The sequence below is a fragment of the Streptomyces sp. NPDC044063 genome (assembly GCF_056434285.1).
The window spans coordinates 1-57671 of record NZ_JBWKFM010000024.1 but is presented as its reverse complement, the minus strand read 5'-3'; the positions used below and the strand labels follow the sequence as shown (position 1 = coordinate 57671).

The window sequence follows — 57671 nt, the reverse complement described above, 5'->3', positions numbered from 1 at the left end:
CTCGGTGTTGCTCGGTCTGGGGTCTGGGATGCCCGGTGGAGGACCGGGCGGGGAGGACGGGGCCGGTCAGCGCTGCCCGTCGGCGGAGTCCACGTCCTCCCAGAGGTTGCTGTACCAGGGCCGGTCGGCCGTGCCCCGGTCCCGGGGCGGCCGGGTGGTCCCGCCGCCGCCCACCACGCTGTAGCCGGTCTCGCCGGGGCGGAGGTAGTGGAGGTGCTCGCGCGCCTGCTGCTCGATGTACGCGGGGTCCTCCAGGCGGGCCTTCTCGTCGCGCAGCAGCTTCACCTGCTCGCGGGTGTGCTCCGTCTGGCGCCGCTGGTCGGCGATGTCCGAACGCTGGGTGACCCACTGGCGCATCGGGTAGGCGAGGGCGACGACGATGGAGCAGACGACGAGGGCCAGCAGCGCGGCCCGGCCCGTGAGCCGGCTGCGCCGCGGCGGCCGCGCCCGGTAGACCCGCGCCGCGGCGGGGCCCTGCACGAGCGCCGTACCGAGCGCCTTGAGCCTGGTCGCGGTGGAGAACCGGTCCGCGCCCACGTCGCCTCCCCTGGAGAGTCCGCTACGAACGTACGTCCCCGGACACGGTACGGGACCGCGGCCGGGGACGTACGGAGACTGGCGAGAGCTCAGCCGTTAAGGCTCAACCCGCCGGACGGTCAGCCCTTGAAGCGCGGGAACGCGCTGCGACCGGCGTAGACCGCGGCGTCGTCGAGGATCTCCTCGATGCGCAGCAGCTGGTTGTACTTGGCGACGCGGTCCGAGCGGGCCGGGGCGCCGGTCTTGATCTGACCGCAGTTCACGGCGACGGCGAGGTCGGCGATGGTGACGTCCTCGGTCTCGCCGGAGCGGTGGGACATCATGCACTTGAAGCCGTTGCGCTGGGCCATCTCGACGGCGTCCAGGGTCTCGGTCAGCGAGCCGATCTGGTTCACCTTGACGAGCAGGGCGTTGGCGGAGCCCTCCTCGATGCCGCGGGCCAGGCGCTCGGGGTTGGTGACGAACAGGTCGTCGCCGACGATCTGGACCTTGTCGCCGAGCTTCTCGGTGATGGTGTTCCAGCCGGCCCAGTCGTCCTCGAACAGCGGGTCCTCGATGGAGACGAGCGGGTACGCCTCGACGAGCTCGGCGTAGTACTCGGTCATCTCGGCGGCGGAGCGGTCCTTGCCCTCGAAGGTGTAGACGCCGTCCTTGTAGAACTCGGAGGCGGCGACGTCGAGCGCCAGCGCGATGTCCTGGCCGGGGGTGTAGCCGGCCTCCTTGATGGCCTCGAGGATGAGGTCGAGGGCCGCGCGGTTGGACTCCAGGTTCGGGGCGAAGCCGCCCTCGTCGCCGAGACCGGTGGACAGGCCCTTGGTCTTCAGCACCTTCTTGAGGGTGTGGTAGACCTCGGCGCCCCAGCGCAGGGCCTCGGAGAAGGACTCCGCGCCGATCGGCGCGATCATGAACTCCTGGATGTCCACGTTGGAGTCGGCGTGCGAGCCGCCGTTCAGGATGTTCATCATCGGAACGGGCAGCAGGTGCGCGTTCGGGCCGCCGAGGTAGCGGAAGAGCGGCAGGTCGGACGCCTCGGAGGCGGCGTGCGCGACGGCCAGGGAGACGCCCAGGATGGCGTTGGCGCCGAGCGAGCCCTTGTTGTCGGTGGCGTCCAGGTCGAACATGGCCTGGTCGATCAGGCGCTGCTCGGTGGCGTCGTAGCCGACGAGCTCCGGGCCGATCTGCTCGATGACGGCCAGGACGGCCTTCTCGACACCCTTGCCCAGGTAACGCTTGGGGTCGCCGTCACGCAGCTCGATGGCCTCGAAGGCACCGGTGGAGGCGCCGGACGGCACGGCGGCACGGCCCGTGGAGCCGTCGTCGAGGCCGACCTCGACCTCGACCGTGGGGTTGCCTCGCGAGTCGAGGATCTCGCGAGCTACGACGACGTCGATGGACGGCACGAGGGTCTCCTTCGTGTGTGCTGGAGTTCTGCGACACGAGCCTAACGGGCGCCGGGGGCTGCGCCCGCCCTTGGACCGATCACCGGACCGAAAATTGGCACAAAAGCCGAGATCACCGGATGAATCGTCGGTGTGTTCGCTCAACGAGGACGGGACTTCGCGCCGGCCCGGCGGGCGGAAACGGCGGAGCCCCGCCCCGATGCGGCTCGGGGGGGAAGGCGCATCGGAGCGGGGCGGTCCGTCGGACGAGTGCGGGCGTGCTCAGCCGAGGTGCAGCATCTGGCCCGGGTAGATCACATCGGCATCGTCGATGATCTTCTTGTTGAGCTCGTAGAGCTTCTCCCAGCCGCCCTTGACCTTCTTGGCCGTGGCGATCGAGCCCAGGGTGTCGCCCTGCTTGACCTCGTACTCGCCGTCGCCCTTCTTGAAGGTCGGGGTCTTGGCGTGCTTGCCCGGGGTCTGCTTGCCCGTGGACGGGGTCTCGGTGCCCTGCGACGGCTTGGCGTGCTTGCCGGACGGGCGCTGGCCACGGTCGGCGTGGGTCTTGGTGGAGGTGTCGCGGTCGCCGGTGGACTTCGACGGCTTGGACTTCGAGGAGCCGCCGGAGACGTCGATGTCGGGGGCCGGGCCGCCCTTGCTCAGGCCGACGCCGCAGCGGGGCCAGGCGCCCGGGCCCTGAAGGGCCAGCAGCCGCTCCGCGACGGCGATCTGCTGGGCCTTGCTGGCCTGGTGGGGGTACGAGGCGTACTTGCCGCCGCCCGCCGCGTCCCACGAGGACTTCGAGAACTGCAGGCCACCGAAGTAGCCGTTGCCGGTGTTGATCGACCAGTTGCCACCGGCCTCGCAATTGGCGACCTTGTCCCAGGCCTGGACGGAGGCGGCGCTGGCGGAGGTCGCGGCCATCAGCGGGGCGGCGACGGCCACACCGGCGACACCGGCGAGGGTGGCGACCCGGACGGCCTTGGACGGACGGCGGTGCTTGCCCTTGGACATAAGTCGGTTTCCTCACCGACGCCTACGAGGTGAGCTGTCGGGTTCGGGCTAGTGAGTTCGCCCGGCCCGGTCCGCTGGCGCGCACCGGGGCTTCACCCCAAGCCGTTCCGGTCCTCCGGCCGTTGGCCGTCGTGCCGTTCCGGCGCCTTACCGTGGTTCCCCCGCTCCTGCCTACGGCGCTTGCGCGACGACTCCCCCGGCCGCCGGCAGGATTCGGCGTGGCGACCGAGGTGCTCGCGATGGCGAGCGGTGACGACGTTAAACACAGGCGGCCGACAGGTTCAAACCCCTCTTTTCAGCCACAGTTGCTTGTTATGACCACTGAGAGAGGATCATTTCCGCAGGTGGGAGAAGGGTTTCGAGCAACGGACGGGGAGATTCCGGGCGTAGCGGAACGAGACCCATGTCTCACTTTCGACTGGAACGGACATTCGCCCCGTTCCGCCGCCCGAACCCCCGCGCTACTTCCGGATGTCGAGCCGCTGACCGGGCTGGATGACGTCCGGGTCGGAGCCGACCACCTTCGCGTTCTTCTGATAGATCGTCTTCCAGCCGCCGTCGACCGCGTTCTGCTGGGCGATCTCCGACAGGTTGTCACCGGGCCGCACGGTGTAGCCGGACGGGCCGCCCGGGGTCGTCCGGGCGTCGCCGCGCGAGGCGCGGTCGTCGTCGCCGGAGCGCGACGGCTCGGCCCGGTGCCGGCCGGTGCCCGCCCCCGGGTCCGTGTCCGCGCCGGCGGACGGGCCGGCGGACGGGGTGGCGCCGTCGGCGGGCGTGCCGGAGGGCGACGTGCCGGGCGCGGGCGTGCCCGAGGGGCTGCCGGACGGGGTGCCCGACGGCGTGCCCGAGGGGGTTCCTGACGGAGTGCCGGACGGAGTGCCCGACGGGTCGGTGGACGGGTCCTTGCGGTGCTTGCCGTTGCCGTCGCCGGGCGTACCGGTCGACGGGGTGCCCGTGCCGGGCGTCTTCGACGTGTCGGGCGCCGGGTGCTTGTCGTCCGAGCCGGGCGTGGACGGCTTGCCGGACTCGTGCGCGGGCGTGGACGGCACGGGACGCTCGTGCCCCGGCTTGTGCGACCCCTCGGGCTCGGGCGCCCGGTCCAGGCCGCCGGGGTTGACGTCGGCCGCCGGCGCCTCCTTGCTCAGCCCGGCGCTGTCCGCGCAGCCCCGGAAGGCGTCGGGGCCCTGCTCCTGGAGCATCCGGTCGGCCACGGCGATCTGCTGGGAGCGGCTGGCGAGGTCGGGGCGCGGCGCGTAGTCGATGCCGCCGTTCTGCTCCCAGGCCTCCTGGGTGAGCTGGAGTCCGCCGAAGTAGCCGTTGCCGGCGTTGGCGCTCCAGGTGCCGCCGCTCTCGCACTGGGCCACGTGGTCCCAGGTGTCCGCGTCCGCGGCGGAGGCGCCGGTGGCGGCGAGCAGCGGCATGGCGATGCTCGCGCCCGTCACCCCCGCCGCGACCACGATGGCGGGTACCTGGCGGGGGCGGCGATGTCTACCGTTCCCTGAGCGCATGTGTTCGGCCTCTCGTGCGGCGGCTGATGATGGTCGTCGAAGATAGCGACGCCTCCGGGGAGTCACAAGCCGGTGTAGCGGAGGTCACGTTGAGGTCACACGTTTCGACCGTGCCTCGTGGGGAAGGTGCTTGGGTTAGCCATCCATCCGGCCGGTGGGGGTGAACTCCACGGGCAGCGTGCGGAGTCCACGCATGATGAGGCCCCCGCGCCACCGCAGATCCTCCGGCTCCGCGGCCAGTCTCAGATCGGGCAGCCGGCGCAGCAGGGTCGCGAGGGCGACCTGCCCCTCCAGGCGGGCGAGCGGCGCGCCGAGGCAGTAGTGGATGCCGTGCCCGTAACCCAGGTGCTGGTTGTCGCGGCGGGCCAGGTCGAGGGTGTCCGGATCGGCGAACCGCTCGGGGTCGCGGTCGGCGGCCGCCAGCACGACGAGCACGGGGTCGCCCTCGGCGATCCGCTGCCCGCCGAGGGTCAGCTCCCGGGTGGCGAACCGCCAGGTGGCGAGCTCCACCGGCCCGTCGTAGCGCAGGAGTTCCTCGACGCCGGTGGCGAGCAGGCCCTCGTCGCCCTCGGCCAGCGCGCGCTGGAGGCGCTCCCGCTGGGCGGGGTGGCGGAGGAGGGCGTACATGCCGTTGCCGATGAGGTTGACGGTCGTCTCGAAGCCGGCGAAGAGCAGGATGAAGGCCATCGCCGCGGCCTCGTCCTCGGTGAGGTGCTCGCCGTGGTCGCTCGCCCGGATCAGTCCCGAGATGAGGTCCTCGCCCGGATCCTCCCGCTTGCGGTGGATCAGTTCCGTGAGGTAGCCGCGCATCTTCTTCACCGAGCGGGCCACTCCGCCGCGCGGCCCGCCGCCGTGCCGGATCATCATGCCGGCCCAGTCCCGGAAGTCGTCCTGGTCCTCGCGCGGGACGCCCAGCATGTCGCAGATCGCGTAGATGGGGAGCGGGAAGGCGAACTCGTGGATGAGGTCCGCCTCCCCCTTCTCCCCGAAGCCGTCGATGAGCCGGTCGGTCAGCTCCTGGACCCGGGGCGCGAACTCCGCGACCCGGCGCGGGGTGAACGCCTTGGAGACCAGCCGGCGCAGCCGGGTGTGGTCCGGCGGGTCGATGTTGAGCAGGTGTGTCATGAGATTGGCGCTGCGCTCGCCGGGGATGCCGACCTTGCCCTTGCCGTGGGCGCTCTCGGAGTGGTGCACGGGGTTCTTCGACAGCCGCTGGTCGGCGAGCGCCTGCCGGGCGTCGGCGTACCGCGTCACCAGCCACGCCTCGACGCCGCTGGGCAGCTGTGTGCGGTGGACGGGGGAGTGCTCGCGCAGCCAGGCGTACGCGGGGTACGGATCGGTGGCGAATTCCCAGGTGAACAGGGGCGGGGCAGGGGGCGTACGGTTCTCGTGCACGCCCCCGACGCTACCCAAGGGCGGCCCCGGGGCCTGTCCGGCGGAACGTCGCGAGCTCCCGGCGCTCCCCCGGCGGCAGCGCCCGAAGGGGCGCGGGGAACCGCGCGACCAGCCACGACGGCGCCGCGGCTGATCGACGCCCCGCCGTGGCGCCTCCCGCGGAGCGCTCAGGTGTGGCTGCTGCCGCCGCTGCCGAAGGAGCCGCTGCTGCCCGGGCTCCATTTCTTGCGCTCCTCGGACGGCTCCTCGGGATGGCTGCCCGGGTTGTTGATCTCGTGCGGGAGGACGCGCTCGCCGTTGGCCTCCGTCTGGAGGGTGTCCGACTCGCGGTGCTCGGTGACGTAGCCGATCGCCTCCTCGTCGTCGTCGTGGCCGGGCCCGTGGTCGGGCGAGCTGGGGCCGGCGCTGTGCTCCGGGGGCGTCTGCCAGGCCCCCTGCCGGCGCTGCGGCTGGCTCGGTGGTGGGGGCTCCCGGTCGCGCCACCGCTGCCCGTACACGAAGGCGAGGAGCAGCAGGGCGACGACGCACAGCCCCACGATGAAGGGGGCGAAGCCGCCGACCCAGGGGGGCAGGGCGATGTCCATGTGCTGAGTGCGCATGGGATGCGGGTACCCGGCGACGGCCCCGTCAAGACCGCCGCTGGGCCGAACGGGTGTCCGTCACCCGTCCGTCCGGCCGGAGGTCTCGGCCTCCGCCGCGCGGATCGCGTCCCGGTACGTACGCGCCGCGGCCCGCAGCGCGGTCTCCGGGTCCGTGCCGGCCGCCTCCGCCCGTACGGCCAGCGCCAGCAGCTCGTACCCGACGCCTTCGCCGGCCGGCGTGGCGACGGGCAGGCCGCCGCCGCGCACCCGGGAGGCCAGCTTCGCGGCCAGCGCCAGGGCCGGCTGGCCGAGCGGAACGCCCTCGGTCACGGACTCGCGGCCCTTCTCGGCGGCCTTGGCGCTCATCCAGTGCGCCCTGACCTCCTCGGGCGTCGCCGCGCTCTCCTCGCCGAAGACGTGGGGGTGGCGGTGGACGAGCTTGTCGACGATCGTGCCGGCGACGTCGTCGACCGAGAACGGCTCGTCCGGGTCGTCCTGCGCGATCCGGGCGTGGAAGACCACCTGGAGCAGCACGTCGCCGAGCTCCTCCCGCAGCGCCTCCCGGTCGCCCGTCTCGATGGCCTCCAGGAGCTCGTACATCTCCTCCAGGCCGTATTTGGCCAGGTCCTCGTGGGTGCGGATGGCGCTCCACGGGCAGGCGGCGCGGATGCGGTCCATGACCTGGACGAGGTCCAGCAGCCGGGCGCCCGGCAGGTCGTACGAGCCGGGCAGCAGCTCCAGCGCCGGCATCCGCTCCCGTCCCGAGCCGGCCAGCCGGGCCAGGCCGTCGGTCAGCGCCGACTCGCCCACGGCGGACGTGAGGACGACGACGGTCCTCGATCCGTCGAGGCAGTGGTCGACGAGCTCGCGGGCCGACGGCACCGCGTGCTCCACCTGGACGCCGGCCTCCCGCAGATAGGGCAGCTGCGGGTGCCCGGCGTCGGCACAGACCACCCGGTCGGCCTCGCGCAGGGTCTGCCAGGCGGGCCAGGACAGCATGCCGGGGGCGACCCGGTGGCTGGTGGTGAGCAGGACGATGCGGCCGGAGGAGTCGTTCACCTGGTCGTTCACACCGCCGAGCCTAGGCGACCGGCGCCGGCCCGCTCACGCCGGCTGACCGGGGGCCGGCGCGGTCGCGGGCCGCAGCCACGGCTCCAGCACGGTCCTGGCCGTGCCGCGCCGGGCGTCCCAGGTGCCGTAGCGGGGGTTGAGGTCCACCCGCAGGGCCTCGGACGTGCGCATGAGGACCTCGTTGGTGCGGGCCGGGCCCAGCTTCCGTTCCAGCTTGGCGCGGACCAGCCCGGTCCTGAGCTCCTGGTCGACCTGGCCGGGCGCGATGCCGGCCGCGAGGAAACGGCCGTCGACCGCGTCGGCGCCGCCGAGCATCCGCTCGACCTGGTGCCGGCGGTCCTGGAGCTCCCGGCGGGTGACGTCCACGCCGTTGTCCTCCCCGGCCCGCTCCACGATCCGGTACTGCACCAGGCGCACGAGGGTGTCCTGGCTCAGCCGGGCGCTGGCGGCCAGCAGCTGCGGCCCCTGCGGGGAGGAGCGTTGCGCGGCGCGTACGTCCTCCACCTCGTGCTGGAGCCGGGCGACGGTGATCCGGTCCTGGCCCACGACGGCCGCGGCCCCCGGATGCGGCGCCGATCCGCACCCGGTGAGCAGCGGGGCCGCGGCGAGCAGAGCGGCGGCGGAGACGGAGAGCGCTGTCCTGCGGCGGATCATGAAGCCTCCTGGCAGAGATCACGAACGAAGCAGAGATCACGGACGAACAGGGGCGGGACCGTTGATCGATGGTAGGCAGTCCCTGGGGCCCCGGCCACTGATTCGGCCAACGATCCCGGGGGTGTTGGGGCACGTGGTACGGCCCCGGGTTGCGCCGACTGCCGCGCCCCGGCCCCCGGCCGGCCCACCGGCACCGGTCCGGAACGGTGCCGGTGGTGGGAAATCCGGGTGAACCGGACGGCGTGGCTTCTCGTCTCCGAGTGGGAGGCCTGGCACGCGCCGGGCTCCGCTTATCGTTCAGGAGCCGGCCCGACGGGCCCGCCGGCCCGCACCCACCCTCGGAGGAACCGCCCATGGACTCGGCCACCGCCGCCGCCCCGGCCCCCGGACGCGGCACGGACCAGGCCGTGCCCCCAGCCCGTATCCGCCGCTCCCGGTCGTTCCCGGCCCGGCTCGACCCGTACGCGGTGGCCGCCGCCCTGTTCCTCGTCTACGCGGCGCTGTCCCTGTCCCGGCATCTGCGGATGCTCACCATGTCCTGGGACCTGGGCATCTTCGAGCAGGCGATACAGGCCTACGCCCACCTCCGGGCACCGATAGCCGACCTCAAGGGCCCCGGCACCAACATCCTCGGCGACCACTTCAGCCCCGTCACCGCGCTGATCGCCCCCCTCTACCGCCTCTTCCCCTCCCCGGTGACGCTCCTCGTCGTCCAGGCCGCGCTGTTCGCCCTGTCCGCCGTGCCCGTCACCCGCCTCGCCGCCCGCCTCCTCGGCCGCGGCCGGGGCCTGGCCATCGGCGTCGCCTACGGGCTGTCGTGGGCCGTGCAGCGCGCGGTCGACTTCGACTTCCACGAGATCGCCTTCGCCATGCCGCTGCTGGCGTGCGCGCTGGAGGCCGTGGTGCTCCGGCGGTGGCGGGCCGCCGCCCTGTGGGCCGCGCCGCTCGTGCTGGTCAAGGAGGACCTCGGGGTCACCGTCGCCGCCATCGGCGTCCTCATGCTGATCCGGCTGCGCGGCACCGGCCCCGAGGCCGGCCGGAACCCCCGGCTGCTCGCCGCGGGGCTGGCGCTCTTCGGGCTCGCCGCCACCGCCACCGCGCTGGGCCTGGTCATCCCCGGCTTCAACAGCACCGGCTCGTACGACTACTGGAACAAGCTCGACGGCGGCGACGGCCCCGCGCCCGTCATCCCCCTCGACACCGCCGTGCGCACCCTGCTGTGGGTGCTGCTGCCCACCACCGGCCTGCTGGCCCTGCGCTCACCGGTGCTGCTGGTCGCCCTGCCCACCCTCGGCTGGCGGTTCGCCTCCCACGAGGAGCACTACTGGGGCACCGACTGGCACTACAGCGCGGTCCTCATGCCCGTCGTCCTCATCGCGCTCACCGACGCCCTCGCCACCGCCCGGACGAGCCGGCGCCCCTGGCTCGCCCGCTACGCCCACCAGCTGCCGGCCGCCGTCGCCGCCGCGGCCCTCGCGCTGAGCGCCTCCCTGCCCGTCTACAGCCTCACGCTGCCCGAGACCTACCGGGTGCCGCGGAGCGTCGAGGACGCCGAGCGGCTCCTCGCCCGCATCCCCGACGACGCCACCGTCGAGGCCGACGTCGCGCCCATAAGCCGGCTCGTCAACCGCTGCCGGGTCTTCTGGATAGGGGACACCCGCGGCATCGAGCCCGCGTACGTCGCCCTGCGCGTCACCGACGGCCGGGCCCCGAAGGACCTGATCGCCGACGCCCAGCAGCGGCACCCGGGCACCCGCTACGACCTCCTGGGCAGCGCCGGCGGCGTCGTCGTGCTCCACCGCACGGCCTGACGCGGGCGCCGGCGCCGCTCCCCGGTCCGGGCCTCAGCTCAGGATCGTCGTCAGGAACTCGCCCGTCCACGCCAGCAGCTCCCGCCCGACCAGCGGCTTCCCGCCGATCGGCCGGGTCGCGGGGCGCGGCACCAGGATCTGCTGGGTGGCCGGCTTCATCACCGTCCGCGGGTGGAGGCGCTTGAGCCGCAGCTCCTGCGACTCGCGCAGCTCCACGGGCCCGAACCGCACATTGGCCCCCTGGAGGGTGATGTCGGTGACCCCGCAGGACCGGGCCAGCATCCGCAGCCCCGCCACCAGCAGCAGGTTCTCCACCGGCTCCGGCAGCTTGCCGTACCGGTCGGTGAGCTCCTCGCGGACCGCCGCGATGTCCTCCTCGCTGTTCGCCGAGGCGATGGCCCGGTAGGCCTGGAGGCGCAGCCGCTCCCCCGGCGCGTAGTCGTGCGGGACGTGCGCGTCCACCGGAAGCTCGATCTTCACCTCCAGCGGCGGCTCCTCCTCCACGCCGCCCTCCAGCGAGGCGCGGTAGTCGGCCACCGCCTCGCCGACCATACGGATGTAGAGGTCGAAGCCGACGCCCGCGATGTGCCCGGACTGCTCGCCGCCCAGCAGATTGCCCGCGCCGCGGATCTCCAGGTCCTTCATCGCCACATACATGCCCGCGCCCATCTCCGTGTGCTGGGCGATGGTCGCCAGCCGCTCGTGCGCGGTCTCCGTCAGCGGCTTCTCCGGCGGGTAGAGGAAGTAGGCGTAGCCGCGCTCGCGGCTCCGGCCGACGCGGCCGCGCAGCTGGTGCAGCTGCGACAGGCCGAAGTTGTCGCCGCGCTCGACGATGAGCGTGTTGGCGTTGGAGATGTCGATGCCCGACTCCACGATCGTCGTCGACACCAGCACGTCGAACTTCTTCTCCCAGAAGTCGACCACGACCTGCTCCAGCGCCGACTCCGACATCTGGCCGTGCGCCGTCGCGATCCGCGCCTCGGGCACGATCTCCCGCAGCCGCGCCGCCGCCCGGTCGATCGACTCCACCCGGTTGTGGATGTAGAAGACCTGGCCCTCGCGCAGCAGCTCGCGCCGGATCGCGGCACCGATCTGCTTCTGGTCGTACGGGCCGACGAAGGTCAGCACCGGGTGCCGCTCCTCCGGCGGCGTCGTGATCGTCGACATCTCGCGGATGCCCGTGACCGCCATCTCCAGGGTGCGCGGGATGGGCGTCGCGGACATCGTCAGCACGTCCACGTTGGCCCGCAGCTTCTTCAGCTGCTCCTTGTGCTCGACGCCGAAGCGCTGCTCCTCGTCGACGATGACCAGACCCAGGTCCTTGAACTTCGTCTCGGACGAGAAGAGCCGGTGGGTGCCGATGACCACGTCGACCGAGCCCTCGCGCAGCCCCTCCAGCACCGCCTTCGCCTCGGTGTCCGTCTGGAACCGGGAGAGCGCCCGGACGTTGACCGGGAACTGGGAGTAGCGCTCGGAGAACGTGCCGAAGTGCTGCTGCACCAGCAGCGTGGTGGGCACCAGCACCGCCACCTGCTTGCCGTCCTGCACCGCCTTGAAGGCGGCCCGCACCGCGATCTCCGTCTTGCCGTAGCCGACGTCGCCGCAGACCAGGCGGTCCATGGGGACGGACTTCTCCATGTCCTCCTTGACCTCGGCGATGGTGGTGAGCTGGTCGGGCGTCTCCGCGTACGGGAAGGCGTCCTCCAGCTCCCGCTGCCAGGGGGTGTCCGGGCCGAAGGTGTGGCCGGGCGCCGCCATGCGCGCGGAGTAGAGCTTGATCAGGTCGGCGGCGATCTCCTTGACCGCCTTCTTCGCCCGCGCCTTGGTCTTCGTCCAGTCCGCGCCGCCCAGCCGGTGGAGGGTGGGCGCCTCGCCGCCGACGTACTTGGTGACCTGCTCCAGCTGGTCGGTGGGGATGTAGAGGCGGTCGCCGGGCTGGCCGCGCTTGGCGGGCGCGTACTCCACGAGCAGGTACTCGCGGGTGGCGCCCTGGACCGTGCGCTGCACCATCTCGATGTAGCGGCCCACACCGTGCTGCTCGTGCACGATGTAGTCACCGGCCTGGAGCGTCAGCGGGTCGATCGTCTTGCGGCGGCGCACCGGCATCCGGCCCAGGTCCTTGCTGGCGGACCTCTGGCCGGTCAGGTCGGTCTCCGTCAGCACGGCCAGCTTCAGCGCGGGGTCGACGAAGCCGGTGTCGATCCCGGAGCAGGAGACGTGCACCACGGACGGCGACAGCTCGGGCAGGTCCGCGTCGAGGCGGGCCGGGATGCCCTCGCCGCCCAGCACCTCGACCGTACGGGCGGCCGGGCCGTGGCCCTCGGTGAGGAAGACGGTGCGCCAGCCGTCGGCGACCCAGCCCTTGGTGTCCGCCAGGGCGCGGGCGGTGTCGCCCCGGTACGTCTCGGGGGCGTGCATGCCCAGCGTGAGGGTGTCGCCGTCCAGGTCCTCGCCGGCGGCGAAGGGGCTCACCGACCACCACATCATGCCCAGCTCGCGGGCCCGGTCGCGGACGTCGGCGATGCTCCACAGGGACGCCGCGTCCACGTCGATGGGCGCCTCGCCGCCGCCGGCCGTGGCCGCCCACGACGCCTGGAGGAACTCCTGCGACGTCGCCACCAGGTCGGCGGCGCGCGTACGGACCCGCTCCGGGTCGCAGACCACGGTCATCGAGCCCGCCGGCAGCACGTCCAGCAGCAGCTCCATGTCGTCCACGAGGACCGGGGCGAGGGACTCCATGCCCTCCACCGCGATGCCCTCGGCGATCTTCCCGAGCAGCTCGCCCAGCTCCGGGTGCTCCTCGGCGAGCGCCGCGGCCCGCTCCCGGACGGTGTCGGTCAGCAGCAGCTCACGGCAGGGCGGCGCCCACAGGCCGTGCTCGGCGATCTCCAGCGACCGCTGGTCGGCCACCTTGAAGTAGCGGATCTCCTCGACGTCGTCGCCCCAGAACTCGATCCGCAGCGGGTGTTCCTCGGTCGGCGGGAAGACGTCCAGGATGCCGCCGCGCACCGCGAACTCGCCGCGCTTCTCGACCAGTTCGACCCGGGCGTAGGCGGCCGCCGCCAGCGCCTCGGTGACCTCGCCGAGATCGGCGCTCACCCCGGAGCGCAGGCTGACGGGCTCCAGGTCGCCGAGCCCCTTGACCTGCGGCTGGAGCACGGAACGGATGGGCGCGACCACGACGGCGACGGGCCCGGCCGCCGGGTCGTCCGCGCGGGGGTGCGCCAGCCGGCGCAGCACGGCCAGCCGCCGCCCGACGGTGTCCGAGCGGGGGGAGAGCCGCTCGTGCGGCAGCGTCTCCCACGCCGGGTACTCCACCACGGCGTCGGCGGGCAGCAGCGACCGCAGCGCGGCGGCCAGGTCCTCCGCCTCCCGCCCGGTGGCGGTCACGGCGAGCACGGGCCGCTTCGCGTCGCGCGCGAGCGCGGCGACGGCGAAGGGCCGCGCCGCGGCCGGTCCGACCAGGTCGACGTGCGGGCGATTGCCGTCGCCCGCGGCCTTCACCGCTTCGGCGAGCGCCGGATCGTTGACGACGGCGTCGAGCAGACCGTGCAGGCTCATGAAGGCTTTCCCGTCCCGGGGGGTGGACAACGCGAACGGCCCGGCGCGTGCCGTACGGGCCGAGCCGGGGGTCTCCAGACTACGACCATGCGCCGACACCCGCCGGGTCGTCCGGAAGGCCTCACGCCGGCGGCCCGGACGCGCACCCCCGTGTCGCGTCCGGGCCGGGTTTCCGGCGGCCGGCGGCCTGATCGTCGGGCCGCCGGCCCGCTTCTCGTCAGTCTCTCGTCAGTCTTTCGTCAGTCTTCTCGTCAGTCGGTCGCGATGGCCTTCAGGACGTTCATCCGGCCCGCCCGGAACGCCGGGACCACGGCGGCCAGCAGGCCCACCACGGCCGAGCCGGCGAACACCGCGCCGATCGTCGGCCACGGGATGTCCAGCACCCCCAGGCCCTCCAGGGCCAGCAGCCGCTGCGCGGCCGTGCCCCACGCCATGCCCAGCCCCAGGCCCAGCAGGGCGCCGAAGAGGGCGATCACCACCGACTCCAGGCGGATCATGCGGCGCATCTGGCGGCGGGAGAGACCGATGGCCCGCAGCAGGCCGATCTCCCGGGTGCGCTCGACGACCGACAGGGCGAGCGTGTTCACGACGCCCAGGATCGCGACGACGATCGCGAGGGCCAGCAGGCCGTAGATCATGTTGAGGAGCTGGCCGACCTGGTCCTGGATGAGCTTCTTGTAGTCGGACTGGTCACGGACCTTGATCTGCGGGTACTGCTCGACGGACGCCTTGAGGGCGGCCGCGGCCTGCTCCGTCTGCCCGTCGGCCGCCTTGGCGAGGAGCATGAAGTCCAGCGGCATCCGGTCGGCCGGGAGGTAGGTGCGGGCCGTGGCGATGTTCGTGTACATCGCGCCCTGGTCGATGCTGGTGTCGTCCGAGGTGACGGCCCCGACCGTGAGCTCGGCCGTGCGGCCGCCGGTCATGGCGACCTTCAGCCGGTCGCCCCGCTTGACGCCGTGCTCCTTGGCGAAGCCCTCCGGCACCGACATGGCGTCCTTGGCGTAGGCGTCCTTGAGCGCGCCCGTGACCGTCTCGGCACGCACGTCGTCGGCGTAGGTGGGGCTGACCGCGGCGATCCGCTTGCTGACGGTCCTCCCGTCCGGCGTCGTGATCCTCGCGCCGACGAGCGCGTACTCGGTGACGTGCGCGACGTGGCCGGCGCCCTTGACCGCCCGGACCGCGGCCGGGCTCAGCGGCTGCTGGTTGTCGGACTGGACGATGAAGTCCGCGCCCACCGACTTGTCGAGCTGGTCCGTGGCCGAGGCGACCATCGAGGAACCCACCACCGACAGCGCGGCGACCAGCGCCAGGCCGATCATCAGCGCGGAGGCGGTGGCGCCCGTACGCCGCGGGTTGCGCAGCGCGTTGCGCTCGGCGAGGCGGCCGACGGGCCCGAAGGCCCGCAGCACGACCGCGCTGATCACACGGACGACCAGACCGGCCAGCAGCGGCCCGACGACGATGAAGCCGACGAGGGACAGCAGGACGCCGATGCCCAGCAGGCCCGAGCCCCCCGCGGCGTCGTCCGCCCGGGCCGCGGTGACCAGCGCCAGCCCGCCCAGGGCGGTCAGCAGCAGACCGATCGTGGCGCGCACCCGCCCCGCCTTGCCGTCCGCCGGGGTGCCCGCTTCGCGCAGGGCGGCCATCGGGGAGACCCGGGTGGCCTTGACGGCGGGCAGGCAGGCGGCCAGGACGGTGACGAGCACACCGAGGACCAGGCCCACGACCGGCGTCGCGGCCTTGATCGTGAGCTCGCCCGTGTCGAGCTTCATGCCCATGGAGCCCATGAGCTCCATCAGCCCCACGGCGAGGGCGATGCCGCCGCCGATGCCGAGCACCGAGCCGACGACTCCGAGCAGCACCGCCTCGGTCAGCACGGACCGGAGGACCTGCCGGCGGCTGGTGCCGATGGCCCGCATCAGGCCGATCTCCCGGGTGCGCTGGGCGACCAGCATGGAGAAGGTGTTGACGATGAGGAAGACACCCACGAGGACGGCGATGCCGGCGAAGCCGAGCAGCGCGTACTTCATGACGTCGAGGAAGGAGCCGACGTTCTTCTTGTTCTCCTCCTTGGACTCGGCGGCGGTCCGCACCGTGTACTCGTCGGAGCCACCGACTGAGGAACCGAGCGCGGCCGTGACCCGCTCCTTGAGCCGCTCGTCGCCGACGCCGGACGCGGCGGTCAGCCCGTAGCTGCTGACCGCGCCCGCGCTGCCGAGCAGCTTCGTCTGCGCGGTCGCGGTGTCGAAGTAGAGGAGGGCCGCACCGGGGTTGGTGGTCTTGAACGTGGCGATGCCGACGACACGCACGGTGAAGTCGCCGGGGACGGCGATGACGCGCAGCTCGTCGCCCGCCTTCACACCGTGCTTGTCCGCGGTGTCGGCGTCGAGGACGGCCTCGGCCGGGCCGTGCGGGGCGTGGCCGGTGGTGATCTCGACGGACTTCCGCTGGCTCTCGTCCCAGTTGGTGCCCACGGTGGGGGCGCCGGAGGTGGGGCTGAGGCTCTTGTTCTTCCCGTTGACGACGGTCAGCTGCATGCTGGTGACATGCGGCTCGACCTCGGCGACGCCGTCCACCGCCGCCAGCTTCGCCCGGAGCGCGGCCGGCAGGGTCGGGGGCTTGCCGGTCTCCTGGGCGTCGTCGTCCTTCTTCGGGGAGACGGACACATCGGAGGCGGTGTTCGCGAAGAGTTTGTCGAACGTGGCGTTCATGGTGTCGGTGAACACCAGCGTGCCGCAGACGAACGCGACCGACAGCATGACCGCGACGGCGGACAGCGCCATGCGGCCCTTGTGCGCGAGGAGGTTGCGCAGCGAGGTCTTGAGGACGGTCACGACACCCGCCCGCGCGCGTCGAAGTGCTTCATCCGCTCCAGGACGGCGTCGGCCGTCGGGGAGTGCATCTCGTCGACGATGCGGCCGTCGGCGAGGTACAGGACACGGTCCGCGTACGAGGCGGCGACCGCGTCGTGGGTCACCATGACGATGGTCTGCCCGAGCTCGTCCACCGAGCGGCGCAGGAAGCCCAGCACCTCGGCGCCGGCCCGCGAGTCGAGGTTTCCGGTCGGTTCGTCACCGAAGATGATGTCGGGCCGGGCGGCGAGGGCCCGGGCCACGGCCACGCGCTGCTGCTGACCGCCGGAGAGCTGGTTCGGCCGGTGCTTGAGGCGCCCTGCCAGCCCGACGGTCTCCACGACGCGGTCCAGCCAGGCCCGGTCGGGCTTGCGGCCGGCTATGTCCATCGGGAGCGTGATGTTCTCGATCGCGTTGAGCGTCGGCAGCAGGTTGAACGCCTGGAAGATGAAGCCGATGCGGTCCCGGCGCAGCCGGGTCAGCTTCCGGTCCTTCAGGGCGGTGATCTCGGTGTCGTCGATGAAGATCTGCCCGGAGGTGACGGTGTCGAGACCGGCCAGGCAGTGCATCAGCGTCGACTTGCCGGAACCGGAGGGTCCCATGATGGCCGTGAACTGCCCGCGGGCGATGTCCACGTCGACGTGGTCGAGCGCCACGACCCGGGTCTCCCCGGAACCGTAGGCCTTCAGCACCTGGCGGGCACTCGCCGCGACGGCCGCAGATCCTCCACTGCCCCCGGTCCTGGGAATCGATACAGCCGTTGTCACGATGGGTTCTCTCCTGAAAGGTCCGTGAATGTCCCGCCATGCGCGGGCACGGCCCCCAGCCTGCGGCAGGGGCGGTGGCCGGCGCGATGGTGCCCGTCCGTGTTCCCGGGGTGGGGCCAGCCCCACCCCGGCACCCCGGCCGGCCCCACCGAATCTAGGCGGCCCCCGGCACGCCCCTCCTCCTGCTGCGGTACGAACCGCGGGCGGGGGAACGTACGGAACGCCCCCTAGGGGATACGGCCCACCGGACCACCACCCTCCAGGGGTCGCATACGTACATCGGCGGAGAAACCGACTCCTGAGGGGTAACGAACGGCGAAGAAACCGTGAAGCCGGTCCCCGGACAAGACAATTGGGGTTGGAGAGAATTAGTGTTCGGGTCTATGGCCGTGGGGGGCTGACGTGCGACCCCCTGGGAACGGCCGCCCGGTCTCCCAAGGAAGCAGCCTCCGTGAAGATACTTGGTACTCGCGCTGCCAGCGTCTCCCGCCAGGGACTGTGCACGGCCCTGCTCGTCGCGAGCCTCACCACGGCCGCCGTCGGGGCCACCCCGCACACGTCGGCGGAGGGCGAACCCTCCCCCGGCCCCGACAATCCGCAGAGCCGCCCCCACGGCACCCCCAACCTCACCCTGCCCGACCTCCGCCCCAAGCCCGGTGCCACGGGCACGCCCGGGAACGGCACGCTGCCGCCCGGCGGCGAGGACTCCGGCATCCCGGCGACCGCCCTGGCCGCCTACAAGAACGCCGAGACCCTCGCGAAGACGAAGTACCCGAACTGCCACATTCCCTGGCAGCTCGTCGCGGGCATCGGCAAGGTGGAGTCGCAGCACGGGGCCATGGGCGGCCGGATGAACCCGGACGGCACGACGGAGAGACGCATCCTCGGCCCGCGGCTGACCGGCGGCGAGTTCGCGAAGATCACGGACACCGACGGGGGCCTCTGGGACGGCGACAAGGAGTACGACCGCGCCGTCGGCCCCACCCAGTTCATCCCCTCCACGTGGCAGACCATGGGCGCCGACGGCAACGGCGACGGCAAGAAGGACCCCAACAACATCTTCGACGCCGCCGCGGCAACGGCCGGCTACCTGTGCGCCGGCGGCAAGGACATGACCCGGGCCGCCGACCTCGACAAGGCGATCCTCAGCTACAACAACTCGCGCGAATACGTGAACGCCGTGCTCGCCTGGGCCCGCAAGTACCAGAACGGCGAGGTCGGCCTGCTGCCTGACGGTCCCGGCCTGCCGCCCTCCCCCGGCACCGGCACCTCCCCCACCCCGTCCAACCCGTCGGCCGGCGGCGGCTCGACGCCGTCCCACAAGCCCGGCGGCACGACGGGCGGCGGCAGCACGGGCGGTGGCAACACCGGCGGTGGCGGCACCGGGAGCAACACCGGCGGAGGCACGGGCGGCAACACCGGCGGAGGCAACGGCAACACCGGTGGCAGCGGCCACAACGGCGGTCAGAAGCCCGGTGGCGGCGGCACCGACAAGCCCACCCCGCCCGCCCCCAAGCCGGTCACGCGCATCGAGCGCGTGAGCGCGCCCACCCTGGAAGCCACCGCCAACGAGGACTTCCCGACCACGCCGCGCGTCCGCGCCCTCACCTCCGACGGCAAGCCGGCCCCGGAGGGCACCCGCATCCGCTTCGAGATCAGGGGCAGCACCGACGCCCGCTTCCCCGAGGACGCCACCAAGGTCACCGTCCGCACCGCCAAGGACGGCACCGCGACCGCGCCGCGGATCCACGCGGGCGACTGGCCCGTCCCGTTCGTCATCAGCGCCACCGTCGAAGGACGCGACGTCACCGTCGACTTCCACGCGAACGTCAAGCAGGCCCCCGCGCCGCACGCCGACAAGCTCGTACGCGTCGGCGACGACACGCTCACGGCCGCACCGAAGACCGAGTTCACGCAGAAGATCCGGATCGAGGCCCTGGCCAAGGGCAAGCCCATCTCCGGCACCGCGATCACGGCCACCGTGCTCGACGCCGACGGCAAGCCCCTCACCACCACCGGCCCCTACTACAAGGACAAGGACGGCAAGCCCGTCCGCACGCTCGTGCTGCCCAAGACGGACGACAAGGGCCTGGTCACCCTGCCCGCCCTGTTCGCCGACGAGAAGACCGGCACCTACACCCTGCGGCTCACCACCGCCGAGGGCACGGTCCTCACGCTGAAGCTGACCGTCGCGGCCCCCGCGCCGGCCACGCCCACGCCGTCCACGCCGTCCACGCCGGCCCCGTCGGGCACGGCCCGCTAGGCGCGCACCACCCGTCCCGCCCGCCGGCCCCGGCGGGCGGGACACCCGCGTCCGGCCCCGCGTCAGTCCGCGGCGCCCGCGTCCTCCGCCACCGGCTTGCCCGTCAGGGCCGCCAGGCTGTGCCGCACGTGCGCCATGTGGGACTTCAGCTCCTCGCGCCGCTCCTCGTGCTCGCGCAGCACCCGCTCGGTGTCCCGCGCGATCCGCTCCTCCCGCACCCTGGCCTGCGCGATCACCGCCGACGCCTGCGCCTCGGCGTCCTCCTGCCCGTGCCGGGCCGCCTCCTCGGTCTCCGCGTACCGGCGGCGCGCGTCACCCAGCGCCGTCCGCGCGTACTCCTCCAGCGCCGCCACCCGCGCGTCCATCGCCGCCTCGCGCTCGGCGATCTCCCGCCCGGCCGCGTCCCACCGCTCGGCGTGCTCCTTCTCCTGCTCGGCCAGGACGTGCGCCGTGCGCTGCCGCATCTCCGTCAGCGCCCCCAGCGACTCCTCGCGCCGCTGCTTGACCTCCGCCACCGCCGTCGTCCGCACGTCGTCCGCGACGGTCTGCGCGGCCAGCGTCGCCTGCCGCGCCCACTCCTCGGCCTCCGCCCGGACCGCCACCGCGTACGCGTGCCCCGCGTCGCGCGTCTCCCGCGCGTACACCTCGGCGGCCTCCTGCATGGCCGCCGCCTCGGCCTCCGAACGCTCCCTGAGCCCCGCCGCCTCCAGCTCGGCCGTCGTCACCAGCCCCTGGGCCCGAGCGCCCAGGGTCTCGTACGTCTGCGGCGGCAGCTTCGCGACGACCTGCTCCAGCCGCCGTACCTCGTCCTCCATCTCGCGCGCGAGGACGGTCAGCCGCGCCGCCCGCTCCCAGGCGGAGTCCCGCTGGTGGGCGAATTGCGCCAGCGCGCGGTCGACCTGCTCGGGCCGGTACCCCCGGCCCCGTACGACAGCGAATCCGTCAGGAGACACCGATGAACTCATCCTTGTAGCCCCTTATATCCGGAAATCCGGTATGCGACAGGTCCGGCGTACATCATTCCCGTCCCGGCGAAGCGCCCTCGCCGCGACACTCCGCGGCGCGGGGTGCCCGACCCCCGTCCCGGGCCGGACACCCCGCGCCGTAGCCGTACGCCTCGGCCGGCCGCTAGAAGAGACCGTCCCACATCTGCTCCAGCAGCACCGCCCACCAGTTCTCGGGCGACGACAGCGCCGCCGGGTCCAGCGCGGCCAGCTGGTCCTGAAAGTCCACGGTCCAGCGCCCGGCCTGCTCCGGCGTCAGCCCGTAGCGCCAGCGCCACATCTTGCCGAGCAGCGCCAAAGAGCGTACGAACTGGGGAAGGCTCGTGTTGACGAACTGCGGCGCCACCGGCTGACCGTCAGGCCCCGCCTCCAGCGGCACCGCCACGATGTGGGCCGTGCCGTACTGCACGCACAGCTGACGGCCGTAGTCGCTGCCCATCACCAGGTACGAGCCCGCGTCGGCCGCCGGGCGCACCCCGCGCTCCGCCGCCAGCTCCGCCAGCGTCGGCACCGGCCGGCCCGGCTGGGTCTGCCCCCAGAAGAACGGCCCGAAGTCCGCCGGCAGCCCAGCCCACACCAGCGTCTGCGCGACGATCTCCGGCACGCCCTGGCGCGAGACGGCCCGCTGGTCGAACCGGAACACCTGCGGCCCGAAGGACTCCGCCAGCTCCCGCCCGATCACGTCCGGGCCGACCGGCGGCGCCATCGCGATCTGACCGGGGTGCGGCAGCGGCACCCGGTTCGGCGCGGGCCGCGCGGGCCCGTCCGCCACCTGGTGCAGCTCACCCTGGTGCTCCACCAGATGGCGCACCCCCTGCTGACGGGTGGCGTAGTCACGGCCGTACGGCGCGGTGTGACTGATCCTCACCTGCGGCCACGTCTCGCGGATCATCCGCGCGCAGTAACCGCCGGGCAGGTCGCACGACTCCAGCTCGGTGTGCAGCTCCAGCACCTGCTGCGGCGGCACGTTCATCGCCCGCAGCTCGTGGAGGATCTGCCACTCGGGGTGCGGGGTGCCCGGCGCGCTACGGCGGATGATCTGCTGCTCGGACCCGTCGTGGGCCCGGTAGCGCAGGACGGCCATGTAGCCCGGACCGACCGTGGGCACGCCGGTGGGCGCCTGCGGATAGCCGTAGGCGGGCGCCGGCGGCACGGCGGCCTGCGACGGCTGGGGGGCCTGGGGCGCCGGGGGCACCGGAGGCGCCTGGGGGGCGCCCGGGCCGCCGGGGCTCGCGAGCATCGTCGCCGCCGCGTGCTGCGGGGCGCCGGGCACACCGGGGGCGGCCGGGGGCGCCGGCGGCCGCGGGGCGGCCGGTGCGCCCGGACCCCCGGGGCTCGCGAGCATCGTGGCCGCCGCGTGCGCGGGCCGGGCACCCTGCGGCTCGCCGGGAGCCGGGGCCGCCGGGGGCGGCGGGGGCGTGCCGGGGCCGGCCAGCATGGTGGCGGCCGCGTGGGCGTCACCGGGCGGGGCCGGCGGCGCCGCGGGAGGCGTGGCGGGAGCGGCCGGCGGCGTCGCCGGCATGTTCGGACCACCGACCGCAGGGGCGATCGCCGTCCGCGGCAGGGAGCTGCCCTGCGGCATCAGAGCCGTCTTGGCTTCCGGGCGGACGCTCGGCGGCGGGGTGTCGTCCACGTCCACACCCGTCAGCGCCGGGGCCAGCACCGTGGCGGGCAGCCCGACGGAACGGTCGTCGTCGTCCCCGGACACATCGGCACCGGCCCACGGCTCGACGGCCCCGGGCTCGGCCTGCGCGTCCGCGCCGGACGGCCACGAAGCCGCCGCGGGGGCGGACGCGGGGGCCTCGGCGTCGTCGCCGGACGCCCCGTGCGCGTCCGCGCCGGACGGCCACTCGGCCGCCGCCGGGGCGGACGCCGGGCCGTCGGTGTCCTCGCCGGACGCCGGGGAGGCATCAGTGGCGGCGGGCGCCACGTGCGCATCTCCAGCCGACGGCCACTCGGTCGCCGCCGGGGCGGACGCCGGGACCTCGGCGTCCTCACCGGACGCCGGGGAGCCACCGGTGGCGTCCGGCGCCCCGTGCGCGTCCGCCTCGGACGGCCACTCGGCCGCCACCGGCGCAGACGCCGCAACCTCGGCGTCGTCACCGGGCGTCTCGGGCGCAACGGCGGCGCCGGGCGCGCCGGCGGACGCCACGTCCGCGGACGGGACATCAGGGGACGGCACGTCGGCCGGCTCCGCGGCCGCCGGCGCGGCGGACTCGTCCTTCGAAAGAGACGGCCTCGGCACGGACACCCCGGACGTACCGCCCGTCACGGCACCGGCCGTACCGGACGCCACCGCGTCCGACCCCGCCGCGCCCGAAGACCCCGACGACCCCGACGACCCAGCCGCACCCGACGACCCCGGCGAACGCCGGTCCGGGATGCCCATCGCGTCGGCGGCCTCCTGGAGCCACTCCGGCGGGCTCAGCAGGAACGACGTCGCGTTCAGATCCACCCGCTTCGGCGGCGCCTCCGCCGCCTCCCGCGCCGGTTCCTCCACGGCCCCGTACTCCTCCTCGTACCGCCGGATCACCTCGCCCACCGGCAGCGCGGGCCACAGCGTCGTCTCGCCGCTGTCCCGCGCGATGACCAGCCGCAGCCGGCCCCCGTCGCCCTTCGGGCCGTCCTCACGGTCCTCGGCCCAGCACACGAAGCCCAGATCGAACTCCCGTACGCACACCTCGCGCTGGAGGTACGCCGGCACGTCACCGTTCACCCAGCGCTCCGCACGCTCCTGCGCCTGCGCGAAAGTCACCATGCCGCCGCTCACTCCTCCACCGGGACGGCGTACGCGAAACCGCCGTCCACCATCAGGTTCGCCACCGTCTCCAGCTCCGGCGGACCACCCGCCAACCGCGACAGGAACGCGTCGAAGTCCCCACCACAGGGCAGCAGCAACCGCTCCACCCGCTCCTGCACCGCCCAGCCGTCCCGGTCCCGCGCGTCGTCGTACGGGCAGAACCACACCGACCCGACCGCCTCACCGCGGACCTTCACCGTCAGCACGCCGCCCTGGAGGAACGCCACGCCCAGGTAGTCCTTGGTGAAGTGATCCCGCAGGCACTTGTTGACGTAAACCAGGTCGTTGACCGCCGCCTCGTCCCGCACCGTGAAGAACGGCTGGTCCAGCAGCAGCCCGAGCTCCGCGTCCAGCGCCGCGCCCACCGGCGCGCAACCGCCCGCGGCCTTCAGGAACGCCCGGTAGGCACCCGGCAGCCGGTACCCCAGGTCCTCCTCGACGCCCTGCACCTGCTCCTCCGTGACCGCCGGGCCCCGGTGCGGCAGCGCGAAGTGCACCGGCCGCGTCTCCTGCAGCGGACGCGTACCCCGCTTCTCCTGGTCGACGGCCGCCGTCGCCAGCCCGCCGTGATGCCGCAGCAGCGCCTTCACCTCGACCGGGATCAGCTCCAGCCGCCGGGTGCCCGCCACGTGGTGCCACGTCCAGCCGTGCGGCGTCGCCACCGGCGGCAGGCTCGCCCACAACTCGTGCCCGGCCGCGCGCAGCGCCGCGTTGGCCGACACGTAGTCCGTCAGCCGCAGCTCGTCCACGCCGAAACCCTCCGGCGGCTCCGCGATCTCCGCGGCCGCCCGCGCGTACGGCGAGAAGTCCGGGAAACCCCGCTCGTCCACGCGCACGCCCTTGGGATAGCGGTCGCGCCGGACCGGGTCCGGGAAGTGCACGACCTGCCCGGCGTAGGCGGCGTTCGGTGGCGCGGCCTGCTGCCCGAGCCGACCTGTCGTCATGGCGGAAGCCCCCTGCTGAACTGTGTCTCCTACAGGACCACTGAAGACCCGGACATGCGGCGGACGCCGGGAACACTCGTGGGCCACAGCCTAAGCGGTGCCGCCGGGAAGAGGACCGGCCCACCGCCCCGCCCCTCCCCCGTCCGCCCGCGCACGTCCCGCGCACACGCTTGCAGATGCGTACGAACCACCACCGGCGGAAGCCCCCCGGCGTGCCACCCCGCGACAACTCGTAACCCCACAGTGATCATTCGGCACACCGGTCCCACCCAACACAGACCTGGCTTTCACACCGGCCACCCCGTTTGGCAGGCTGATCCCCGCAACAGGGGGATTGCGAGGGAGGGAAAGAACCACCATGCACACGACGCGGGACCGGCACACCGACAGCGGTACACCCGGCGACCCCAGGCTCACCTGGAGCTCCACCGAGGACGCCGACCGGCCGCCGGCCCTGCTCCGCCGCCGCGACGGCATCCTGCCCGCCGTCGCCGCCGCCCTCTCCGTCCGCGGCGAGACCCTCACCTGCACCGCCGGCAAGTCCGACCAACCCCCCAGACTCCACCCCCTGGTCCAGGACTTCCTCGACACCCTCACCCTCGAACGCCGCGAACGCTTCACCGGCCGCTGCCCCGAGGCCGTCCTCCTCACCCGCTTCCTCACCGCCCTCGACGGCGGCCGCAGCAAACGCGCCGCCCGCAAAGCACTCACCCACGGCGAAGCCCGCCGCGCCCTCAAGCAGGCCAAGCTGACCGCCCGCCACATCCGCGAGGACGGCGACCCCCTCCACGGCGCCTACGCACCGCCCTGCCGCTCCTGCACGGCACTCCTGACCCACTTCGGCGTACGCACCGTCGACACCGCCGCCCCGACCCACGGCAGGAACTGACCCCCCACGATGCGCGCATTCGACCGCACCGCCGCCACCCGCTTCCCCGTCGCCGTCGACGCCGCCCTGCGCGACGCCGGCTGGCAGCCCGGCCGCTGGGACATCAAGGCCGCCGAGAACTGGGCCGACGCCCTGCGCGCCCACACCTCCCCGGCCGGCCACCGGCACACCGTCTTCCCCTCCGCCGTCGAGGCCTGGGCCGAATTCGGCGGACTCCACGTCACCCCGCCCGGACCCGGCCGGCACATCGCCCCCACGCCGTTCCACATCGACCCCCTGCACGGCCTCCACCTCGCCCGCACCCTCGCCGACCTCGGCCGCGCGCTGGGCACCGAGGTCTGCCCCCTCGGCGGAGAGGCGGACGGCCAGGCCGTCCTCGCCATCGACACCCACGGCCGCGTCTACAGCCTGGACCACACCGGGGACTGGTACCTCGGTTCCGACATCGACCACGCCATCGGCGCCCTCGTCACCGGAACCCGCCCCTCCCGCCTCACGGCCTCCGGCCCGGCACAGGGATAGCCAGGCATACGGCGGTCCGCACGCCTACGCGCCCCCGGCGTCCGGTATCACCGCCGACACCCGGAAACCCCCCGCGTCCGTCGGACCCGACACGAAGACCCCGCCCAGCGCGGCCACCCGCTCCCGCATCCCGACCAGACCGTTCCCACCACTCGGCAGCCCGGGCCCCGCGCCGGCGTCACCGTCCGACGGACCGTTCTCCACCTGGAGCGCCACCTCGGCGTCCCGGTGCGCCAGCCGCACCAGCGCCTTCGCGCCCGGAGCGTGCTTGTGGACGTTCGTCAGCGCCTCCTGCACCACCCGGTACGCGGTCTGCTCCACCTGCGGCGGATACGAACGCTCCTCGCCCATCACCGCAAGCTCCACCGCCATCCCGGCATCCCGCGACTGACCGACCAGATCCTCCAGCCCGTCCAGACACGGACCGCCGTCACCGGCCTCCACGACCGGCCCACCGCCCGCGGCCCCCGCGGCACCCGCCGCCACCCGGGCCCGCGCCGAAGCCGCCGACGCCACCTCCGCCAGCCGCTCCGACCCCACGGCGGCCGACGGCCGCGCCACGGCCCCGCCCGAACCCGAACGCAGCACGCCCAGCATCTCGCGCAGCTCCGTCAGCGCCTGCCGGCCCATGTCGCCCACCAGCGCCGCGTTCCGCGACGCCTTCGCCGGATCCTTCAGCGCCACCGCCTCCAGGGCCGCAGCGTGCACCACCATCAGCGACACCCGGTGCGCCACCACGTCGTGCATCTCCCGCGCGATCCGCGTGCGCTCCTCGTTCCGGGCCCACACGGCGCGCTCCTCGGCACGCTCCGCCAGCAGCGACAGCTCCCGCTCCAGCCCGTCCGCCCGCTCCCGAAGACTCTCCACGAGCCGGCGTCTGGCACCCACGTACAGACCCAGCAGCAGCGGCGGGGCGGTCAGACCCAGCGCCATCACCAGCGAGAACACCCACGTCAGCCAGAAACCCGGCCGGTAGCCGTCCTCCGCCATGTCCTTGTGGAACCGCGCGAACGTCACGACGAGCGTCCCCAGCAGATTCGCCCCGGCCAGCACCGCGATGATCCGGCGCGGCACGTCCGACGCGGCCAGCGTGTACATCGACACGATGCCCAGCAGCACGCCCATCTCGGCGGGCAGGATCGCTATCGACACCAGCACCACGGCGACGGGCCACCGCCGCCGCAACAACAACGTGGCCCCGGCCGGCACCCCGACCAGACCCCCCAGCACCCCGGGCAGCCCCACCTCCTGGGCGAAGCTCACCCCCTCCAGCGCGCACTCCAGGGCGGACACCAAGGCCAGCACCACGTCCAGCACCATGCTCCGCCGGCGCGCCCACCACCACGGCCCCGTGGGCGCGCCGCGCGCGCCCGCTTCCGCGATTGCCCCCGTTGTGGTCATACCACCCAGACTACGGGCGCCCGCCACCGGATTTCCGGGGCGCGCACGACCACACGGGGGGCATGAATAATGCCGGAACGGGTCATTTCCCTTCGAACTGGTGAATCGATCACGGATTCGACCATTCCGCCCCGCGGGTCCGCCAGGCTGCTGCCATGACCAAGCGAGAGGCTCAGGCGGAGGCCCGGAGACTCCGGCTCGCCGGAAAGACCTACGACGAAATCGTCACCGAGCTCGGTGTGGCGAAGAGCTCCGTATCCCTGTGGGTACGGGACCTGCCGAAGCCACGGAAGACGGCGGAGCAGTTGCACGCCATGAGCGAGGCCCGCTGGGCCCCGCACCGGCGCACCCAGGCGATCAAGCGCATCGACACGAAGCTGGCGGCGGCGAACGAGATCGGCCGCCTGACCGACCGCGAGCTGTTCCTCATCGGGGTCGGGCTCTACTGGTCGGAGGGCTCCAAGAGCAAGCCGCACCGGCTGAGCGAGCGCGTCACGTTCGTGAACAGCGATCCCCGCATGATCCAGGTCTACGCGGCCTGGCTGTCCCTGCTGGGCGTGGAGCCCGAGCGCGTCCAGTACCGCGTCATGATCCACGAGAGTGCCGACGTAGCCGGTGCGGAGCGCTTCTGGGCCGACCTCCTCGGCATCGACGTCGCCGCGTTGCTCAAGACGACCCTCAAGCGACACAACCCGTCCACGGTGCGCAAGAACGTGGGCGAGCGGTACCACGGCTGCCTTGTCGTCGATGTCCGGCGAAGCGCCGATCTGTACCGTCGCATCGAAGGCTGGTGGTACGGCATAGTGGTGGGGGCCGGATCAACGATCTAGGGATCGTCCGATTTGGCACATTCTGCCATCCCCTGTGGTGTAATTGGCAGCACGGCACCCTTTGGAGGTGTTCGGTCTAGGTTCGAGTCCTAGCGGGGGAGCTCAAAGTTCGATTCTCCGGGTCCTGACCTCCCAGGTCAGGACCCGCGCGCGTTTCACCCCTCTTACGCCCCGGTATCCTGCGGGTGTCCACCCCCTCGAAGCCGAAGGGCACACCCGTGAGCGCCAACCGCCCGGCAGCCGTCGTCGTCCTCGCAGCGGGTGAGGGCACCCGCATGAAGTCGGCGACCCCCAAGGTCCTGCACGCGATCTGCGGCCGCTCCCTCGTCGGGCACGTCGTCGCCGCCGCCCGTGAGCTGGACCCCGAGCACCTCGTCGTCATCGTCGGCCACGCCCGTGAGCAGGTCTCCGCCCACCTGGCCGAGATCGATCCCGGTGTGCGGACCGCCGTGCAGTACGAGCAGAACGGCACCGGTCACGCGGTGCGCATGGGTCTGGAGGAGCTGTCGAACAGCGGTATCGCGCTGGACGGCACCGTGGTCGTCGTCTGCGGTGACACCCCGCTGCTCACCGGCGAGACGCTGAAGCGCCTGTCGGACACCCACGCCGCCGACGGCAACGCCGTGACCGTGCTGACCGCCGAGGTGCCGGACTCGACCGGCTACGGCCGGATCGTGCGGGACGAGGCGACGGGCGCGGTGACCGCGATCGTGGAGCACAAGGACGCCACGGACGCCCAGCGGGCGATCAGTGAGATCAACTCCGGGGTGTTCGCGTTCGACGCGCGCCTGCTGACCGACGCGCTGGGGAAGGTGCGGACGGACAACAGCCAGGGCGAGGAGTACCTGACGGACGTCCTGGGCATCCTGCGGGAGGCCGGTCACCGGGTGGGTGCGGCGGTCGCGGGTGATCACCGGGAGATCCTGGGGATCAACAACCGGGTGCAGCTGGCGGAGGCCCGCCGGCTGCTCAACGATCGTCTGCTGCACGAGGCCATGATGAGCGGCGTGACGGTGGTCGACCCGGCGACTACGTGGGTGGACGTGACGGTGGCGTTCGAGGCGGACGCGCTGGTGCACCCGGGGACGCAGCTGCTGGGTGCCACGCGGCTGGCCGCGGGCTGCGAGGTGGGCCCGAACACGCGCCTGACGGACACGACGGTGGGTGCGGGCGCGCGGGTGGACAACACGGTCGCGGTGTCCGCCGTCATCGGCGAGAGCGCCACCGTGGGTCCGTTCGCCTATCTGCGTCCGGGGACGCGGCTGGGTGCGAAGTCGAAGGCCGGCGCCTACGTCGAGATGAAGAACGCCGCGATCGGCGAGGGCACGAAGGTGCCGCATCTGTCGTACGTGGGGGACGCCACGATCGGCGAGTACAGCAACATCGGCGCGGCGAGCGTGTTCGTGAACTACGACGGTGTGAACAAGCATCACACGACGATCGGCTCGCACTGCCGTACCGGATCGGACAACATGTTTGTGGCTCCGGTCACGATCGGGGACGGCGCGTACACCGCCGCCGGCTCGGTCATCACCAAGGATGTGCCCCCGGGTTCCCTGGCTGTCGCCCGTGGCCAGCAGCGGAATATCGAGGGTTGGGTGGCCCGTAAGCGCCCGGGAAGCGCTGCCGCTCAGGCCGCTTCCGCAGCTCGCCGGGAGACCGACGGCGAGCAGTGACCGTGACACCGGGACGCCGTGCGGGGCGTACCGTGATAAGCGCACACAAAGCGACATCCAAGGAGAATGTGCTGTGACCGGGTTCAAGACGACCGGCGAGAAGAAGCTGATGCTCTTCTCCGGCCGCGCCCACCCCGAGCTTGCCGAGGAGGTCGCGCACCAGCTGGGCGTCTCTCTCGTCCCGACCAAGGCATTCGACTTCGCCAACGGCGAGATCTACGTTCGCTTCCAGGAGTCGGCTCGTGGTGCCGACTGCTTCCTGATGCAGAGCCACACCGCTCCGATCAATAAGTGGATCATGGAGCAGCTGATCATGATCGATGCTCTGAAGCGGGCCTCCGCCCGGAGCATCACCGTGATCCTTCCGTTCTACGGCTATGCCCGTCAGGACAAGAAGCACCGTGGTCGTGAGCCCATCTCCGCCCGTCTGATCGCCGATCTGATGAAGACGGCGGGTGCCGACCGCATCCTGACGGTCGACCTCCACACGGACCAGATCCAGGGCTTCTTCGACGGCCCGGTGGACCACCTGTTCGCGCTGCCGATCCTGGCCGACTACGTGGGTGCCAAGGTCGACCGCGACAAGCTGACGGTCGTCTCTCCGGACGCCGGCCGCGTGCGCGTGGCCGACCGCTGGTGCGACCGTCTGGGCGCGCCGCTGGCGATCGTGCACAAGCGTCGCGACAAGGACGTCGCCAACCAGGTGACCGTCCACGAGGTCGTGGGTGACGTCAAGGGCCGGGTCTGTGTCCTGGTCGACGACATGATCGACACGGGTGGCACGATCTGCGCCGCCGCCGACGCGCTGTTCGCGCACGGTGCCGCGGACGTCATCGTCACCGCCACGCACGGTGTGCTCTCGGGTCCGGCCGCTGACCGGCTGAAGAACTCGAAGGTGAGCGAGTTCGTCTTCACGAACACCCTGCCCACCCCGAACGAGCTGGAGCTGGACAAGATCACGGTGCTGTCGATCGCGCCGACGATCGCCCGCGCCGTGCGTGAGGTGTTCGAGGACGGTTCGGTCACGAGCCTCTTCGACGAGCTGGGCTGAGCGAGCCCGCTCGAATGCTGTACCTGCTGTAACGATCATGCAGTCGTACTGACGTGCTGATCGATTTCTGGGCGGCCTTCCGCGCCGGGTAGACTCCTGGAGTTGCTCGGCGAGGGAGGCCGCACCGCTGTCCGCGGTGTTCGGCGGTCCGTTATCGACGCGCTCTTCGTAGCAGGCCTGTCGTGGGCCGGGTAACCGTCCACCGCAACCGCTCACGAGGAGTGCACCATGGCTGAGGTCAAGCTCGCCGCCACCGTCCGTACCGACTTCGGTAAGGGCGCCGCCCGCCGCGTCCGCCGCGAGTCCCAGGTTCCGGCCGTCGTCTACGGCCACGGCGCCGAGCCGGTCCACGTGTCCCTGCCGGGCCACGACCTGATGATGGCGCTGAAGACCCCGGGTGTTCAGCTGTCCCTGGACATCGAGGGCCGCACCGAGATCGTCGTTCCCAAGCAGGTTCAGCGCGACGCGCTGAAGGGCTTCATCGAGCACGTCGACCTGCTGGTCGTCAAGGCCTGATCGCCTGCCTCGCGGGTTTTTCTCTTCGACCGCCGTCCCGCTCCACCGGAGCGGGACGGCGGTTGGCGTATGAAGGAGACATGCAGATGACGGACGACTCGAGTCCCTGGCTGATCGTGGGCCTGGGCAACCCCGGCGGCGAGTACGCCGGCAACCGCCACAACGTCGGCTTCATGGTCGCCGACCTGCTCGCCGAGCGGCTGGGGGCGAAGTTCAAGACGCACAAGGCGCGGGCGCAGGTGGTGGAGGGCCGGCTGGGCGCTCCGGGGCCGTCCAGCCGCCGGGTGGTCGTGGCGAAGCCGATGTCGTTCATGAATCTGTCGGGTGGCCCGACGGCCGCGCTGCGGGACTTCTACAAGGTGCCGGTGGAGCGGATCGTCGCCGTGCACGACGAGCTGGACATCGATTTCGGGCAGCTGCGGCTGAAGCTGGGTGGTGGCGACAACGGTCACAACGGGCTGAAGTCGATCACGAAGGCGATGGGTGCGGACTACTGCCGGGTGCGGTTCGGTATCGGGCGTCCGCCGGGGCGGATGCAGGTGGCGGATTTCGTGCTGAAGGATTTCTCGTCGACGGAGCGCAAGGATCTGGCGTTCGAGGTGGACCGGGCGGCGGACGCGGTGGAGACGCTGATCGTGGACGGTCTGGAGCGGGCGCAGGGGACGTACAACTCCTGAGCCCCCGGGCCTGTGGCGGTGCCCCCGTTCCGGCGACGGAACGGGGGCACTGTCGTGTCCGGGGCCGGGTCAGCCGGTGTTGCGCAGGCCGGCCGCCACTCCGTTGACGGTGAGCAGCAGGGCCCTGGCGAGCAGCGGGTCGGCGGTCTCGCCGCGTGCGGCGGCTTCGCGCTGCCGGTGGAGGAGGGTGACCTGGAGGTAGGAGATCGGGTCGAGGTAGGCGTCGCGGATGTGGAAGGTCTGGCTGAGGACGGGGCTGGCGGCCAGCAGTTCGTCCTCGCCGGTGATGCGCAGCACTTCGCGGACGGTGAGCTCGTGCTCGGCCTTGATGGTGTCGAAGACGTGCCGGAGCTCGTCGGGCACGAGGGTGTCGACGTAGTGCCGGGCGATGCGCAGGTCGGTCTTGGCGAGGGTCATCTCGACGTTGGACAGGAAGTTCCGGAAGAAGTGCCAGTGCTCGTGCATCTCGTCGAGGACGGTGTCGAGCCCGGCTTCGCGGGCGGCCTTGAGGCCGGAGCCGACGCCGAACCAGCCGGGGACGATCTGCCGGGACTGGGTCCAGCCGAAGACCCAGGGGATGGCGCGGAGTCCGTCGAGGCCGGCGCCGGAGTCGGGGCGGCGGGAGGGCCGGGAGCCGAGGTGGAGTTCGGCGAGCTGGTCGACGGGGGTGGAGGCGAAGAAGTAGGCGGGGAGGTCGGGGTCCTCGACGAGGCGCCGGTAGGCCTGGTGGGCGGCGTCGGAGACGGTGTCCATGGCCGCGTCCCAGCGGGCGAGGGCCTCGTCGGACTGCCGGGGGGCGGTGTGGAGGGCCGAGGCCTGGAGGGTGGCGGCGACGGTGAGTTCGAGGTTCTCGCGGGCCAGGGACGGCAGGAGGTACTTGTCGGAGATGACCTCGCCCTGTTCGGTGACCTTGATCTCGCCTTCGAGGGTGCCCCAGGGCTGGGCGAGGATGGCGTCGTGGGTGGGGCCGCCGCCGCGGCCGACGGTGCCGCCGCGGCCGTGGAAGAGGCGGAGGCGGACGCCGTAGCGGTGGGCGACGTCGCGGAGCCGGCGCTGGGCGCGGTGGATCTCCCACTGGGAGGTGGTGATGCCGCCGAACTTGGAGGAGTCGGAGTAGCCGAGCATGACCTCCTGGACGTCGCCGCGGAGGGCGACGAGGCGCCGGTAGGAGGGGTCGGCGAGCATCTCGTCGAGGATGCGGTCGGCTTCCTTGAGCTCGTCGGTGGTCTCCAGGAGGGGCACGATGCCGATCCTGGCCCAGCCGGCGTGGAGGTCGACGAGGCCGGCCTCGCGGGCGAGGACGGCGGCGGCGAAGACGTCGTCGGCGCCCTGGCACATGGAGATGATGTAGGACTCGACGACCTCGGGGCCGAAGCGTTCGAGGGCTTCGCGGACGGTGTGGAAGACGCCGAGGGTCTTCTGTCCGGCTGCGTCGAGGGGGGCGGGGCTGGGGGCCAGGGGGCGGCGGGAGCGCAGTTCCTTGGCGAGGAGCTTGCGGCGGTAGTCCCGGGGCATGTCGGCGTAGCGCCAGGATTCCTCGCCGAGGCGGTCGAAGAGCTGGCCGAGGGCGTGGTGGTGGGCGTCGGCGTGTTCGCGGACGTCCATGGTGGCCAGGTGGAGGCCGAACGCGGCGAGGGTGCGCAGGGCGCGTTCGAGGCGGCCGTCGGCGATGAGGCGGCCTCGGTGGGCGCGCAGGGAGTCCTGGAGGGTCTGGAGGTCGGCGAGGAGTTCGGCGGTGCCGAGGTAGTCGCGGCCTTCCTGGTGGGGGGTGTTCTTCGCGAGGCGCTCGCGGGTGTTGACGAGCTTCTGGCGGATGCAGGTGGCCTTGAGGCGGTAGGGCTCCTCAGCGTTGAGGCGCTTGTAGCGGGGGCTGATCTCGGGGAGGAGTTCGAGGTCGCGCTGGAGGGAGGTGAGGAGCTCCTCGGTGGCGCCGCTGTTGCGGATGGAGTTGGAGAGGGCGCCGCGGAGGTCGTCGACGAGGGCGAGGGCGTCGGTGATGCCGTGTTCGTGCTGCAGTATCAGCACGTCCCAGGTGACCTGGGGGGTGACGTTGGGGTTGCCGTCGCGGTCGCCGCCGATCCAGGTGCCGAAGGTGAGGGGGCGGGTGGTGGCGGGGAGGGGGACGCCGACGCGGTCGAGTTCGGCGGCGAGGTCCTCCAGGACGTCGCCGACGGCCTCGGCGTGGAGCTCGTCGAGGTAGTAGATGGCGTTGCGGGCCTCGTCGGTGGGCTCGGGGCGGGCGACGCGCAGTTCGTCGGTCTGCCAGAGCAGGTCGATGTTCTCGGCGAGGCGGAGGTCGGTGCGGCGCTTGTCGGCGGGGGTGCCGGTGCCGGGGGTGTCGAGCAGCTGGGCGATGCGCCGGAGCTTGTTGAGGACGCTGCGGCGGGCGGCCTCGGTGGGGTGGGCGGTGAAGACCGGGCGTACGCCGAGGTGCTCGACGGTGGCGGCGAGGTGCTCGGGGTCGGCGTCCTTGAGCTGGTCGGCGGTGCGGGCGAGGAGGGAGCCCTCGGCGTCGCGGTGGGCGCGGAGCTCGCGGCCCCGGTGGACCTGCTCGGTGACGTTGGCCAGGTGGAAGTAGGTGGAGAAGGCGCGGACGAGCTTGGCGGCGGTCTGCGGGTCGGTGGCGCCGAGGAGGTGGGCGGCGGCCTCGCCGTCGGTGCGGGTCAGGGCCCGGACGCGTTCGACGAGGTCGAGGAGCTCCTGGCCCTCCTGGCGGACCAGTGTCTCGCCGAGCAGGTCGCCGAGGCGGCGGATGTCGGCGCGCAGGGCGGCGTTGGTGTTGTCGGCACTGCTCACAGGTGCGGCTCCTTGCGGTGTTTCCGAGCACGTCTGGAGGGGTGGCGGACCGCGCTGTCCGGCGCCCCCAGCATAGGTGTCCGCACGACGCGCGGTCGGCCACGGCCTCTTGCCCCCGCGCCGAGCCCTGCCATACTTACGAAGCCGTAGGTTACGGAACCGTAGCCACAGAACGTGGCCAAGCCCCGACCCCCATGAGGGAACCCATGACTGCAAGCCCCGACGTGCTCGAGAACGCGCCGAAGGCCCAGGAGACGACCCCACCGACGTCCGCCACGCTCGGAGGTGAGCAACGGCGGTCGGTCGAGCAGATCGCGCTGCTGGTGTTCATCGTCGTCCCGTTCGTCGCCCTGCTCGCCGCGGTCCCGCTGGCCTGGGGCTGGGGGGTGAGCTGGCTGGATCTGGGGCTGCTGGTGGCGATGTACTACATCGGTTGCCACGGCATCACGATCGGTTTCCACCGTTACTTCACTCACGGTGCCTTCAAGGCGAAGCGGCCGCTGCGGATCGCTCTGGCGATCATGGGCTCGCTGGCGGTCGAGGGGCCGGTGGTGCGCTGGGTGGCGGATCACCGCAAGCACCACAAGTTCTCCGACGCGGAGGGTGACCCCCACTCCCCCTGGCGTTACGGCGAGACGGTGCCGGCGCTGATGAAGGGGCTGTGGTGGGCCCACGTCGCCTGGATGTTCGACGAGGAGCAGACGCCGCAGCAGAAGTACGCCCCGGACCTGGTCAAGGACCCGATGATCCGGGCGATCTCCCGGCAGTTCGTGCTGTGGACGGCGGTGTCGCTGCTGATCCCGCCGCTGGTGGGCGGTCTGGTCACCTGGTCGTGGCAGGGGGCGCTGACGGCGTTCTTCTGGGGTTCGCTGGTGCGGGTGGCGTTGCTGCACCATGTGACGTGGTCGATCAACTCGATCTGCCACGCGGTGGGCAAGCGGCCGTTCAAGTCGCGGGACCGTTCGGGCAACGTGTGGTGGCTGGCGGTGCTCTCCTGCGGTGAGTCCTGGCACAACCTCCACCACGCCGACCCGACGTCGGCGCGGCACGGGGTGCTGCGGGGGCAGCTGGATTCGAGCGCGCGGCTGATCCGCTGGTTCGAGCGGGCGGGCTGGGCGTACGACGTGCGCTGGCCGAACGCGGGCCGGATCGAGTCGAAGCGGAACTCCCAGGGGAAGGGCGACGCCGTCCAGGCGGCATGATTGACGGCGTGGCGATCGACAGCAACACCAGTGACAAGGACCTGCCCGCGGCCCCGGCGCCCCGCCGTTCCCGGCCGCGCCGGGTGCGGATGACGGGCGCCGAGCGCCGCGAGCAGCTGTTGGACATCGGTCGCACCCTGTTCGCCGAGCGGGGCTTCGAGGGCACGTCGGTGGAGGAGATCGCGGCGAAGGCCGGGGTCTCCAAGCCGGTGGTCTACGAGCACTTCGGCGGCAAGGAGGGGCTGTACGCGGTGGTCGTGGACCGCGAGATGCGGCAGCTGCTCGACATGGTGACGGGGGCGCTGACGGCGGGGCATCCGCGGGAGCTGCTGGAGCAGGCCGCGTTCGCGCTGCTGGACTACATCGAGAAGTCGACGGACGGTTTCCGGATCCTGGTGCGGGATTCGCCGGTGGCGCAGTCGACGGGCACCTTCGCGTCGCTGATCAGCGATATCGCCACGCAGGTGGAGGACATCCTGGGTCTGGAGTTCAAGGCCCGGGGCTTCGATCCGAAGCTGGCCCCGCTGTATGCGCAGGCGCTGGTGGGGATGGTGGCGCTGACGGGTCAGTGGTGGCTGGACGTGCGCAAGCCGCGCAAGGCGGAGGTGGCGGCACATCTGGTGAACCTGGCGTGGCACGGTCTGGACGGGCTGGAGGCCAAGCCGCGGCTGGTGGGGCACCGCAAGAGCTAGGGCCTTTCCCGGGGCCGCGGGGCGGGTGGCGGCGGTGCGCCGGGACCACCCGTCCGGTCGTCCGCCGGCGCGTGCCGCGCGTTCCTCCGAATGGGGGACCAGGTCTGTCTTGACGTCAAGAGACTTCATGTCGACAGACCAACTACACTGTCCCCATGGAGGACGAGGTCGATCGGCTGGTCGCGGCGTGGCGCCGAGAGCGCCCCGACCTCGACGTGGAACCACTCGAAGTGCTCAGCCGGGTCAGCAGGCTCGCCCGCCACCTCGACCGGGCCCGCCGGCTGGCGTTCGCCGAGCACGAGCTCGAACCATGGGAGTTCGACGTCCTCACCGCGCTCCGCCGGGCCGGGGCGCCCTACCAGCTCTCGCCGGGCCAGCTGCTGACCCAGACCCTGGTCACCTCGGGCACCATGACCAACCGCATCGACCGGTTGACCAAGAAGGGCCTGGTCCAGCGCGAGCCGGACCCCAGCGACCGGCGCGGTGTGCTCGTCCGGCTGACCGCCGAGGGCCGGGACCGCGCCGACGAGGCGCTCGCCGGGCTGCTCGCCCAGGAGCGGGCGATCCTCGCCGAGCTCTCCACGGCGCAGCGGGCCGATCTGGCCGCGCTGCTACGCCAGCTGACCGCCCCGTTCGACAACGTCCCCGGCTAGGTCCACCGGCCCCACCCCGGCCCGTCGCGCCAGCGCGACCGCGGCCAGCGTGGAGTGCACGCCGAGCTTGCCCAGCACGTTCTGCATATGGGTGCGGACCGTGTGCGGGGAGAGGTAGAGGCGCTCGGCGACGGCCTTGCGGCCCAGCCCGGCCACCATGCAGCGCAGCACCTCGCGCTCGCGCGGGGTCAGCGACTCCACCAGCCGTTCGCTCTCGGTGCGGTGCTTGCGCGCGGCCGTCAGCTCCCGCAGGACGCCGGTGAGCAGCGCGGGCGGCAGGTGGGTCTCGTCCCGCAGCACGCCCCGTATCACCGCCAGCAGCCGGGAGAGCGAGCAGTCCTTGGCGACCCAGCCGCCGGCGCCCGCCTGGAGCGCGGCGGCCGCGCGCCGGGGGTCGTCGCGCTCGGCGAGGACCACCGTACGGACGCCGGGGTGTCCCGAGCGCACCCTGGCGACCAGCGAGATGCCGTCGACCGCGCCCTCGGGCGGCCCGGGGCCGTCCGACGGGCCGGGCCCGCGCAGTGCTCCCGGCACCTGGGCGGTGTCCGCGCCGACCGTGCCGAGGTCGGCGTCGATCAGCAGGACGTCGAAGCGCCGTCCTTCACCCGCCGCGCGCTCCAGCGCGCGCAGCGCCGCCGGCCCGCTGCCGGCCGCCGAGACGTCCACGTCCTGCTCGGCCGCGAGGGCGGCGGCGAGCGACTCGGCGAAGATGCGGTGGTCGTCGACCACCAATACCCGAATACGTGCCACAACCACCCCCATGTCCCGGACGGCGAGGGCAGTGCGGGTACGGCGCCCGGCCCGGAGCCGGCCGCCATGCGCGCACGGCCGCCGCCGTGCCCTGACAACCACCCCGCCCCGGGCGTCGTACCTGCCTGTCTCGCCCCCTGATCAGCGTCGGCCCCCACCGACGCTGTGCATCAGGGTACGGCCGGGGTCCGGCGACGGAAGGCGATTGGCAAAACTGCTTGACCCCGGTGTTTATCGTGAGCTTTATGTTCAGTATTGGGGCGGTGAACGACTCGGAACGACGACATGCCGATCATCACCGCACCCGTCGCGCTCCCGCGGCCGGCGTCACGGGGAAGATCCGCGGCGGCCGGTGCCCGGCGGCCGCGAAGGCGCCGGCGACGGCATCCGTGACGGCCTGAGCGGTCGTCTCCTCGCTCAGGACGAGCGCCGAGCCGCCGAAGCCCGCCCCCGTCATCCGGGCGCCCAGCGCGCCCGCCTCCAGGGCCGTGGCGACCGCCAGGTCGAGCTCGGGGCACGAGACCCGGAAGTCGTCGCGCAGCGAGGCGTGCCCGGCCGTCAGCGGCGGTCCCGCGGCCCTCGGGTCGCCCGCCTCCAGCGCGGCGGCCACCTCCCCGACGCGCCGGTTCTCGGTGACGACGTGGCGGACGAGCTCCCGGGCGCCCGGTCCGCCGCCGGGGGTCCCGGGCGGCAGGGCGGCGAGGGCGGCGGGCAGGTGGTCGTGGGGCACGTCGCGCAGGGCGCGTACGCCGAGCGCCCGCGCGGCCGCCGCGCAGCCGTCGCGCAGCCGGGCGTAGGCGCCGTCGCCGAGCGCGTGCCGGACGCGGGTGTCGACGACCGTCAGCCGCAGGCCATGGGCCGCCGGGTCGAAGGGGAGGTGCCGGTACGACAGGTCGCGGGTGTCGAGGTGCAGGGCGTGGCCGGCGACGCAGCACGCGGAGGCGGTCTGGTCCATCGCCCCGCAGGGGACGCCCACGAAGGCGTTCTCGGCCCGCCGGGCCAGCAGGGCGAGGCCCGGTGGGTCGGTGAACGGGCCGTGCAGCGCGTCCAGCGCCAGGGCCGTGGCGACCTCCAGGGCCGCCGAGGACGACAGCCCGGCCCCGGCCGGCACGTCGCTCTCCACGTGGAGGTCGGCGCCGCCGGCGGCGTGCCCCGCCGCGCGCAGCGCCCACAGGACGCCGGCCGGGTAGGCGGCCCAGCCGCGCACCCGGCCGGGCGCGAGGTCGCGGACGGACAGCTCGGTGACCTCGCCGGGCGCGGCGGCGGTGTGCAGCCGCAGCCGGTCGTCCGTGCGGCGGCGGGCGGCCACCCAGGTCAGACGGGGCAGCGCGAGGGGCAGCACGAAGCCGTCGTTGACGTCGGTGTACTCGCCGATGAGGTTGACGCGGCCGGGGGCCGCCCACACGCCCTCGCAGGGGGTGTCGTGGACGGCCCGGAAGGCCGCGGCGGCCCGGTCGGCGCTCACGCGCCCGGTCCGCCCCGGCGGGCGAAGTCCCAGGCGTCCCGGACGATCCCGGCGAGGTCGCGGCGCTCGGGCCGCCAGCCGAGCAGCTTGTGGGCGCGGTCGGCGGAGGCGACCAGCACGGCCGGGTCGCCCGGGCGGCGCGGGGCCGTGGTCACGCGGACGGGGCGGCCGGTGACCTCGCGGACGGTCTCGATGACCTCGCGGACGGAGAAGCCGTCGCCGTTGCCGAGGTTGCAGACCAGGTGTTCGCCGGGGCGGGCGGCGTCCAGGGCGAGCAGGTGGGCCTCGGCGAGGTCGGCGACGTGGAGGTAGTCGCGGACGCAGGTGCCGTCGGGCGTGGGGTAGTCCTCGCCGAAGACGGCGACCTCGCCCCGCTCGTCCAGGGCGGCCCGGAGGACGACCGGGACGAGGTGGGTCTCGGGGTCGTGCCGTTCGCCGTGCCGGCCGTGGGCGCCCGCGACGTTGAAGTAGCGCAGCGAGACGGCGGCCAGGCCGTGGGCCGCGCACTCGGAGGCGATCATGTGGTCGGTGGCGAGCTTGCTGGCGCCGTAGGGGCTGGTGGGGCGGGTGGGGGCGTCCTCGGTGATCGGGACGGTGTCGGGCTCGCCGTAGACGGCGGCGGTGGAGGAGAAGACGAGGGTGCGGACGCCCGCGGCGCGCATGGCGTCGAGGAGGGCGAGGGTGCCGCCGGTGTTGTTGTGCCAGTAGAGCTCGGGCCGGGCGACGGACTCCCCCACCCGTGAGAACGCGGCGAAGTGGAGGACGGCGTCGTAGGAGCCGTCCAGATGGCGTGCGGCGTCCTGGACGCGCCCCTCGACGAAGCGCGCGCCCTCGGGGACGGCCTCACGGTGGCCGGTGGAGAGGTCGTCGAGGACGGTCACGGTGTGCCCGGCCCCGAGCAGATGGGCGGCGACGACGCTGCCGACATAGCCCGCGCCCCCGGTGACCAGGTAGTTCTTCCCGTTCATGCGCTCGCAGCTCCTCACGGTCGGCGCGCCGCGGCCTCGGGCGGCACAGCGTCGGTGAACACCCTGGTGCCGGATTCCGAACCCGTGCGGAACGCCGGCTTACCGGGAGCGCGTCGCACGGTGAAGAACCTCGTCAGGGCGCGCCGGGTCCGCCCCGGCCCGGCCCCGCCTGGGGCGGGACGGGGAGCCCGCCGCCCGTCGCCCGGTCCAGCAGTCCCGTACGGGCGGCGAGGGCGGCCGCCTCCAGGCGGGAGCCGACGCCGAGCTTCATCAGGACGCGCTGGACGTGGGTGCGGGCGGTGCTGGGCGCTATTCCCATGCCGGCGGCGATCAGGCGGGTGTCCTCGCCCTCGGCGACCCGGACCAGCACCTCGACCTCGCGCGGGGTGAGCAGCTGGAGCAGCCGGGCGCCCTCGTCGTCGGGCTGGGCCGCGGGGTTGAGCAGCTCCGCGAACGAGCCCTGGAGCAGCTGCGGGTCGACGGCCGCCTCGCCGGCGCGTGCCTTCATCATGGCGCGTTCCACGCCCTCGATGCGTTCGTTGTGGCGGACGTAACCGGAGGCGCCGGCGGCGAAGGCGGCCGCGATGCCCATCGGGCTCGGCACCGGGCCGAGGACGACGACCGCGACCTGCGGGCGCTCCCGTTTGATGCGGACGACCGGGTCGAAGGCGCCCGGTTCGGCCGGGGCCGCGGTGCCCAGGAGGCACACCTCCGGTGCCCGGCTGATGACGAGGTCCGCCGCTCCGGCACTGGGAGCCGCTGCGGCCAGCACACGATGGCCGCGCAGCTTCAGTGCCGAGGCGAGGGCCTCGGCCAGCAGCCGATGGTCGTCGACCACCATGAGCCGCACGCCCATGCGTTACCCCCCTGTCGCCCGCTGCCGCCCTCTGCCGCCCGCGCAGGTCTTCCCGGCACCCTCTTGTCCCCGGAAGCTACACGCTTGTTCGACGTTCCGCGCCCCTTACCGGTGAGAAGTCCCCCGGAATGCCGAAATCCCTGCCAATCACGTGTACTTCGCGACTGAAACGGATCGTTCAGGCATGTACGCGCGATGGACAGGGATACGGCGTGAGGCGTGCCTCAAATGATCAATATCAGCTGCCGCCGAAGACCATGGTCAGGTACTCCTTGCCCATGCTGTACTTGCTGGGCTTGTCGGCGTAGCTGCCACCCAGGTAGAGCCGGCCCTGGGACCACAGGCCCTGGTGGATGGAGGGCGACAGGCGCCGCTCGCTCTCGGCCGTTTCGGCCGGATTCCGCAGCAGCACATCGGTCTTGAACGTCTTGGGGTCGATCCGGACCACGCTGCCGCCCGACTTGTACGTGGGCTCCAGGTACCCGATCGGGTAGCCGTCCTTGTCCACGCCCAGCGGCAGCATGGTCGCGCCGGTGACGCCCTCGGTCTTGCCCTTGGACTGGCCGGTGGCCAGGTCGAATCCGACGACCTCGTTGACCCGGCCGGGCTCCTGGGCGTTGCCGCTCTGGTGGTCCTCGGTGGGCAGGAAGAGGGTGTCCTTGGTGACGGCCAGCTTGGTGCAGCCCTCGACGTCGGTGGCGGGGCACCTCGGCGTGAACTTGCCGTTCTCCGTGGAGATCTTGCTGCGGAGCTTGCCCTCCTTGGCGCTGTCGTCGACCACCAGGAAGTCGGAGGCGGCGCTGCCGGTGGAGTCGCCCGCGTCGACCGCGACGATCAGCGGGTCGGTGGACGCGATGTGGACGTAGTTCAGGCCGGCCGGGACCTTGTACTCGGACTGGATCGCGCCCGACTGCGGGTTGACGGTCTGCACCAGCATCTGGGGCTTGGCGTAGTCGCCGCAACGGCGGACCGCGACGAGCTTGGTGCCGCCGCCGTAGCCGTCGTCACGGCAGTTCTCGCCGCTCTTGGGCTTCCACAGCTCCTTGCCGTCGGCCAGCGCCCAGGCGGCGCCGCCGCGGATGCCGCCCGCGGCGACCGTGCCGCCGCCGATGGTGACCTCGTCGAAGGCGATGTTGGTGTCGCCGTCCTGGACGGTCTTCTGCCAGACCTTCTGGCCGGTGTTGATGTCCAGCACGACGACCTGGGTGCAGGGGCCGCCGTACTTGTGGTCGGCGCTGGGCTTGCCGTCCTTGACCAGCAGCGCGATCTTCCCGTCGGGGCTGGTCTGCTTGGAGCCCCAGCACAGCTCGCCGTCGAGCGGGAACTCCCACTTCTGGCCGCCGGACAGGCCATAGCCGTTGATCTTGTAGACGTCGGCCTTGGCGAAGGCCTTGTCGCTGACCCACATGCCCTTGACGGTGATCAGGTCGTCGACCTTGGGCGAGTCGACGCTGAAGAGCAGCTTGCCGTCGACGGGCTTGGGCGCGGGCTTGCCGCCGCCGGACTCCTTGCCGGAACCCTGGTTGTTCTGGGTGCCCTTGGCCTCGTCGTCCTTGCCGCCGTCCTTGGTGGCGAAGTAGAAGCCGGCGCCGGCGACCAGCACCAGCGCGACCACCGCGGCGATGATGATCATCATCCGCTGCTTGGCCCTGCCGTCGCCGGAACCACCCGGGGCACCGCCCGGGAACCCGCCGCCGGGCGGCGGCGGGTAGGCGCCGAACTGCTGCGGCGGGGCCGCGCCGAAGGCCTGCGTGGGCATGTCGGGACGGCCCGGGGCCGGGGCGCCGGGGTAGCCGTACCCGCCGGGCGCCGGGTAGCCGTAACCACCGGGCGGGGCCGGCGGGACCGCGGGCGCCCCCGGCGGGGGCGGCGGCGGGCCCTGGGGCGCGCCACCCGCCGGCGGGGCCTGGGGGTAGCCGTAGCCGGGCTGGACGGCCGGCTGGGCGGGCATGGTGGGCTGGACGGCCGGCTGGGCGAGCACCGTCGGCGGGGGCGTGGGCCGCGCCGCGGGCTGCGCCGGCATGGTCGGCGGGGCCGCCGGCGGCGCGGCCGGCGGCGGCGCGGCCGGCGGCGGGGCGCCGAAGCCGGGGGGAGGATCCTGCGGCGCGCCGAAGCCTCCGCCCGGCGGGACCGGGGGGCCCTGCGGCGGATTGGGGGGCTGGGGCGGCTGTGACATCAGCTTCCTCTTTACGCGCGGGTCCAGGACACGAATCCCGCCCGTGTGCGGCAGGCGAGCGGGTGTTCTTTGTACCACCCGTCGCCGACAGGCCATGGCCCGATCTCCACCGTATCCACCACCTGAGACCGGGCCGTGACGAGACTGTTGCGGCGCACGGCACTGGGCGCGCGCCGTGATGGCGCCTCAGTGCGCCGTGCGCCGTACGGTCACCGCTCAGACGTCGTCGGCCAGTTCGAGCCAGCGCAGCTCGAGCTCGTCGCGCTCTCCCGCCAGTTCGCGCAGCTGGGCGTCCAGCTTGGCGACCGCCTCGAAGTCGGTGGCCTGCTCGGCGATGGCGGCGTGCAGCTTGGCCTCCTGCTCGCTGACGCGGTCCAGGCGGCGCTCGATCTTCTGGAGCTCCTTCTTGGCCGCGCGGGCGTCGGCGGCCGGCTTGGCCTTGGCGGCCGCCGGGGCCGCGGCGGGAGCGGCCGCGGCGGCGGCCTCCATCACCCGCTGCCGGCGCTCCAGGTACTCGTCCAGGCCGCGCGGCAGCATGCGCAGCGCCCGGTCGCCCAGGAGCGCGAACACCTTGTCGGTGGTGCGCTCGACGAAGTACCGGTCGTGGCTGATGACGATCATCGAGCCGGGCCAGCCGTCGAGGAGGTCCTCCAGCTGGGTCAGGGTCTCGATGTCGAGGTCGTTGGTCGGCTCGTCGAGGAACAGGACGTTGGGCTCGTCCATGAGCAGCCGCAGGATCTGCAGCCGGCGCCGCTCACCGCCGGAGAGGTCGCCGACGGGCGTCCACTGCTTCTCCTTGGTGAAGCCGAACTTCTCGCAGAGCTGCCCGGCCGTCATCTCCCGGCCCTTGCCGAGGTCCACGCGGTCGCGGATCTGCTGGACGGCCTCCAGGACCCGCTTGGCCGGGTCGAGTTCGGCGACCTCCTGGGAGAGGTAGGCCAGCTTGACGGTCCTGCCGACCACGACCTTGCCGCCCGCCGGCTGCTTCTCGCCCTCGGTGGCGGCCGCCTCGGCGAGGGTGCGCAGCAGCGAGGTCTTGCCGGCGCCGTTGACGCCGACGAGGCCGATGCGGTCGCCGGGGCCCAGCTGCCAGGTGAGGTGCTCGATGAGGGACTTGGGGCCGGCCTGGACGGTGACGTTCTCCAGGTCGAAGACGGTCCTGCCGAGCCGCGAGGTGGCGAACTTCATCAGCTCGGAGCTGTCGCGCGGCGGGGGCACGTCGGCGATGAGCTCGTTGGCGGCCTCGATGCGGAAGCGCGGCTTGCTGGTGCGGGCGGGGGCGCCGCGGCGCAGCCAGGCGAGCTCCTTGCGCATCAGGTTCTGGCGCTTGGCCTCCTCGGTGGCGGCGATGCGCTCGCGCTCGGCCCGGGCGAAGACGTAGTCGCTGTAGCCGCCCTCGTACTCGTGGACGGTGCCGCGCTGGACGTCCCACATGCGGGTGCAGACCTGGTCGAGGAACCAGCGGTCGTGGGTGACGCACACCAGCGCGGAGCGGCGCTGCTGGAGGTGGCGGGCGAGCCAGGAGATGCCCTCGACGTCGAGGTGGTTGGTGGGCTCGTCGAGGACGATGAGGTCCTGGTCGGCGATGAGGAGCTTGGCCAGCGCGATACGGCGGCGCTCGCCGCCGGAGAGCGGGCCGATGACGGTGTCGAGGCCCTGCGGGAAGGCGGGCAGGTCGAGCCCGCCGAACAGCCCGGTCAGGACGTCGCGGACCTTGGCGTTACCCGCCCACTCGTGGTCGGCCATGTCGCCGAGGACCTCGTGCCGCACGGTGGCGGCCGGGTCGAGGGAGTCGTGCTGGGTGAGCACGCCGAGGCGGACGTGGCCGGCGTGGGTGACGCGGCCCTTGTCGGCCTCCTCCAGCTTGGCGAGAACACGGATGAGGGTGGTCTTGCCGTCGCCGTTGCGGCCGACCACGCCGATCCGGTCGCCCTCGTTGACGCCGAGGGAGATGCCGTCGAGCAGGGCGCGGGTGCCGTACACCTTGTCGACGGCTTCCAGGTTGACCAGGTTGGCTGCCATGCCGCTTGCCGCTCCTTGATTCGTGGGACTCCTCCCAGCATCCCACGCCGGGCGCGGGCCCCGTCACGCGCGCCCCGGGGCCCGGCGCATGCGGGCCGCGGGGCCTGAGTACCCGCGGCCGGAAGGGTCTAGCGCGTGATGACCGTCGCGCCCGGTACCGGGCCCGAGGTGACCCTGACCGTGCGGCACGTGCCGGAGGCGGTCAGCGCCTCGGCCACCTTCTCCGCGCCCGGGGCGTCGGCCACGAGGAAGGCCGTCGTCGGGCCGGAGCCGGAGACCATCGCCGCCAGGGCCCCGGCCTCCTCGCCGGCCGTCAGCGTGGCGGCCAGCGACGGCCGCAGGGAGACGGCGGCGGGCTGGAGGTCGTTGCCCACGGCGGCCGCCAGGGCCTCGGCGTCGCCGGTGCGCAGGGCGGCCAGGAGGGCGGTGGAGGCCTCGGGGTCCGGGACGTCGGTGCCGGCGCGCAGGCGGTCGCACTCGGCGTAGACGGCGGGGGTGGACAGGCCGCCGTCGGCGACGGCGAAGACCCAGTGGAAGGTGCCACCGGTCTCCAGAGGGGTGAGCAGCTCGCCCCGGCCGCGGCCGAGCGCCGCGCCACCGATCAGGCTGAACGGCACGTCGCTGCCGAGTTCGGCGCAGATGTCGAGGAGTTCCTCGCGGGTGGCGCCCGTGCCCCACAGGGCGTCGCAGGCGAGCAGCGCGCCCGCGCCGTCGGCGCTGCCGCCGGCCATGCCGCCGGCGACCGGGATGTCCTTGGCGATGTGGATGTGGACGTTCGCGTCGCGGCCGTGGCGGGCGGCGAGGGCGAGGGCCGCGCGGGCGGCGAGGTTGCTCGTGTCGAGGGGGACCTGGGCCGCGTCGGGGCCTTCGCAGGTGACGCGCAGCTCGTCGGCGGGGGTGACGGTCACCTCGTCGTACAGCCCCACCGCGAGGAAGACGTTGGCGAGGTCGTGGAAGCCGTCGGGGCGCAGGGGGCCCACGGCGAGCTGGACGTTGACCTTGGCGGGTACGCGGACCGTGACGGAGGCGGTCACAGGGTGGCGCCCTTCTGTTCGGCGATGGCGGCGAACTCGTACACGGTGAGGGCTTCGCCGCGGGCCTGCGGGGAGACGCCGGCGGCCGTCAGGGCGGCCTCGGCGGCCGCGGCGGAGCCGGCCCAGCCGGCCAGGGCCGCGCGGAGCGTCTTGCGGCGCTGGGCGAAGGCGGCGTCGACGACGGCGAAGACCTCGGCCTTGCTGGCCGTGGTCTCGATGGGCTTGTCGCGGCGGACCAGGGAGACGAGGCCGGAGTCGACGTTGGGGGCGGGCCAGAAGACGTTGCGGCCGATGGCGCCGGCCCGCTTGACCTCGGCGTACCAGTTGGCCTTGACGGAGGGGACGCCGTAGACCTTGTTGCCGGGCCTGGCGGCGAGCCGGTCGGCGACCTCGGCCTGGACCATGACGAGGGTGCGCTCGATGCTGGGGAAGCGGTCGAGCATGTGGAGCAGCACGGGCACGGCGACGTTGTAGGGCAGGTTGGCCACGAGCGCGGTGGGCGCCGGGCCGGGCAGCTCCTGGACGTGCATGGCGTCGCTGTGCACGAGCGCGAAGCGGTCGGCGCGGCCGGGCAGCCGGGCGGCGATGGTGCCGGGCAGGGCCGCGGCGAGCACGTCGTCGATCTCGACGGCGGTGACGCGGTCGGCGGCCTCCAGCAGGGCCAGGGTGAGCGAGCCGAGTCCCGGCCCGACCTCGACGACGACGTCGTCGGGCCGCACCTCGGCGGTCCGGACGATGCGCCGCACCGTGTTGGCGTCGATCACGAAGTTCTGGCCGCGCTGCTTGGTGGGGCGGACCCCGAGGGCGGCGGCCAGTTCGCGGATGTCGGCCGGGCCGAGGAGGGCGCCGGACTCGCCGGACTCGTCTGTGCTGGGGCTGGAGCTCACCCGTGAAGTTTACGGCCGCACACGGGCCAGGGGCTCGCCCCCCGGCTGACGTAGAGCTTCTTGGCCCGGTAGGTCTGCTCGCCGGCGCTGGCGTCCTGGGGTCGCCCGTCGCCGCCGAGGGAGTGCCAGGTGTGGACGTCGAACTGGTACAGCCCGCCGTAGGTGCCGGAGGGGTCGACGGCGTCGGGGCGGCCGCCGGCCTCGCACTGGGCGAGCCCGGACCAGTTCAGGCCGTCGGCGCCCTGGACGGAGGTGGGGCGGGCCTTGGTGCCGACCTTGACGATCTGGGTGCGGGGCTGCTTGACGATCTCCGAGGAGATCTTGCGGGGCTTCTGCTGGACGCCGTTGACGGTCCGCAGGGCGTACGTGACGCGTTCGACGCCCTTCTCGCCGTGCTGGGCGACGACCTCGGTGCCCTTGTAGAGGGTGGGGTCGTCGCGGCGCTCGGTGCTGAAGGCGATGGGCTCCTCGCGGACCTCCTCGGCGCCGGTGATGCGCATGACGGAGATGGTCTGGCCCTCGCGGGGGAAGCTGGCGGGGTCGACGGAGGTGGTGTCCTGGCCGTTCAGGGTGATGCCGGCCTCGTCGATGGCCTCGCGGACGGTGGCGGCGTTGGTGCGGACGGTGCGTTCGCGGCCGTCGGCCACGAAGGTGACGGTGCGCTCGGTGCGCACGTCGAGGTCGAGGCCGCGGCGCCCGATGGGGGCGGAGCGGGAGGCGGAGAGGTAGGCGCCCTCGGCGCGTACGCCCAGCTGGCGCAGGGCGGCGTCGACGGTGCGGGCAGTGGTCCACACCTGGCGGCGCTCGCCGTCGAGGGTGAGGGTGACGGGACGGCCGTAGCGGACGATGACGCGGTCGCCGGAGGCCAGGTCGTGGCCGGGGCCGGGGGCGACGATGTCGTGCTCGCCGACGGCCATGCCCTCGTCGGCGAGGAGTTCCGCCACGTCGCCGGCGAAGGTGTGGAGGGTGCGGGGCCTGCCGTCGACGCTCAGCTGGACGGCCTTGTCGCCGGCCACGAAGGCGGAGGTGCCGCCGGCGAGGAAGGCGACGACGAGGGCCTGCGGGAGCAGCCGGCGCAGCGGCTCGGCCTGGCGCTCGCGGGGCCGCTCGTGGGCGGGTTCCCGGGTGCGCCGGTCGGCACGCTCGCGGGACCGGTCGCGGGTGCCGGGGCGGCCGCGGCGTTCCTGTTGCCGGGCCGCGCGCCGGGCGGCGGCCCGGCCGCCGGTGGCGGGGGGCTCGTCCTCGGGGTCGACGTCGGGCAGCGCGATGTCGGCGGGCGCCCAGACGGCGACGCGGGCCGGCGCGCTCTCCCCGAACTCCCCGGCCTCCGGGTGGGCCGCCGCGGGGGGCGGCCCGTAGGAGGGGCCGTAGGGGTTCCGGTCGGCGCCGGCGGGCGCGTGGTGTCCGGGCGCGGCGGCCTGCCGGGGCAGCCTGTGCTGCCCGAAGGGCTCGTGCGGGCCGTACGACGGCGGGTGGGCGTCGTACGGCGCCCCGTAGGGCCCTGGCGAGCCGTACGGGTCGGGCGGCGCGTACGGCTCGTACGGCTGCGTTTCCGTCGCGGCGCGGGGTGCAGCGTGGGGGCTGCCCTGTGCATGACTCACGACACTCCACTGGGTCCGGCTAGGCCCGGGACTGTAGCGGAGTGACCGTCACCCTCCAAAGTCGCATTGTCACACGGTGTCGCGGATATCGGGGTCAGTACCCGAAGGCGCGTGCGGTATTGGCCGCGACTGCCGTGGCCAGGGCGTCCTCGGCCATCCCGAGCGTCGCGGCCATCGCCCGCAAAGTGACCGGAACGAGGTAGGGCGCGTTGGGCCGTCCGCGATACGGCATCGGGGTGAGGAAGGGTGCGTCGGTCTCGACGAGCACCCGGTCGAGGGGGGCGATCGCGAGGGCGTCGCGCAGGTGCTGGGCGTTCTTGAAGGTGACGTTCCCGGCGAAGGACAGGTAGTAGCCGGCCTCGGCGCAGACCTTGGCCATCTCCGCGTCGCCGGAGTAGCAGTGGAAGACGACGGTCTCCGGCGCGCCCTCCTCTGCGAGGACCCGCAGGACGTCGTCGTGGGCCTCCCGGTCGTGGATGACCAGGGCCTTGCCGTGCCGCTTGGCGATGTCGATGTGGCGGCGGAAGGAGTACTCCTGCGCCGCCATGCCCTCGGGGCCGGTGCGGAAATAGTCGAGGCCGGTCTCGCCGACGCCGCGGACCTGCGGGAGCGCGGCCAGCGCGTCGATCTCGGCGAGGGCCGCGTCCAGGGCCGCCATGCCGCCGGGCTCGCGCTCGCCCTGCCGGGACCAGCCGTCGGGGTCGCCGTGGACGATGCGGGGGGCCTCGTTGGGGTGGAGGGCCACGGTCGCCCAGACGGCGTCGTGGGCGGCGGCCGTCCCGGCCGCCCAGCGCGAACCGGCCAGGTCGCAACCGACCTGGATCACCGTGGTCACTCCCACCGACGCCGCCTGTGCGAGGGCCTCCTCGACGGTGGCACCGCCGGGGAGCATGTCGAGGTGGGTGTGGGAGTCGGCCACGGGGACCGCCAGCGGCTCCGGGAGCGGCGGGGGGACGTCCTTGCCCTCGTTCTTCTTCCGCTCGCCGCCGACCGGGCCGTTGTTCGATGCTGTTGCCGCCATGTCCGCGATTCTAGGTACCGCGGGCGGCCGGGCTCACTTGCGGTGGAAGGGCCGGAGCAGGTCCGACAGGTGCCAGTGGTGCCGCTCCTCGCCCTCCTCGTGGCCGCCGCCGTTCTGCAGCGGGCCGGCGGGCGCCTGCGCGCTGGCCGGGATCACCCTGCGGCCGGGCAGGTGGAGGGCGTCGGCGACGAGGGACACCTGTCCGGACTTCATGATGCGCACCACGTGCTCACCGCAGTTCAGGCAGGTCGGCCGGGTCAGCGGGGACGGGACACGCTCGCCGTCCGCGTAGTAGGTGACGAAGGGGTGTCCCTCGGCGTCGACGTGGTGCCGTATCTCGTACGACTGCTCCCACCCCTGGCCGCACCGCATGCAGGCGAAGGAGTACGACTCGTGCACCGTGTCGGATCCCGCCGCGCCCACCGCCGTGGCGGTACGCGTGCGGGGTGCGGTCTGGCCGCTCGAGGCTCCTGCGGTCTCGCTCATGGCAGCTCCTCTTGTCCGTCGGACAAGTCTCTCTCGGGATCGGACGTCCCACATCCAGGGAACGCCCATCCCGTCGGCGGCGCAGCAGACCGGCCCACGAATTGGGGCAAAATTGGCAACCACATGTCCTGGGGGCCGAAAAGCGATGCCTGAGCTTTGCTTTTCAGATCAGCCCTTTGCCATACGGTCAGCCCGGCTGGGCAGCATTTTTTGCCGCCACGACGGCATCGAACACCTCGCGCTTGGGAAGGCCGGTTTCGGCCGCCACGGCCGCGATCGCCTCCTTGCGCCGCTCCCCCGCCTCCTCGCGCACCCGCACCCTGCGCACCAGCTCGGCGGGGTCCAGCTCGTCCGGGCCGCGCTCGGGCGCGCCCTCCACGACGATCGTGATCTCGCCACGTACGCCCTCGGCCGCCCACGCCGCGAGCTCGCCGAGCGGGCCCCGCTTGACCTCCTCGTAGGTCTTGGTCAGCTCCCGGCACACCGCGGCGCGGCGGTCGGCGCCGAACGCCTCGGCCATCGCCGCGAGGGTGTCGTCCAGCCGGTGCGGGGCCTCGAAGTAGACGAGCGTGCGCCGCTCGTCGGCCACCTCGCGCAGCCGGCCCAGCCGCTCGCCCGCCTTGCGCGGCAGGAAGCCCTCGAAGCAGAAGCGGTCCACCGGCAGCCCGGAGACGGCCAGCGCCGTCAGCACGGCCGAGGGGCCGGGCACCGCCGTGACCTTGATGTCGCGCTCGACGGCGGCGGCCACCAGCCGGTAGCCGGGGTCGGAGACCGACGGCATCCCGGCGTCGGTGACCAGCAGCACCCGCGCGCCGCCGGCCAGCGCCTCGACGAGCTCGGGCGTCCGGGCGGACTCGTTGCCCTCGAAGTAGGAGACCACCCGGCCGGTGGTGTGCACCCCCAGGGCCTGGGTGAGGCGGCGCAGCCGGCGGGTGTCCTCGGCCGCGATGACCTCGGCGGCGGCGAGCTCGGCGGCGAGCCGCGGGGGCGCGTCGGCGACGTCACCGATGGGGGTTCCTGCGAGTACGAGCGTTCCAGTCACCCCACCATCCTCGCAGGACCCGGCCGTCCCGCGGGCCGCCGGTCGGCCGTCCGCGGCGGTCAGCCGTCCGCGGCGGTCAGCCGTCCGCGGCGGTCAGCCGTCCGCGGCGGTCAGCCGTCCGCGGCGAGGGCGATCTTGCGCTCGGGGATGACGGCGAGGAAGTGCGGCAGCGGGATGCCGGCCTTGTTCCGCTTGAACTGCATGATCGTTCCGTCGGCGTTGGCCGTCCCGGGCCGGTAGGGCGTGCCGTGGGGACGGGCGTGGTTGCGCCACCGGTGCTCGCGGCCGTCACAGGTGGCGGTCGTCCCGCCGATGCCGCTGGTGATGCCGTGCTGCCGGATGTTGCTGGCGACGACGACGAGGCCGGTGGGGCGGGCGAGCGGGGCACAGCGGTAGGTGCCGGTGAGGGTGATGGTGCCGTCGGGCGCGATGTGCCCGGTGCGGTCGATGCTGAGGGTGTTGAGCGGGGCGGCCGGCTCGGCGGCGACCGCCGCCGCCGGGACGGGCCCGGTGACGGCGGCGGTGGCGGACAGGGCGGCGGCGCCGGCGGCGAGGCCGATCGCGTCACGGATGCGCATGGGGTCGGTTTCCCTCCGGGTGGACGTGGCGACGCCAGGGATATCCGACCCGGGGGCCGCGTGGTGGGCACGTCACCCACGCGGTGGCGCGGCGCCGGGCCCTGCCGGCCGCCGGCCGGCAGGGCGACCGGACGGCCGAGGCCCGGCGGGGCCACACAGGGGCGGCCCGGGCCGCCGCGGTGCCGGCCGCGCGGTGCCGCGCGAGGTCGGGCCGCGCGGTGGGGCGGCGCCTGGCCCTGCCGGCCGCTGGCCGGCAGGGCGGCCGGACGGCCGAGGCCCGGCGGGGCCACACGGGGGCGGCCCGGGCCGCCGCGGTGCCGGCCGCGCGGTGCCGCGCGAGGTCGGGCCGCGCGGAGTACGGCCGTCCACGCCGGGTGCGGCGCCCGGGCGGGGATCGCCAGGGGGGCCGAGCCCGGCACGGCACCTGCTGGTGGTCCCGGACGCCCGGACGCGGACGGCCGACACGGCCGAGGCCATCGCGACGCCGGACGGCCACCGCCGGCCCGGCGGGACCGCCGGCCGGCAGCGCAGCCCGGCGGCCGACAGGGCGGCCCGGCGGTCGGCGCACCCATGCCGCGGTCGGTCAGCCCGCGGCACGGCACCTGCCGGTGGTCCCGGACGCCCGGACAGGGACGGCCGACACAGCCGAGGCCATCGCGACCCGGACGGCCACCGCAGGCCCGGCGGGACCGCCGACCGGCAGCCCGGCCCGGCGGCCGGCAGGGCGGACTGACGGCCCGGCGGCCGGCCCGGCGGTCGGCGCGCCCATGCCGCCGTCGGTCAGCCCGCGCGGAGTACCGCCGCGACGATCGGGCCGGCCGTGTCGCCGCCGTGGCCGCCGCCGGGGACGACCGCGGCGGCCGCCATGTCGTCCTGGTAGGCGGTGAACCAGCCGTTGGGCGCGCTCTGGCCGTCGATCTCGGCCGAGCCGGTCTTGGCGCCGATCTCGCCGCCGAGCCCGGACATCGCCTTCGCGCCGGTGCCGGAGACGGCCGTCAGCCGCATCATCGAGCGCAGGTCGCGGGCGACGGACGGGGACAGCGACCGGGCGGCGGTGGCGAGGTGCCGGTCGTCCAGCGACGGAGCGACCAGGTAGGGCTGGTGGAACGTGCCGGTGCGCACGGTGGCGGCGACCGAGGCCATGTTGAGCGGGCTCATCTGCACCCGGCCCTGGCCGATCATCGCGGCGGCCTTGCCGGCGCCGGAGTCGGCCGGCACCTTGCCGTCGAAGGCGCCGACGCCGACCTTCCAGTCGAGGCCGAGGCCGAAGACGTCGCGGGCGTGGGCGGCGAGCGCGTCGTCGCCGATCCCGCCGGCCAGCGAGACGAAGGCGGTGTTGCAGGAGGCGGCGAAGTCCTGGGCGAAGGTGGCGCCGGCGTTCTCGCTGTGCTCGACGTTGTGGAAGGTCATGCCGTAGGTGGCCGTCTTCGGGCACGGCAGCGGCTTGCCCGGCGAGGCCTTGCCCTGTTCCAGGAGGAGCGCGGAGGTGACGACCTTCATCGTGGAGCCGGGCGCGGTCTGGCCGTTGAGCGCCGCGTTGAACTCCGTCTTCCGGGCGTTGGCGACGGCGAGGATCTCGCCGGTGCTCGGCTTCACGGCGACGACGGAGGCGTCGGGGCGCCCGGAGACGGCGCTCTCGGCGGCGCGCTGGACGGCCGCGCTGAGGGTGGTTTTCAGCCGCGCCGGCTTGCCGTCGGAGACGGTGTGGAGGGCGCGGGCGCCGGCGGCCCCGGGGGCGCCGGCGCGCACCTGGACGGCCGGTTCGCCGCCGGCCTTCTCGCCGTACCGCTTGACCAGCTCGGGCAGGAGGTAGGTCAGCGACGGGTAGGACTTGGCGTCCAGCTCGGTGCCGTCGCGGTCGACGACGGTGACCGGCGCCGGGCCGGTGGGGGCGGTGGTGAGCACCTGGCCCGGGGTGAGGTCGGGGTGGAGGACGGCGGGGCGCCAGCCGACGACCGCGCGGCCGGTGCCGCCGCGGACGACGGTCAGGGACGCGTCGTACTTCCAGGTGGAGCGCTGCTTGCCGTGGACGACCTCGGCGGTGACGGCGTAGGGCACGGTGTCGCCCGTGGCGGGTCGCTGAGTGAACGTCACCTTCTCGACGTGCGCGGTGTCGCGGTAGCCGGTGAGCCCGGTGGTGGCCGCCGAGGCGTCGTCGGTCAGGGCGGCCGCCTTGGCGGTGTCCCCCGCCGCCCACGCGGCGAGGAAGTCGCGCGCGGTCCGCTCGGTCTCGGCCGCGGTGGGCGGCCCGGTCCGGGGCGCGGCCTCGGCGCGCGTCCCGCCCGTGCCGTCCCCCGAGACGGCGTCCACCAGGTTGTAGGCCCCCAGTCCGGCCGCCCCCACCACGGCGACGACGGCCCCACCGATGGCGATCTTCGCGCTCGTGCGCATCCGTTGATCCCCTCCCCCTGGTTTTAATCACCCGATTAAAACCCTCGTCGCACTGTACCGGGACGCCTGCGACGCATGGGAGGGAACTGGCTGAAAAGCGGTTCTTGGTACGGTCGGTGTCCGGCCGTCAGATCCAGGTGTCGAACCACATCCGGTTGCGCCAGGCGTCCAGCGGGATCGCCTGCCCCGTGTAGATCGGGAAGAAGTAGACGAAGTTCCAGGCGATGAGAAGGACCAGCGTGCCCGCCGTCACCACGCCCACGACGCGGCGCCGTTCCGACGCCCCGGCGGGCCCCAGGAGCGCGCCGATCATCATGGCCACCGCCAGACACAGGAACGGCACGAAGACGACGGCGTAGAAGACGAAAATCGTCCGCTCCTGGTACATGAACCAGGGCAGGTAGCCGGCGGCCACGCCGCACAGCACCGCGCCCGCCCGCCAGTCGCGCCGCAGCGCCCACCGGTAGAGCAGGTACGCCAGCGCGAAGCACGCCGTCCACCACAGCAGCGGGGTGCCCAGCGCGAGCACCTCGCGGGCGCACTTCTCGGTCGCGTCCGCCGGGCAGCCGTCGTGGCCGGGGGACGGCGACTCGTAGAAGTACGACACCGGGCGGGACTGGACCAGCCAGCTCCACGGGTTCGACTGGTACGTGTGCGGCGAGGTGAGGTTGGTGTTGAAGTCCCACACCTGCTGCTCGTAGTGCCACAGGCTGCGCAGCGGGTTGAGGACGCCGGCGAGGAAGCCGTCGGAGCTGTAGCCGCCCTCGGTCTCCGCCCAGTGCCGGTAGTAGCCGCTCTTCTGCCAGCCGGTCGTCTCGCTGTACGTGCCGCTGTGGGTGAACCAGCCGGTCCAGGAGGCGAGGTAGACGCCCACCGCCACGGGGACGGTCGACAGGAACGCCCACGGCGCGTCCCGGAGCAGCGCCGAGCGCCAGGGCCGCCGGGCCCCGGCCGTCCGCCGCGCGCCCACGTCCCACAGGACCGTCAGCAGGCCGAACGCCGCCAGGTACACGGCGCCGTTCCACTTGGTGGCGCAGGCCAGGCCCAGGCACACCCCGGCCGCGAGTCGCCAGGGCCGCCATCCCAGTCGCAGCCGGTCCCCGACGGCGGGGTCGGGCAGGGCCTCCGGGCCGTCCGGCAGGGCCGCCGCCAGCCGGGCCCGTGCCGCGTCCCGGTCCACCAGCAGGCAGCCGAAGGCGGCCAGCACGAAGAACACCAGCACCGAGTCCAGCAGCGCCGTGCGGCTCATGACGAAGTGCAGCCCGTCCACGGCCAGCAGCGCGCCCGCCAGACAGCCCAGGAACGTGGAGCGGAACATCCGCCGCCCGATCCGGCACAGCAGGAACACCGACACCGTGCCCAGCAGCGCCACCATGAAGCGCCAGCCGTAGGGGGTCATGCCGTGGAGCCATTCGCCGACGGCGATGACCCACTTGCCGACGGGCGGGTGGACGACGTAGCCGATGGCCTCGGGCACGTCGGTGTGACCGGCGACGATCCGGTCGTTGATGTCCTTGTCCTTGCCCCAGTCGGCCTCGTAGCCGTTGTTCAGCAGGGCCCAGGCGTCCTTGGCGTAGTACGTCTCGTCGAATATGACGGCCTTGGGGCTGCCCAGGTGCCAGAACCGGATCAGTCCCGCGAACAGCGCCACCAGCAGCGGGCCGGCCCACCCCATGGACAGCGCGAGGGTCCGCGCCGCCACCGGGGACGCGCCCAGCGCCGCCCACAGCCGCGTTCCGGGCTCGGCGAAGGGCGGCACCAGCCGCTCGCGCACACCGGTGCGGGCCGTCGCGGGGCGGGGGCCCGGGTAGCCGAAACGGCGGAGTCTGCGCTGCCACGGGGGCTGCTGCTCGTCCGTCGGTCGGCCCTGCCGGGCGTGCGTCGCGGTGTCACTGGTCACCGCGCCATCGTAGGGAACGAGCCTGTGGGAGTCCCGGGGACGCCGCGCGCGCCGGGGCCGTCGGCCCGCGCCGACGGCGCTCGCGCGGCGCCGGGCGAGACGTGGCGTACGCCATGAATCCACCAGGAAAGGGAACCGCCGGCCTCCCCGCGGGCGTTTCTACGGGTCCACGGGCGTCCACACCCGTGGACGCGGACGGGGGGCGCGTGCGTACGGAAAGGGCTCCGCGTTGAACCTGATCGATCTGCTGCTCCTGCTGGCGGTCGTCGTCTATGCCGTGTCCGGCTTCCGGCGCGGCCTGGTGGCCGGCGCCGTGCTGCTCGCCGGGTTCCTCGGCGGCGCCGTGCTGGGCGTGTGGGCGCTGCCCTGGGCCGTGCGGCCGTTCGAGCCGGGCACGGCCACCGCGGCCGTCGTCGCGGTGCTGGTCGTGCTCCTGCCCGCCGCCCTGGGCCACGCCCTGGCGGCGCGGCTCGCCTGGCGGCTGCGCTCCCGGCTGACGTGGGCGCCGCTGCGGGGCCTCGACGGCGTGGGCGGCGCGGTCGCGGGCGCGCTGGGCGTGCTGCTGGTGGGCTGGGTGGCCGCCAGCGTGCTGGTGTCGGCGAACTCCACCCCGCTGAACCGGGCCATCAAGGAGTCGACGCTGCTGGGCGCGGTGCACAAGGCCATGCCGGAGCAGGCGCCCACCTGGTTCAGCCGGACCACCGACGCGCTGGCGGGGGCGGGCTTCCCCCAGGTCTTCAACCCCTTCGAGAACGAGCCCGCCACGAGCGTCGCCCGGCCGTCCGGCGACGCCGTGACGATCGCCGCGACCCAGGCGGCGCGCTCCAGTGTCGTCAAGATCGAGGGCGTGGCGGACGTCGGCGGCGGCCGCCGGGGCCAGGAGGGCAGCGGTTTCGTCTTCTCCCCCGAGCACGTGATGACCAACGCGCACGTCGTGGCCGGTGTGAACGCCCCGACCGTCAAGGTCGGCGGCACCGGGCGGGCCCTGCGCGCGAAGGTCGTCCTCTTCGACCCCCGCACCGACGTGGCCGTCCTCGACGTCCCGGGGCTCTCGGCGCCCGTGCTGCCGTTCGACAAGAGCGCCAAGCGCGGCGACCCGGCGGTCGTGGCGGGCTTCCCGGAGAACGGCGGCCTGGACCTGCGGGCCGCCACCGTCGCCACCCGGGTACGGGCCAAGGGCCAGGACATCTACGGCGACGGCGTCACCACCCGCGAGGTCTACTCGGTGCGCTCCACGGTCCGCCCCGGCAACTCCGGCGGCCCCCTGCTGACCACCACCGGCAAGGTCTACGGCGTGGTGTTCGCCCGCTCCACCGCCGACGCGGAGACCGGCTACGTCCTGACGGCCGACCAGGTCGGGGGGGGGGGGGGGGGGGGGGGGGGGGGGGGGGGGGGGGGGGGGGGGGGGGGGGGGGGGGGGGGGGGGGGGGGGGGGGGGGGGGGGGGGG

Annotated in this window: 43 protein-coding genes, 1 tRNA gene, 1 pseudogene and 1 riboswitch; of the genes and pseudogenes, 14 read left to right on the top strand and 31 right to left on the bottom strand. The window is 73.3% G+C overall.

The genetic code is table 11. The annotated features are described in order from the left end of the window. Positions 1-66: 66 nt before the first annotated feature. The 8 genes from AC07BS_RS25965 to AC07BS_RS25930 form a co-directional block, all read right to left on the bottom strand. Positions 67-537: an FtsB family cell division protein gene (locus AC07BS_RS25965; protein ID WP_478649948.1), complete on the bottom strand. Its 471-nt coding sequence runs from the start codon at positions 535-537 to the stop codon at positions 67-69. A gap of 119 nt (positions 538-656) precedes the next feature. Then, positions 657-1937 (bottom strand): phosphopyruvate hydratase, encoded by a 1281-nt coding sequence (gene eno / locus AC07BS_RS25960; RefSeq protein WP_478649946.1) that lies wholly within the window; start codon positions 1935-1937, stop codon positions 657-659. Positions 1938-2198: 261 nt separating this feature from the next. Continuing rightward, positions 2199-2930: a transglycosylase family protein gene (locus AC07BS_RS25955; RefSeq protein WP_478934660.1), complete on the bottom strand. Its 732-nt coding sequence runs from the start codon at positions 2928-2930 to the stop codon at positions 2199-2201. A gap of 4 nt (positions 2931-2934) precedes the next feature. Further along, a riboswitch (cyclic di-AMP (ydaO/yuaA leader) is annotated at positions 2935-3119 on the bottom strand. A gap of 272 nt (positions 3120-3391) precedes the next feature. Beyond that, on the bottom strand, positions 3392-4387 hold the full coding sequence (locus AC07BS_RS25950; protein WP_478934659.1) for a transglycosylase family protein: 996 nt from the start codon (positions 4385-4387) through the stop codon (positions 3392-3394). Positions 4388-4573: 186 nt separating this feature from the next. Further along, positions 4574-5833 carry a cytochrome P450 family protein gene (locus tag AC07BS_RS25945; RefSeq protein ID WP_478934658.1) on the bottom strand — a complete coding sequence of 420 codons (1260 nt, stop codon included), beginning with the start codon at positions 5831-5833 and terminating at the stop codon, positions 4574-4576. Positions 5834-6000: 167 nt separating this feature from the next. Further along, the gene (locus tag AC07BS_RS25940) at positions 6001-6432 is read right to left on the bottom strand and encodes a DUF6479 family protein (protein WP_478649938.1); all 432 of its coding nucleotides are present in this window, start codon (positions 6430-6432) and stop codon (positions 6001-6003) included. A 60-nt stretch (positions 6433-6492) separates the two neighbouring features. Continuing rightward, positions 6493-7485, bottom strand: coding sequence for a nucleoside triphosphate pyrophosphohydrolase (locus tag AC07BS_RS25935; RefSeq protein WP_478934657.1), 993 nt, complete (start codon positions 7483-7485; stop codon positions 6493-6495). A 33-nt stretch (positions 7486-7518) separates the two neighbouring features. Further along, the gene (locus AC07BS_RS25930; RefSeq protein ID WP_478649934.1) at positions 7519-8139 is read right to left on the bottom strand and encodes a SurA N-terminal domain-containing protein; all 621 of its coding nucleotides are present in this window, start codon (positions 8137-8139) and stop codon (positions 7519-7521) included. A 353-nt stretch (positions 8140-8492) separates the two neighbouring features. Between AC07BS_RS25930 and AC07BS_RS25925 the strand changes: the two genes are divergently transcribed. Continuing rightward, positions 8493-9950, top strand: a complete 1458-nt coding sequence (locus tag AC07BS_RS25925) for a DUF2079 domain-containing protein (protein WP_478649932.1) — start codon at positions 8493-8495, stop codon at positions 9948-9950. 33 nt (positions 9951-9983) lie between these two features. Here the strand turns inward: AC07BS_RS25925 and mfd are convergent, their stop codons facing one another. The 3 genes from mfd to AC07BS_RS25910 all read right to left on the bottom strand — a co-directional run bounded on the left by mfd (position 9984) and on the right by AC07BS_RS25910 (position 17130). Beyond that, positions 9984-13511, bottom strand: a complete 3528-nt coding sequence (mfd, locus tag AC07BS_RS25920) for a transcription-repair coupling factor (protein ID WP_478649930.1) — start codon at positions 13509-13511, stop codon at positions 9984-9986. Positions 13512-13762: 251 nt separating this feature from the next. Then, complete coding sequence (locus AC07BS_RS25915; protein ID WP_478934656.1) at positions 13763-16345, bottom strand: ABC transporter permease; 2583 nt, start codon at positions 16343-16345, stop codon at positions 13763-13765. After that, positions 16342-17130: an ABC transporter ATP-binding protein gene (locus AC07BS_RS25910; protein ID WP_478649925.1), complete on the bottom strand. Its 789-nt coding sequence runs from the start codon at positions 17128-17130 to the stop codon at positions 16342-16344. The genes AC07BS_RS25915 and AC07BS_RS25910 overlap by 4 nt, the downstream gene beginning before the upstream one ends. A 451-nt stretch (positions 17131-17581) precedes the next feature. Between AC07BS_RS25910 and AC07BS_RS25905 the strand changes: the two genes are divergently transcribed. Beyond that, positions 17582-19393: a lytic transglycosylase domain-containing protein gene (locus AC07BS_RS25905; protein ID WP_478934655.1), complete on the top strand. Its 1812-nt coding sequence runs from the start codon at positions 17582-17584 to the stop codon at positions 19391-19393. A gap of 62 nt (positions 19394-19455) precedes the next feature. Here AC07BS_RS25905 and AC07BS_RS25900 read toward each other — a convergent pair whose 3' ends face one another. The 3 genes from AC07BS_RS25900 to AC07BS_RS25890 all read right to left on the bottom strand — a co-directional run bounded on the left by AC07BS_RS25900 (position 19456) and on the right by AC07BS_RS25890 (position 24141). Further along, the gene (locus AC07BS_RS25900) at positions 19456-20346 is read right to left on the bottom strand and encodes a cellulose-binding protein (RefSeq protein WP_478649921.1); all 891 of its coding nucleotides are present in this window, start codon (positions 20344-20346) and stop codon (positions 19456-19458) included. Positions 20347-20521: 175 nt separating this feature from the next. Continuing rightward, positions 20522-23155, bottom strand: a complete 2634-nt coding sequence (locus tag AC07BS_RS25895) for an SUKH-4 family immunity protein (protein ID WP_478934654.1) — start codon at positions 23153-23155, stop codon at positions 20522-20524. Between the two features lie 8 nt (positions 23156-23163). Beyond that, positions 23164-24141 carry an SMI1/KNR4 family protein gene (locus tag AC07BS_RS25890; protein ID WP_478934653.1) on the bottom strand — a complete coding sequence of 326 codons (978 nt, stop codon included), beginning with the start codon at positions 24139-24141 and terminating at the stop codon, positions 23164-23166. Positions 24142-24499: 358 nt separating this feature from the next. On the opposite strand from AC07BS_RS25890, the gene AC07BS_RS25885 reads away from it, so the two are divergent. Together AC07BS_RS25885 and AC07BS_RS25880 are read left to right on the top strand one after the other, a co-directional pair. Continuing rightward, positions 24500-25030 carry a YwqJ-related putative deaminase gene (locus AC07BS_RS25885; RefSeq protein WP_478649914.1) on the top strand — a complete coding sequence of 177 codons (531 nt, stop codon included), beginning with the start codon at positions 24500-24502 and terminating at the stop codon, positions 25028-25030. Between the two features lie 9 nt (positions 25031-25039). After that, positions 25040-25552, top strand: coding sequence for an SUKH-3 domain-containing protein (locus AC07BS_RS25880; protein ID WP_478649912.1), 513 nt, complete (start codon positions 25040-25042; stop codon positions 25550-25552). A 24-nt stretch (positions 25553-25576) separates the two neighbouring features. Here the strand turns inward: AC07BS_RS25880 and AC07BS_RS25875 are convergent, their stop codons facing one another. Further along, a complete protein-coding gene (locus AC07BS_RS25875; RefSeq protein ID WP_478934652.1) occupies positions 25577-26953 on the bottom strand; it encodes a sensor histidine kinase in 1377 nt (458 codons plus the stop codon). A gap of 155 nt (positions 26954-27108) precedes the next feature. Here AC07BS_RS25875 and AC07BS_RS25870 point away from each other — a divergent pair, with 155 nt between their 5' ends. The 6 genes and pseudogenes from AC07BS_RS25870 to pth all read left to right on the top strand — a co-directional run bounded on the left by AC07BS_RS25870 (position 27109) and on the right by pth (position 31703). Then, positions 27109-27783, top strand: a complete 675-nt coding sequence (locus AC07BS_RS25870) for a hypothetical protein (protein WP_478934651.1) — start codon at positions 27109-27111, stop codon at positions 27781-27783. 28 nt (positions 27784-27811) lie between these two features. Further along, positions 27812-27884 (top strand) — tRNA-Gln (locus tag AC07BS_RS25865). 117 nt (positions 27885-28001) lie between these two features. Then, complete coding sequence (gene glmU, locus AC07BS_RS25860; protein ID WP_478649905.1) at positions 28002-29459, top strand: bifunctional UDP-N-acetylglucosamine diphosphorylase/glucosamine-1-phosphate N-acetyltransferase GlmU; 1458 nt, start codon at positions 28002-28004, stop codon at positions 29457-29459. A gap of 73 nt (positions 29460-29532) precedes the next feature. After that, positions 29533-30510 (top strand): ribose-phosphate diphosphokinase, encoded by a 978-nt coding sequence (locus tag AC07BS_RS25855; RefSeq protein ID WP_190066508.1) that lies wholly within the window; start codon positions 29533-29535, stop codon positions 30508-30510. 228 nt (positions 30511-30738) lie between these two features. Then, positions 30739-31020: pseudogene (locus tag AC07BS_RS25850) on the top strand (50S ribosomal protein L25); the annotation flags it as partial. A gap of 92 nt (positions 31021-31112) precedes the next feature. Further along, complete coding sequence (gene pth, locus AC07BS_RS25845) at positions 31113-31703, top strand: aminoacyl-tRNA hydrolase (protein ID WP_478649902.1); 591 nt, start codon at positions 31113-31115, stop codon at positions 31701-31703. Positions 31704-31772: 69 nt separating this feature from the next. Here the strand turns inward: pth and ppc are convergent, their stop codons facing one another. Further along, on the bottom strand, positions 31773-34499 hold the full coding sequence (gene ppc, locus AC07BS_RS25840) for a phosphoenolpyruvate carboxylase (protein WP_478649899.1): 2727 nt from the start codon (positions 34497-34499) through the stop codon (positions 31773-31775). Positions 34500-34705: 206 nt separating this feature from the next. On the opposite strand from ppc, the gene AC07BS_RS25835 reads away from it, so the two are divergent. From AC07BS_RS25835 to AC07BS_RS25825, 3 genes are all read left to right on the top strand, one after another. Continuing rightward, positions 34706-35701, top strand: coding sequence for an acyl-CoA desaturase (locus tag AC07BS_RS25835; RefSeq protein ID WP_478649897.1), 996 nt, complete (start codon positions 34706-34708; stop codon positions 35699-35701). Next, positions 35698-36393 (top strand): TetR family transcriptional regulator, encoded by a 696-nt coding sequence (locus tag AC07BS_RS25830; RefSeq protein WP_478649895.1) that lies wholly within the window; start codon positions 35698-35700, stop codon positions 36391-36393. Before AC07BS_RS25835 ends, AC07BS_RS25830 begins: the two co-directional genes overlap by 4 nt. Positions 36394-36548: 155 nt before the next feature. Next, on the top strand, positions 36549-37046 hold the full coding sequence (locus AC07BS_RS25825) for a MarR family winged helix-turn-helix transcriptional regulator (RefSeq protein ID WP_478649892.1): 498 nt from the start codon (positions 36549-36551) through the stop codon (positions 37044-37046). On the opposite strand, the gene AC07BS_RS25820 is transcribed toward AC07BS_RS25825, so the two are convergent. The 15 genes from AC07BS_RS25820 to AC07BS_RS25750 form a co-directional block, all read right to left on the bottom strand. Further along, positions 37005-37796, bottom strand: coding sequence for a response regulator transcription factor (locus tag AC07BS_RS25820; RefSeq protein ID WP_478649890.1), 792 nt, complete (start codon positions 37794-37796; stop codon positions 37005-37007). The two genes, AC07BS_RS25825 and AC07BS_RS25820, sit on opposite strands and share 42 nt — an antisense overlap. 295 nt (positions 37797-38091) lie before the next feature. Continuing rightward, positions 38092-39261 carry a galactokinase gene (galK, locus tag AC07BS_RS25815; protein ID WP_478934650.1) on the bottom strand — a complete coding sequence of 390 codons (1170 nt, stop codon included), beginning with the start codon at positions 39259-39261 and terminating at the stop codon, positions 38092-38094. Next, positions 39258-40229: a UDP-glucose 4-epimerase GalE gene (galE, locus tag AC07BS_RS25810; RefSeq protein WP_478649885.1), complete on the bottom strand. Its 972-nt coding sequence runs from the start codon at positions 40227-40229 to the stop codon at positions 39258-39260. The genes galK and galE overlap by 4 nt, the downstream gene beginning before the upstream one ends. A gap of 133 nt (positions 40230-40362) precedes the next feature. Further along, positions 40363-41085: a helix-turn-helix transcriptional regulator gene (locus AC07BS_RS25805; RefSeq protein ID WP_478649882.1), complete on the bottom strand. Its 723-nt coding sequence runs from the start codon at positions 41083-41085 to the stop codon at positions 40363-40365. Between the two features lie 238 nt (positions 41086-41323). Then, on the bottom strand, positions 41324-43261 hold the full coding sequence (locus AC07BS_RS25800) for a hypothetical protein (protein WP_478934649.1): 1938 nt from the start codon (positions 43259-43261) through the stop codon (positions 41324-41326). 216 nt (positions 43262-43477) lie between these two features. Beyond that, positions 43478-45283, bottom strand: coding sequence for an ABC-F family ATP-binding cassette domain-containing protein (locus AC07BS_RS25795; protein WP_478649877.1), 1806 nt, complete (start codon positions 45281-45283; stop codon positions 43478-43480). 128 nt (positions 45284-45411) lie between these two features. Next, complete coding sequence (locus AC07BS_RS25790; RefSeq protein ID WP_478649876.1) at positions 45412-46317, bottom strand: 4-(cytidine 5'-diphospho)-2-C-methyl-D-erythritol kinase; 906 nt, start codon at positions 46315-46317, stop codon at positions 45412-45414. Next, positions 46314-47204, bottom strand: a complete 891-nt coding sequence (gene rsmA / locus AC07BS_RS25785) for a 16S rRNA (adenine(1518)-N(6)/adenine(1519)-N(6))-dimethyltransferase RsmA (protein ID WP_478649873.1) — start codon at positions 47202-47204, stop codon at positions 46314-46316. The genes AC07BS_RS25790 and rsmA overlap by 4 nt, the downstream gene beginning before the upstream one ends. Further along, the gene (locus tag AC07BS_RS25780; protein WP_478649870.1) at positions 47201-48805 is read right to left on the bottom strand and encodes a ubiquitin-like domain-containing protein; all 1605 of its coding nucleotides are present in this window, start codon (positions 48803-48805) and stop codon (positions 47201-47203) included. The genes rsmA and AC07BS_RS25780 overlap by 4 nt, the downstream gene beginning before the upstream one ends. 94 nt (positions 48806-48899) lie before the next feature. Beyond that, positions 48900-49826 (bottom strand): TatD family hydrolase, encoded by a 927-nt coding sequence (locus AC07BS_RS25775; protein ID WP_478649868.1) that lies wholly within the window; start codon positions 49824-49826, stop codon positions 48900-48902. A gap of 33 nt (positions 49827-49859) precedes the next feature. Further along, positions 49860-50312 carry a hypothetical protein gene (locus AC07BS_RS25770; RefSeq protein ID WP_478649865.1) on the bottom strand — a complete coding sequence of 151 codons (453 nt, stop codon included), beginning with the start codon at positions 50310-50312 and terminating at the stop codon, positions 49860-49862. 187 nt (positions 50313-50499) lie between these two features. After that, entirely contained in the window at positions 50500-51354 is an 855-nt protein-coding gene (gene rsmI / locus AC07BS_RS25765; RefSeq protein ID WP_478649862.1) for a 16S rRNA (cytidine(1402)-2'-O)-methyltransferase, read from the bottom strand. A gap of 110 nt (positions 51355-51464) precedes the next feature. Further along, the gene (locus AC07BS_RS25760) at positions 51465-51932 is read right to left on the bottom strand and encodes a DUF6299 family protein (protein WP_478934648.1); all 468 of its coding nucleotides are present in this window, start codon (positions 51930-51932) and stop codon (positions 51465-51467) included. A 780-nt stretch (positions 51933-52712) separates the two neighbouring features. After that, positions 52713-54323, bottom strand: a complete 1611-nt coding sequence (locus AC07BS_RS25755; protein ID WP_478649858.1) for a penicillin-binding transpeptidase domain-containing protein — start codon at positions 54321-54323, stop codon at positions 52713-52715. A 127-nt stretch (positions 54324-54450) separates the two neighbouring features. Next, positions 54451-56223, bottom strand: a complete 1773-nt coding sequence (locus tag AC07BS_RS25750; RefSeq protein ID WP_478934647.1) for a dolichyl-phosphate-mannose--protein mannosyltransferase — start codon at positions 56221-56223, stop codon at positions 54451-54453. A 229-nt stretch (positions 56224-56452) separates the two neighbouring features. Here AC07BS_RS25750 and AC07BS_RS25745 point away from each other — a divergent pair. Continuing rightward, positions 56453-57671 (top strand): MarP family serine protease (locus AC07BS_RS25745; protein WP_478934646.1); only part of this gene is annotated, 1219 nt, incomplete at its 3' end.

Coding starts and splice junctions, on each gene's coding strand:
- AC07BS_RS25955 (WP_478934660.1), bottom strand. CDS start 2,930: ATGTCCAAGGGCAAGCACCGCCGTCCGTCCAAGGCCGTCCGGGTCGCC.
- AC07BS_RS25940 (WP_478649938.1), bottom strand. CDS start 6,432: ATGCGCACTCAGCACATGGACATCGCCCTGCCCCCCTGGGTCGGCGGC.
- AC07BS_RS25930 (WP_478649934.1), bottom strand. CDS start 8,139: ATGATCCGCCGCAGGACAGCGCTCTCCGTCTCCGCCGCCGCTCTGCTC.
- AC07BS_RS25925 (WP_478649932.1), top strand. CDS start 8,493: ATGGACTCGGCCACCGCCGCCGCCCCGGCCCCCGGACGCGGCACGGAC.
- mfd (WP_478649930.1), bottom strand. CDS start 13,511: ATGAGCCTGCACGGTCTGCTCGACGCCGTCGTCAACGATCCGGCGCTC.
- AC07BS_RS25895 (WP_478934654.1), bottom strand. CDS start 23,155: ATGGTGACTTTCGCGCAGGCGCAGGAGCGTGCGGAGCGCTGGGTGAAC.
- AC07BS_RS25890 (WP_478934653.1), bottom strand. CDS start 24,141: ATGACGACAGGTCGGCTCGGGCAGCAGGCCGCGCCACCGAACGCCGCC.
- AC07BS_RS25885 (WP_478649914.1), top strand. CDS start 24,500: ATGCACACGACGCGGGACCGGCACACCGACAGCGGTACACCCGGCGAC.
- AC07BS_RS25880 (WP_478649912.1), top strand. CDS start 25,040: ATGCGCGCATTCGACCGCACCGCCGCCACCCGCTTCCCCGTCGCCGTC.
- AC07BS_RS25875 (WP_478934652.1), bottom strand. CDS start 26,953: ATGACCACAACGGGGGCAATCGCGGAAGCGGGCGCGCGCGGCGCGCCC.
- AC07BS_RS25870 (WP_478934651.1), top strand. CDS start 27,109: ATGACCAAGCGAGAGGCTCAGGCGGAGGCCCGGAGACTCCGGCTCGCC.
- pth (WP_478649902.1), top strand. CDS start 31,113: ATGACGGACGACTCGAGTCCCTGGCTGATCGTGGGCCTGGGCAACCCC.
- AC07BS_RS25835 (WP_478649897.1), top strand. CDS start 34,706: ATGACTGCAAGCCCCGACGTGCTCGAGAACGCGCCGAAGGCCCAGGAG.
- AC07BS_RS25830 (WP_478649895.1), top strand. CDS start 35,698: ATGATTGACGGCGTGGCGATCGACAGCAACACCAGTGACAAGGACCTG.
- AC07BS_RS25825 (WP_478649892.1), top strand. CDS start 36,549: ATGGAGGACGAGGTCGATCGGCTGGTCGCGGCGTGGCGCCGAGAGCGC.
- galE (WP_478649885.1), bottom strand. CDS start 40,229: ATGAACGGGAAGAACTACCTGGTCACCGGGGGCGCGGGCTATGTCGGC.
- AC07BS_RS25805 (WP_478649882.1), bottom strand. CDS start 41,085: ATGGGCGTGCGGCTCATGGTGGTCGACGACCATCGGCTGCTGGCCGAG.
- AC07BS_RS25800 (WP_478934649.1), bottom strand. CDS start 43,261: ATGTCACAGCCGCCCCAGCCCCCCAATCCGCCGCAGGGCCCCCCGGTC.
- AC07BS_RS25795 (WP_478649877.1), bottom strand. CDS start 45,283: ATGGCAGCCAACCTGGTCAACCTGGAAGCCGTCGACAAGGTGTACGGC.
- AC07BS_RS25775 (WP_478649868.1), bottom strand. CDS start 49,826: ATGGCGGCAACAGCATCGAACAACGGCCCGGTCGGCGGCGAGCGGAAG.
- AC07BS_RS25770 (WP_478649865.1), bottom strand. CDS start 50,312: ATGAGCGAGACCGCAGGAGCCTCGAGCGGCCAGACCGCACCCCGCACG.
- AC07BS_RS25760 (WP_478934648.1), bottom strand. CDS start 51,932: ATGCGCATCCGTGACGCGATCGGCCTCGCCGCCGGCGCCGCCGCCCTG.
- AC07BS_RS25755 (WP_478649858.1), bottom strand. CDS start 54,323: ATGCGCACGAGCGCGAAGATCGCCATCGGTGGGGCCGTCGTCGCCGTG.